Origin of the sequence: Mycobacterium sp. 852002-30065_SCH5024008, assembly GCF_001665645.1 — a bacterium.
Classification (GTDB): domain Bacteria; phylum Actinomycetota; class Actinomycetes; order Mycobacteriales; family Mycobacteriaceae; genus Mycobacterium; species Mycobacterium paraffinicum.
Genome location: NZ_LZSZ01000157.1, coordinates 1 through 57,671, shown reverse-complemented (window position 1 = coordinate 57,671; position 57,671 = coordinate 1). Strand labels below are relative to the sequence as shown.

53 protein-coding genes and 2 pseudogenes (1 of these 55 running past the window's edge) are annotated in these 57,671 nt (G+C 67.1%); 26 read left to right on the top strand and 29 right to left on the bottom strand.

The features are described 5' to 3' along the window. A protein-coding gene (locus tag A5781_RS26475) for a helix-turn-helix transcriptional regulator (RefSeq protein ID WP_067209969.1) crosses the window boundary here: on the top strand, window positions 1-124 show its 3' portion. 2,786 nt of this gene lie to the left of the window's left edge; the window shows 124 of its 2,910 coding nt (coding positions 2,787-2,910); the start codon falls outside the window, past its left edge; its stop codon occupies window positions 122-124. A 5-nt stretch (window positions 125-129) separates the two neighbouring features. On the opposite strand, the gene A5781_RS19185 is transcribed toward A5781_RS26475, so the two are convergent. Together A5781_RS19185 and A5781_RS19180 are read right to left on the bottom strand one after the other, a co-directional pair. Then, complete coding sequence (locus A5781_RS19185; protein ID WP_067209967.1) at window positions 130-399, bottom strand: DUF4242 domain-containing protein; 270 nt, start codon at window positions 397-399, stop codon at window positions 130-132. A gap of 76 nt (window positions 400-475) precedes the next feature. Then, window positions 476-934, bottom strand: coding sequence for a MarR family winged helix-turn-helix transcriptional regulator (locus A5781_RS19180; RefSeq protein ID WP_067209963.1), 459 nt, complete (start codon window positions 932-934; stop codon window positions 476-478). 74 nt (window positions 935-1,008) lie between these two features. On the opposite strand from A5781_RS19180, the gene A5781_RS19175 reads away from it, so the two are divergent. Both A5781_RS19175 and A5781_RS19170 read left to right on the top strand, forming a co-directional pair. After that, window positions 1,009-1,953, top strand: coding sequence for a PHB depolymerase family esterase (locus A5781_RS19175; protein ID WP_067209961.1), 945 nt, complete (start codon window positions 1,009-1,011; stop codon window positions 1,951-1,953). Between the two features lie 30 nt (window positions 1,954-1,983). Further along, window positions 1,984-2,202 (top strand): annotated as a pseudogene (locus A5781_RS19170) (TetR family transcriptional regulator); the annotation flags it as partial. On the opposite strand, the gene A5781_RS19165 reads toward A5781_RS19170, so the two are convergent. Further along, window positions 2,199-2,840 carry a TetR/AcrR family transcriptional regulator gene (locus A5781_RS19165; protein ID WP_067209958.1) on the bottom strand — a complete coding sequence of 214 codons (642 nt, stop codon included), beginning with the start codon at window positions 2,838-2,840 and terminating at the stop codon, window positions 2,199-2,201. The pseudogene A5781_RS19170 and the gene A5781_RS19165 sit on opposite strands and share 4 nt — an antisense overlap. 147 nt (window positions 2,841-2,987) lie before the next feature. On the opposite strand from A5781_RS19165, the gene A5781_RS19160 reads away from it, so the two are divergent. Then, a complete protein-coding gene (locus A5781_RS19160; RefSeq protein WP_156624846.1) occupies window positions 2,988-6,002 on the top strand; it encodes an RND family transporter in 3,015 nt (1,004 codons plus the stop codon). On the opposite strand, the gene A5781_RS19155 is transcribed toward A5781_RS19160, so the two are convergent. Beyond that, entirely contained in the window at window positions 5,997-6,605 is a 609-nt protein-coding gene (locus A5781_RS19155) for a TetR/AcrR family transcriptional regulator (RefSeq protein WP_067209955.1), read from the bottom strand. The two genes, A5781_RS19160 and A5781_RS19155, sit on opposite strands and share 6 nt — an antisense overlap. A 66-nt stretch (window positions 6,606-6,671) precedes the next feature. On the opposite strand from A5781_RS19155, the gene A5781_RS19150 reads away from it, so the two are divergent. The 3 genes from A5781_RS19150 to fadD1 all read left to right on the top strand — a co-directional run bounded on the left by A5781_RS19150 (window position 6,672) and on the right by fadD1 (window position 10,034). Next, window positions 6,672-7,502 carry an alpha/beta fold hydrolase gene (locus A5781_RS19150; RefSeq protein ID WP_067209952.1) on the top strand — a complete coding sequence of 277 codons (831 nt, stop codon included), beginning with the start codon at window positions 6,672-6,674 and terminating at the stop codon, window positions 7,500-7,502. 32 nt (window positions 7,503-7,534) lie between these two features. Then, window positions 7,535-8,305: an SDR family NAD(P)-dependent oxidoreductase gene (locus A5781_RS19145; RefSeq protein ID WP_067209948.1), complete on the top strand. Its 771-nt coding sequence runs from the start codon at window positions 7,535-7,537 to the stop codon at window positions 8,303-8,305. Between the two features lie 85 nt (window positions 8,306-8,390). Continuing rightward, entirely contained in the window at window positions 8,391-10,034 is a 1,644-nt protein-coding gene (gene fadD1, locus A5781_RS19140) for a fatty-acid--CoA ligase FadD1 (RefSeq protein ID WP_067209943.1), read from the top strand. Here fadD1 and A5781_RS19135 read toward each other — a convergent pair. From A5781_RS19135 to A5781_RS19095, 9 genes are all read right to left on the bottom strand, one after another. Further along, entirely contained in the window at window positions 9,973-10,626 is a 654-nt protein-coding gene (locus A5781_RS19135; RefSeq protein WP_067209939.1) for a PadR family transcriptional regulator, read from the bottom strand. The genes fadD1 and A5781_RS19135 overlap by 62 nt on opposite strands. Window positions 10,627-10,633: 7 nt before the next feature. Then, entirely contained in the window at window positions 10,634-11,056 is a 423-nt protein-coding gene (locus A5781_RS19130) for a Zn-ribbon domain-containing OB-fold protein (protein ID WP_067209934.1), read from the bottom strand. After that, the gene (locus tag A5781_RS19125) at window positions 11,053-12,213 is read right to left on the bottom strand and encodes a thiolase family protein (RefSeq protein WP_067209930.1); all 1,161 of its coding nucleotides are present in this window, start codon (window positions 12,211-12,213) and stop codon (window positions 11,053-11,055) included. Before A5781_RS19125 ends, A5781_RS19130 begins: the two co-directional genes overlap by 4 nt. Before the next feature lie 17 nt (window positions 12,214-12,230). Further along, entirely contained in the window at window positions 12,231-12,560 is a 330-nt protein-coding gene (locus A5781_RS19120; protein WP_067209927.1) for a hypothetical protein, read from the bottom strand. Between the two features lies 1 nt (window position 12,561). Next, entirely contained in the window at window positions 12,562-14,895 is a 2,334-nt protein-coding gene (locus A5781_RS19115) for a CoA transferase (protein WP_067209923.1), read from the bottom strand. A gap of 2 nt (window positions 14,896-14,897) precedes the next feature. Next, entirely contained in the window at window positions 14,898-16,250 is a 1,353-nt protein-coding gene (locus A5781_RS19110) for an amidohydrolase family protein (protein ID WP_067209919.1), read from the bottom strand. A gap of 213 nt (window positions 16,251-16,463) precedes the next feature. Next, window positions 16,464-16,877, bottom strand: coding sequence for a Zn-ribbon domain-containing OB-fold protein (locus A5781_RS19105; protein ID WP_067209915.1), 414 nt, complete (start codon window positions 16,875-16,877; stop codon window positions 16,464-16,466). A 6-nt stretch (window positions 16,878-16,883) separates the two neighbouring features. Next, window positions 16,884-18,092 carry a thiolase family protein gene (locus A5781_RS19100; RefSeq protein WP_067209911.1) on the bottom strand — a complete coding sequence of 403 codons (1,209 nt, stop codon included), beginning with the start codon at window positions 18,090-18,092 and terminating at the stop codon, window positions 16,884-16,886. Window positions 18,093-18,100: 8 nt separating this feature from the next. Further along, complete coding sequence (locus tag A5781_RS19095; protein WP_067209906.1) at window positions 18,101-20,326, bottom strand: acyl-CoA dehydrogenase; 2,226 nt, start codon at window positions 20,324-20,326, stop codon at window positions 18,101-18,103. Window positions 20,327-20,471: 145 nt separating this feature from the next. Here A5781_RS19095 and A5781_RS19090 point away from each other — a divergent pair, with 145 nt between their 5' ends. Beyond that, window positions 20,472-21,053: a TetR/AcrR family transcriptional regulator gene (locus tag A5781_RS19090; protein ID WP_067209903.1), complete on the top strand. Its 582-nt coding sequence runs from the start codon at window positions 20,472-20,474 to the stop codon at window positions 21,051-21,053. Here the strand turns inward: A5781_RS19090 and A5781_RS19085 are convergent, their stop codons facing one another. Beyond that, window positions 21,054-21,638, bottom strand: a complete 585-nt coding sequence (locus tag A5781_RS19085) for a TetR family transcriptional regulator (protein WP_067209899.1) — start codon at window positions 21,636-21,638, stop codon at window positions 21,054-21,056. It lies immediately after the preceding gene. Between the two features lie 60 nt (window positions 21,639-21,698). Between A5781_RS19085 and A5781_RS19080 the strand changes: the two genes are divergently transcribed. The 3 genes from A5781_RS19080 to A5781_RS19070 all read left to right on the top strand — a co-directional run bounded on the left by A5781_RS19080 (window position 21,699) and on the right by A5781_RS19070 (window position 25,132). Then, window positions 21,699-22,796 carry a DUF1214 domain-containing protein gene (locus A5781_RS19080; RefSeq protein WP_067209895.1) on the top strand — a complete coding sequence of 366 codons (1,098 nt, stop codon included), beginning with the start codon at window positions 21,699-21,701 and terminating at the stop codon, window positions 22,794-22,796. Then, window positions 22,793-23,965: a sulfotransferase gene (locus tag A5781_RS19075; RefSeq protein WP_067209892.1), complete on the top strand. Its 1,173-nt coding sequence runs from the start codon at window positions 22,793-22,795 to the stop codon at window positions 23,963-23,965. Before A5781_RS19080 ends, A5781_RS19075 begins: the two co-directional genes overlap by 4 nt. A gap of 78 nt (window positions 23,966-24,043) precedes the next feature. Then, a complete protein-coding gene (locus A5781_RS19070) occupies window positions 24,044-25,132 on the top strand; it encodes a DUF190 domain-containing protein (protein WP_067209888.1) in 1,089 nt (362 codons plus the stop codon). Between the two features lies 1 nt (window position 25,133). Here A5781_RS19070 and A5781_RS19065 read toward each other — a convergent pair whose 3' ends face one another. The 3 genes from A5781_RS19065 to A5781_RS19055 all read right to left on the bottom strand — a co-directional run bounded on the left by A5781_RS19065 (window position 25,134) and on the right by A5781_RS19055 (window position 27,845). Continuing rightward, on the bottom strand, window positions 25,134-26,027 hold the full coding sequence (locus A5781_RS19065; protein WP_067209884.1) for a fructose bisphosphate aldolase: 894 nt from the start codon (window positions 26,025-26,027) through the stop codon (window positions 25,134-25,136). A gap of 115 nt (window positions 26,028-26,142) precedes the next feature. Then, complete coding sequence (locus A5781_RS19060; protein WP_067209881.1) at window positions 26,143-26,721, bottom strand: cytochrome b; 579 nt, start codon at window positions 26,719-26,721, stop codon at window positions 26,143-26,145. Then, entirely contained in the window at window positions 26,718-27,845 is a 1,128-nt protein-coding gene (locus tag A5781_RS19055) for a catalase family peroxidase (protein ID WP_369817765.1), read from the bottom strand. The genes A5781_RS19060 and A5781_RS19055 overlap by 4 nt, the downstream gene beginning before the upstream one ends. 358 nt (window positions 27,846-28,203) lie before the next feature. On the opposite strand from A5781_RS19055, the gene A5781_RS19050 reads away from it, so the two are divergent. The 7 genes from A5781_RS19050 to A5781_RS19020 all read left to right on the top strand — a co-directional run bounded on the left by A5781_RS19050 (window position 28,204) and on the right by A5781_RS19020 (window position 34,702). Further along, window positions 28,204-28,581, top strand: coding sequence for an STAS domain-containing protein (locus A5781_RS19050; RefSeq protein WP_067209877.1), 378 nt, complete (start codon window positions 28,204-28,206; stop codon window positions 28,579-28,581). 59 nt (window positions 28,582-28,640) lie between these two features. Then, window positions 28,641-29,081, top strand: a complete 441-nt coding sequence (locus A5781_RS19045; protein WP_082939431.1) for an ATP-binding protein — start codon at window positions 28,641-28,643, stop codon at window positions 29,079-29,081. A gap of 84 nt (window positions 29,082-29,165) precedes the next feature. Next, window positions 29,166-29,786, top strand: coding sequence for a TetR/AcrR family transcriptional regulator (locus A5781_RS19040; RefSeq protein ID WP_067209874.1), 621 nt, complete (start codon window positions 29,166-29,168; stop codon window positions 29,784-29,786). A 111-nt stretch (window positions 29,787-29,897) separates the two neighbouring features. Continuing rightward, window positions 29,898-31,034 (top strand): phosphotransferase, encoded by a 1,137-nt coding sequence (locus A5781_RS19035; protein ID WP_067209870.1) that lies wholly within the window; start codon window positions 29,898-29,900, stop codon window positions 31,032-31,034. Window positions 31,035-31,150: 116 nt separating this feature from the next. Then, a complete protein-coding gene (locus A5781_RS19030) occupies window positions 31,151-32,911 on the top strand; it encodes an amidohydrolase family protein (protein ID WP_067209867.1) in 1,761 nt (586 codons plus the stop codon). Window positions 32,912-32,921: 10 nt separating this feature from the next. Next, window positions 32,922-34,271 carry an SRPBCC family protein gene (locus A5781_RS19025; protein WP_067209863.1) on the top strand — a complete coding sequence of 450 codons (1,350 nt, stop codon included), beginning with the start codon at window positions 32,922-32,924 and terminating at the stop codon, window positions 34,269-34,271. A gap of 149 nt (window positions 34,272-34,420) precedes the next feature. Beyond that, window positions 34,421-34,702 carry a hypothetical protein gene (locus tag A5781_RS19020; protein WP_156622523.1) on the top strand — a complete coding sequence of 94 codons (282 nt, stop codon included), beginning with the start codon at window positions 34,421-34,423 and terminating at the stop codon, window positions 34,700-34,702. Between the two features lie 5 nt (window positions 34,703-34,707). Here the strand turns inward: A5781_RS19020 and A5781_RS19015 are convergent, their stop codons facing one another. Together A5781_RS19015 and A5781_RS19010 are read right to left on the bottom strand one after the other, a co-directional pair. Then, entirely contained in the window at window positions 34,708-35,370 is a 663-nt protein-coding gene (locus A5781_RS19015) for a response regulator transcription factor (RefSeq protein ID WP_067210015.1), read from the bottom strand. After that, on the bottom strand, window positions 35,370-36,587 hold the full coding sequence (locus A5781_RS19010; RefSeq protein ID WP_067209860.1) for a sensor histidine kinase: 1,218 nt from the start codon (window positions 36,585-36,587) through the stop codon (window positions 35,370-35,372). The genes A5781_RS19015 and A5781_RS19010 overlap by 1 nt, the downstream gene beginning before the upstream one ends. Window positions 36,588-36,720: 133 nt before the next feature. On the opposite strand from A5781_RS19010, the gene A5781_RS19005 reads away from it, so the two are divergent. Together A5781_RS19005 and A5781_RS19000 are read left to right on the top strand one after the other, a co-directional pair. Next, window positions 36,721-37,101, top strand: a complete 381-nt coding sequence (locus A5781_RS19005; RefSeq protein WP_067209857.1) for a hypothetical protein — start codon at window positions 36,721-36,723, stop codon at window positions 37,099-37,101. Continuing rightward, a complete protein-coding gene (locus tag A5781_RS19000; protein WP_067209855.1) occupies window positions 37,094-39,952 on the top strand; it encodes an RND family transporter in 2,859 nt (952 codons plus the stop codon). Before A5781_RS19005 ends, A5781_RS19000 begins: the two co-directional genes overlap by 8 nt. Here the strand turns inward: A5781_RS19000 and eccCa are convergent. From eccCa to A5781_RS26600, 5 genes are all read right to left on the bottom strand, one after another. Next, complete coding sequence (gene eccCa, locus A5781_RS18995; RefSeq protein WP_067209851.1) at window positions 39,936-44,138, bottom strand: type VII secretion protein EccCa; 4,203 nt, start codon at window positions 44,136-44,138, stop codon at window positions 39,936-39,938. The two genes, A5781_RS19000 and eccCa, sit on opposite strands and share 17 nt — an antisense overlap. A 3-nt stretch (window positions 44,139-44,141) precedes the next feature. Beyond that, window positions 44,142-45,629, bottom strand: a complete 1,488-nt coding sequence (gene eccB, locus A5781_RS18990; protein WP_067209848.1) for a type VII secretion protein EccB — start codon at window positions 45,627-45,629, stop codon at window positions 44,142-44,144. A 2-nt stretch (window positions 45,630-45,631) separates the two neighbouring features. After that, window positions 45,632-46,543: a transglycosylase gene (locus tag A5781_RS18985; RefSeq protein WP_369817764.1), complete on the bottom strand. Its 912-nt coding sequence runs from the start codon at window positions 46,541-46,543 to the stop codon at window positions 45,632-45,634. 113 nt (window positions 46,544-46,656) lie between these two features. Further along, window positions 46,657-47,595 (bottom strand): hypothetical protein, encoded by a 939-nt coding sequence (locus tag A5781_RS18980; RefSeq protein ID WP_369817763.1) that lies wholly within the window; start codon window positions 47,593-47,595, stop codon window positions 46,657-46,659. A 136-nt stretch (window positions 47,596-47,731) separates the two neighbouring features. Then, window positions 47,732-48,331, bottom strand: a complete 600-nt coding sequence (locus A5781_RS26600; RefSeq protein WP_156624840.1) for a DUF5631 domain-containing protein — start codon at window positions 48,329-48,331, stop codon at window positions 47,732-47,734. A 960-nt stretch (window positions 48,332-49,291) separates the two neighbouring features. On the opposite strand from A5781_RS26600, the gene A5781_RS26595 reads away from it, so the two are divergent. Then, the gene (locus A5781_RS26595; RefSeq protein WP_156622516.1) at window positions 49,292-49,624 is read left to right on the top strand and encodes a hypothetical protein; all 333 of its coding nucleotides are present in this window, start codon (window positions 49,292-49,294) and stop codon (window positions 49,622-49,624) included. A 295-nt stretch (window positions 49,625-49,919) separates the two neighbouring features. On the opposite strand, the gene A5781_RS25200 is transcribed toward A5781_RS26595, so the two are convergent. The 3 genes and pseudogenes from A5781_RS25200 to A5781_RS18970 all read right to left on the bottom strand — a co-directional run bounded on the left by A5781_RS25200 (window position 49,920) and on the right by A5781_RS18970 (window position 51,879). Next, window positions 49,920-50,321, bottom strand: coding sequence for a hypothetical protein (locus A5781_RS25200; RefSeq protein WP_369816388.1), 402 nt, complete (start codon window positions 50,319-50,321; stop codon window positions 49,920-49,922). 526 nt (window positions 50,322-50,847) lie between these two features. Beyond that, window positions 50,848-51,399, bottom strand: a pseudogene (locus A5781_RS26340) (hypothetical protein). A 150-nt stretch (window positions 51,400-51,549) separates the two neighbouring features. Continuing rightward, window positions 51,550-51,879, bottom strand: a complete 330-nt coding sequence (locus tag A5781_RS18970; protein WP_067210002.1) for a DUF2563 family protein — start codon at window positions 51,877-51,879, stop codon at window positions 51,550-51,552. 520 nt (window positions 51,880-52,399) lie between these two features. On the opposite strand from A5781_RS18970, the gene A5781_RS26590 reads away from it, so the two are divergent. After that, on the top strand, window positions 52,400-53,200 hold the full coding sequence (locus A5781_RS26590) for a serine/threonine-protein kinase (RefSeq protein ID WP_369817762.1): 801 nt from the start codon (window positions 52,400-52,402) through the stop codon (window positions 53,198-53,200). Continuing rightward, entirely contained in the window at window positions 53,142-54,098 is a 957-nt protein-coding gene (locus tag A5781_RS26585) for a sensor domain-containing protein (protein ID WP_369817761.1), read from the top strand. The genes A5781_RS26590 and A5781_RS26585 overlap by 59 nt, the downstream gene beginning before the upstream one ends. Before the next feature lie 96 nt (window positions 54,099-54,194). On the opposite strand, the gene A5781_RS18960 is transcribed toward A5781_RS26585, so the two are convergent. Continuing rightward, the gene (locus A5781_RS18960; protein WP_067209845.1) at window positions 54,195-54,704 is read right to left on the bottom strand and encodes a pullulanase; all 510 of its coding nucleotides are present in this window, start codon (window positions 54,702-54,704) and stop codon (window positions 54,195-54,197) included. Window positions 54,705-54,728: 24 nt separating this feature from the next. Further along, window positions 54,729-56,165, bottom strand: a complete 1,437-nt coding sequence (locus A5781_RS18955) for a CCA tRNA nucleotidyltransferase (protein WP_067209843.1) — start codon at window positions 56,163-56,165, stop codon at window positions 54,729-54,731. Window positions 56,166-56,387: 222 nt separating this feature from the next. On the opposite strand from A5781_RS18955, the gene A5781_RS18950 reads away from it, so the two are divergent. The 3 genes from A5781_RS18950 to A5781_RS18940 form a co-directional block, all read left to right on the top strand. Beyond that, a complete protein-coding gene (locus A5781_RS18950; protein WP_067209999.1) occupies window positions 56,388-56,630 on the top strand; it encodes a hypothetical protein in 243 nt (80 codons plus the stop codon). An 81-nt stretch (window positions 56,631-56,711) separates the two neighbouring features. After that, window positions 56,712-56,939, top strand: a complete 228-nt coding sequence (locus A5781_RS18945; protein WP_067209995.1) for a hypothetical protein — start codon at window positions 56,712-56,714, stop codon at window positions 56,937-56,939. 89 nt (window positions 56,940-57,028) lie between these two features. Continuing rightward, on the top strand, window positions 57,029-57,671 hold a 643-nt coding region (locus tag A5781_RS18940; RefSeq protein ID WP_067209840.1), incomplete at its 3' end, for an NUDIX hydrolase.

Below are 57,671 nucleotides of genomic sequence, written 5' to 3'. Positions count from 1 at the left end.
CGAGCGCCTCTTCATCAGCACCAACACCGCCGCGAACCACGTGCGCAACATCCTGATCAAAACCGGCGCCGCCAACCGCACGCAGGCGGCGATGTACGCGGCCGACCACGAGCTTCTCGGCTAGCGCCCTCAGATGTCGGACAGCGCCCCGTCCGGCATCAGGCGCTCTTTCACTTCGACGACGGAGTCGGCGGGAAGGCCGGCGCGCGCCGCCGCGGACCTGATGGCCTCCGGCGACGGCGCCTCATACAGGCAGTACGTCTTCCGCTTGTCGGCCGACAGGAACGAGTACATCCAGCGAACGCCCTCGAGGTCGTTGATCCGATTGATACCGTCGGCAACCTCGAGGCCGGGCTCCAGTTCCTCGGCAAAGTTGCGCTCGACCATGAAGATGGGCACGGCGACTCCTGTTCACTGTCTTGGGTCGAGCCTAGGCCGTCGGCGACGATCAAGACATGGGAATTTCCGGCGGCGGCTATTCCCCCGCCGCCTCGGTCTGAGCCGCGAGCAACATCTGCAAGGTCTCACGTAGCGCAGCCAATCGCTGACGGCCTAGGGCCTGCTCCCACTGCCGCTCCAATTCGACTGCGCTAGAGCGCATTACCCGCAACGCTTGCCGGCCGCGTGGCGTCAGCTCGATGATTCGGGCCCGCGCATCCAGCGGGTTGGGGACTCGGGTGACGTAGCCATGTCGCTCCAGTCCGGTGATCGCCTGGGCGACCGCCTGCCGGCTCACTTGGAGCCGATCGGCCAGATCCGACGCGTGCAGGCCACCGGCCGCCAACGGTACGAGCGCGACCGCTTGCCCCGGGCGGATCCCGTCGAGTCCCGCCGCGGCAAACGCCGCCCGCAAGCGTGGCGCCCCGGACGCGGCCACCAGGTTCACCAGCGCGGGAACGGTGGGTTGCCAGTCCGGATGCAGAGGGCGTCGCATGCGAAGAGTGTGCCACCCTCACCGCGATTGACAAGTAACTTGTCAAAATTCGTATTGGCTGCCACGATGGCGTCATGCGATCGCGCCGCGCCCGGGTCGTCAGCGTCTGCCTCATCGCCGTCCTGGCCGCCGTGCTCGGCGGCTGCCTGGGCGGCGGCCATGCGCTGGGAACGCCCGGCTCGCAATCGATCCCGGTCGGGCAGTCCACCCAGAGCGTCGAGTCGGGCGGCGTGAGCCGCACCTATCACCTGTACCGGCCGCAGGGACTCACCGATGCGGCCCCTCTGGTGGTGATGCTGCACGGGGGCTTCGGCACGGGCCAGCAGGCGGAGCGCGCCTACCACTGGGACACCGAGGCCGACGCCGGGCATTTCCTGGTCGCCTACCCCGACGGCATCAACCGCGCGTGGAACGCCGGGACGTGCTGCGGCGAACCGCAGCGCGTCGGCGCCGACGACGTCGGCTTCATCACGACCATGGTCGGCGCCATCGAGCAAGCGTTGCCCATCGACCGGGCGCGCGTCTATGTCACCGGCATGTCGAACGGGGCCATGATGGCGCTCCGGCTCGGCTGCCAGTCGGACGTGTTCGCCGCGATCGCCCCGGTGGCGGGCACGCTGCTGACCGACTGCTCCCAAGCACGGCGCGCGTCGGTGCTGCAAATCCACGGCACGGCCGACGACCGGGTGCCCTACGACGGCGGTCCCGGAAAAGCCTTCGCGCTCAACGGAACTGCCCGCGTCGACGGGCCGTCGGCGCAGTCCGTCAATGCCACCTGGCGCGCGATTGACGCGTGCGGAGCGCCGAACTCGAGCACCACCGGCGACGTGACCACGCAAATCGCCGGCTGCGCGGACGGACGCACGGTCGAGTTGATCTCGGTGGCCGGCGCAGGCCATCAATGGCCGGGCGGTGAACCCAGCCCCCTCGCCGAGAAGCTCGCGGGTATCCCGCCGCCCTCGACGGCGCTGGATGCCACCGACACCATCTGGCAGTTCTTCGCCCAGAACCACCGCTAGGCGTGCCCAATCTCTAAAAATTTAGAGATGCTCTACACCCTGGCCCGCGACGTCGTCACCCAATGGCATCCCGCGGAGAGCGCGCCCGCGCCCGCGTTGATCGAGGACCAGGCGATCGCCACGCTGGCTTTCATCAACGGGATCATGCTGACGTTCGTCGCGGGGCAACCGGCCGTCGACAGCGCCGACCATCTCGACCGGCTCATCCAGGGCGTCATCGCGGGCGTCGCCGCCGTTCGCGGTGACTAACGATCCTCCGCGGTGAGTCGGCGTTCGAGGGCGCCGGCGATGTCCGTCGTTGTCACCACCAGCGCCGTCATGAACTCGATGAGCTGAGGTCGACTCACCTTGATTTGGCGTCGGTACCACTGGGTGACCAGCTCAAGAAGGCCGCCGACCACCGTCAGCGCGGTCAGCATCACGTTGTCATCGGTGCCGGCGGCCGCACCGAGCAGTGCCCGTACCTGTCCGACCATGACTTGGGTGAGAACGTCGATCACCTCGTCCCGACGCCCGGCGAGCGCTTCGGCCGTTTGCAGCTCGATCAGCAGCCGCGGGCGCCGCGGATCCTCGTCGATGAAGCCGAACGCGAACTCGATGACGGCGCGGGCGCGGGCCTCGAGTTCGTGCGGTGACTCCGCGACCGTTGCCATGATCCCCATCAACGCGCGGCTGAATTGGTCTTCGAAAGTCGCGATCAGCAACTCGTGGCAATCGCGGAAGCTCTCGTAGAAGTAGCGGTCGTTGAGCCCCGCGCTTGCGCTGACGGCCCGCACCCGGAGATTGTTCACCCCATGCTCGGCGATCGTGTCGAAAGCAGCGTCGATGAGCTGCCCGCGGCGCTGTTCACGCCGCTGATCAGGGGTTAGGCCACGGTGCACTGCCATTCAGGCTTCACTCCATTGTCGTCTGACTCGCGGACTTGCGCCCGCATCCCACTTTGGTGAAGGATCTCACCAATATGGTTTGGTGAACTGCTTCACCAACCAATCATAGGGGGAGCGGTGCAACGAAAGATCTTTTCGGGAACGGGTTTGGTTGGCGCGACGCGACGGGCCGAACCCCAGCTTGAGCGCACCGGTGAATACAGTGCGCGCCTTGCCGCGTTGGGCGGACTTGCCGTCCGGCGCAGCGCATGGGTGATCGGCACATGGATCGGCGTGGCGGCGATCCTCGCAGTCGCCTTCCCACAGCTGGAGACGGTCGTGCGCCAGCAGTCGGTCCAGCTCTTGCCCGGTGACGTGCCGTCGTTTCAAGCGCTTGATCGCATGGCGGCGGCGTTCGACGAGCGGGGCGCGAAGACCTCGATCGTCATCGCGATGGAAGACCCCGCCGGGCTGACCCCACACGCGCGGCAACGCTACGACGCCCTCGTGGTCGCGCTGCGCGCCGACAGAACTCACGTTCTGCTGGTGCAAGATCTACTCGCCGAGCCGACCACCAGAAGCCGCGCGGTAAGCGAAGACGGAAAGGCGTGGTTCCTGCCCATCGGGATCGCCGGCACACTGGGCGACCCCAAGGCAGCCGAGTCTGTCGACGCCGTGCGCGCGCACGTCTCCTCCGTCGTCAACGGGTCATCGACCATCGCCTACGTCACCGGCCCGGCCGCGACATTCCGTGATCAGATCGGCTCCGGCGAGCATGAGCTGCTCGTCATCTCGATCGCGACCGCCGCCCTCATTGGGCTCATCCTGCTGCTCATATACCGGTCGGTGGCCACCGCCCTGTTGCCGCTATTGGTGATCGGCGCGAGCGTGGCCGTCGGCCGAGGCGTTCTGTCGGCTCTCGGCGAATTCGGCGTTCCGGTATCGCAATTCACCATCGCGTTCATGACCGCGGTTCTGTTGGGCGCCGGCACCGACTACAGCGTTTTTCTGATCAGCCGCTATCACGAACAACGACGGCATGGAAACGCCCCCGAACGGGCCATCATTCATGCCTGCGGCAGCATCGGGCGCGTCATCTTGGCTTCAGCGGCGACGGTTGCCCTGGCGCTGGCTTCCATGGTGTTCGCTCGCCTGAGTGTCTTTCAAGGTGTTGGTCCCGCATGTGCCATTGCCGTGCTGATCGGATTCCTGGCCACCGTCACGCTGCTCCCGCCGCTATTGGCGCTGGCGGCAAAACGCGGCATCGCCGAGCCGCGCGCCGACTTATCGCGCCAGTACTGGAACCGGATCGCCGTCATGGTGGTACGACGACCAACGCCGGTGCTGGCCGCGAGCCTGGTGGTCTTGCTGGCCCTGGCCGGCGTCGTGGCCACCATGACGATCAGCTACGACGACCGCAAGGGACAACCCGCGAGCACCGCCAGCAATCAGGGCTACCAGCTGTTGGATCGGCACTTCCCCAAAGACACCGTCATCAACGAATTTCTGCTTGTGCAATCCCGCACCGACATGCGGACCGCCAAAGGCCTCGCCGACCTCGACGCGCTGGCCTCGCGGGTGGCCCAGCTACCCGGAGTCGCTCGCGTCTCGGGTGTCACCCGTCCGACCGGGAACCGGCTCGATCAAGCGCAATTGTCTTGGCAGAACGGGCAAATCGGCGACAAGATGGCCGGTGCCGTTGCCGATGGCGAAGCCCATAGGGACGACCTCGCCAAGCTCACCAACGGTGCCGACCAACTCGCGGCCGGCTTGGGCCAACTCGACACCACGCTGCGGCGTGCGCTCACACCGCTGACCGATCTCTTGAACCAAACCGGAAGCAGAGGTCAACAGCTGCAGGGCGCGCGGCCCCTGCTGCAACAACTCAACGCCACGGCACCGGCCGTGGATCAAGCCGTGCACACCGGCGCGGGTTTGCGGCCCCTGGCCCAACAAGCCGCCGCCGCCATTGCGGCGATCGAACCACTCGTCGAAGGCCTCAATGCCTCACCCTGGTGCGCCACCACGCCGCAGTGCGCGCAACTGCGCGACGAAACCCGAGTACTCGTCACACTGCGCAACGGTGGATTCTTCGACCAGGTTGCCGGGCTCAGCGATCAGTTCAGCCAAACCGCCACCCTTGCCGGCACACTCACCGATGTCCAAAACGCCGCCACCACAATGCAGCGGACGGTCGGCGCGACCGGCGACCCCGCAGACCTGATCGGCAACATCCACCGCCTGCAAGGCGGCGTCAGCCGGCTCGCGTCGGGCGCCCAGGCACTGGCCGGCGGGGTACATACCCTCGCCGACAGCAACATTCGGCTACTCGGGGGCATGAGCCAGATCGCCGCCCAGCTGCAGAACGCCGCTCGCGCCACCTCCGGATCGGACGCCGCCTCCGGGTTCTACCTGCCTCCGACGACATTTGAGAATCGCCAATTCAGCGACCTGGCAAGGCATTTCATTTCTTCCGACGGGCGCACCGCCCGATTCGCCGTCACATCCTCATACGACCCCTACTCCGCTGACGCGATGGCCCTGGACCGCAAGATCACCGACGTGGCGAACGCCGCCCGGCCCAACACCTCGCTGGAAGGCACCTCCATCTCCATGGCCGGCTTCACCGCCGTCAATTCCGACCTCCAACACATGCTGTCCGCGGACTTCACCCGGCTGGCCACCGCCACCCTGCTGGTCGTCGGCGTCGTCCTGATCCTGCTGCTGCGTTCCGTGGTCGCCCCGCTCTACCTGCTGGGCACCGTCGTACTGAACTATTTCGCCGCTTTGGGCCTGGGAGTGCTGTTGTTCCAGTACGGTTTCGGCCACGCCATCGTCTGGCCCGTCCCGCTCCTGGCCTTCATCCTGTTGATCGCGGTCGGCGCCGACTACAACATGCTGGTGATCTCCCGCCTACGCGAGGAGTCCGCCGGCAACATGCGTGTCGGCGTGCTTCGCACCGTCACCAGTACCGGCTCCGTGATCACCTCGGCGGGCCTGATCTTCGCCGCCAGCATGTTTGGCCTCATGATCGGATCACTCGACATGATGGTCCAGGCCGGATTCGTGATCGGCTGCGGGCTGCTGCTGGACACGTTCGTCGTTCGCACGCTCACCGTTCCCGCTATCGCGACGCTCTTACGCGAGCGGAGCTGGTGGCCCCATCGGTTCAGCGCTTCATGACCCCGCAAGCATGCCGTCGATCAGCCGGTGCAGCACCTGCCGCGTCTCGCGGCGCGTGCGTTTCGGATCCTCGGCGGTCGCGATGAGCATGGCCGCCTCGTCGAGCGCACCGATCAGCACGTGCGCCAACGGCCGCACCGGTTGCTTGGCCAATTGGCCGGCCCGGATCGCCTCGGTGATCAACTGTTCGGTCATGCCCAGGCTGTACCGCTGCGCGACGTCGCGAAAACCGGCCCAGCCCAGCACACTCGGGGCATCCAGCAACATCAGCTGACGCACCTCCGGATCCCCGGAAACCTCCAGCCACGCGTCGACCGCCGCACGGATCGCGTCCGCCGGTGTCGTCGCACCCGACTCGGCCACCAGGGTGCCCATCCGCGCCATCACGTCCCGCTCAACCGCCTCGACGACCTCGCGGAAAAGCGCCGCCTTGTCGGCGAATTGGTGGTACATCGCGCCGCGCGTAACTCCCGCGACGGCCGCGATCTCCGGGGTTCCGACCTCCGCGTAACCCCGTAGCCCCCACAGCTTGCGGGCGGCGGCGATCAGCGCGTCGCGGGTCGCCGCGGAGCGCTCTTCCTGAGTCCGTCTCTTGCTTTCCATACAACCTGTTGGTAACTTACGAACAGACAGCCTGTTTGTAAATGTATCCCGAGGTAGGAGTTCTCTATGTCGACGATCGACATTAGTGCCGGAGCCATCCATTACGAAGCAATCGGACCCGAAAGCGGCCGGCCGGTCGTTTTCGTGCACGGGTACATGATGGGCGGCCAGCTGTGGCGCCAGGTCAGCGAACGCCTGGCCGACCGCGGGCTGCGGTGCATCGCCCCGACGTGGCCGCTGGGCGCGCATCCGGAGCCGTTGCGCCGCGGCGCCGACCGGACCATCACCGGAGTCGCGGGGATGGTCGCCGAGGTGCTGACCGCGCTCGACCTCGAGGACGTGGTGCTGGTGGGCAACGACACGGGCGGGGTCGTCACCCAACTCGTGGCCGTGCACCACCCCGAGCGGCTCGGCGCCCTGGTGCTCACGAGTTGCGATGCGTTCGAACACTTTCCGCCGCCGATCCTCAAGCCGGTGATCCTGGCGGCCAAGTCGAAGACGACGTTCCGGGCGGTTTCCCAGGCCATGCGAGTGCCGGCGGCGCGCAAGCGCGCGTTCGACGGGTTGGCGCACCGCAACATCGACGACCTCACCGAGGCGTGGGTGCGACCGGGGCTATCGGACCCCCGCATCGCCGAAGACTTGCGCCAGTTCACGCTGTCGATGCGCGCGGAGGTGACGACGGGGGTGGCCGCCCGCCTGCCCGAGTTCGACAAGCCCACCCTCATCGCCTGGTCGGCCGACGACGTGTTCTTCGAGCAGGAGGACGGGGCCCGCCTGGCCGCCACCATCCCGAACGCCCGCCTCGAGGTCATCGGCGGCGCCAGGACCTTCTCGATGATCGACCAGCCGGACCGGCTCGCCGACCTGTTGTCGACGATCGCGGTGCGCACGTAACCGCCCGCCCCGCCGGCGGTAGCGTCTTGCGCATGTCAGATACGACGCCACCGCTGCGGGGCCGGCGGATCCTGGTCACCGGCGGAGCGACCGGCATCGGTGCGGCCGCCGTGGGAGCTCTCAGCGAGGCCGGCGCCGAGATCGCCGCCACCTATCACCAGACCCCGCCGCCGGACGGCGTCACGGCCAGCTGGCTGCAGTGCGACGTGCGCGACGCCGACGCCGTCTCGGCGATGGTGCGACAAGCCGCCGAGGGCCTGGGCGGACTCGACGTGTTGGTGAACGCCGCCGGGCTGTGGCAGGCCGGGATTCCCGGTTACATCGGCGTCGACGAGATCTCGTTCCTGTTGGACACCAACGTCAAGGCGACCATCCTCACCAATCAGGCCGCCTACGCCGTCATGAAAGACCAGGACCCCAAGGGCGGCAGGATTATCAACTTCGGCTCGTCGGAAGCCGTGATGGGCAGCCCGATCTCGGCCGTCTACGCAGCCACCAAGGGTGCGGTCCAGGCATGGACGCGGTCGGCCGCCAAAGCGTGGGCGGCGGACAAGGTCACCGTCAACGCGCTGGCGCCGGCGGTGCAGACGGCCGGCGCCGACCGGCTGCGCGAGTTCCTCGGCCCCGACGCGAGTGCGTTCATCGACCAGCAGATGCAGATGATGATTCCCTTGGGCGGGACGCTGGGGGATCCCGCGCGGGATCTCGGCCCGATGCTGGTCTTTCTGGCCGGGCCCGGTTCGGGATTCATCACCGGGCAGCTGCTGGCGGTCGATGGCGGCCTGATGATGGTGGGCGGATAACGAGACGGCGCCCGGCCGCCGCTACCATAAGACGGACCGTCTCGTCTCGCAGAAGGCCGGGCATAGCGAAGGTGATTTGAGACCGATGACTGACGAAACGATTCAGGCGCTGCTGCGGAGGCGCTTGTCCGATCCGGGGGTCGCGGTCAAACACCGCGCCCTGCAGTGGAGTTGGAGTCAGTACCTGGCGGGTTCGGCGGCGCGCGCGGCGGCCCTGATATCCGCCGCCGACCGAGACCGGCCGATGCACGTGGGCGCCCTGCTGGGAAACAAACCGGAGATGCTGAGCCAGATGGCGGCGGCCGGCCTCGGCGGCTACGTCCTCTGCGGCCTGAACACCACCCGGCGCGGCGAGGCGCTCGCGGCCGACGTGCGGCGCGCCCATTGCCAGTTCCTCATCACCGACGCCGAACACCGCCCGCTGCTCGACGGCCTGGACCTCGAGGGAACGCAGATCCTCGACACCTCGACGCCGCAGTGGACCGAATTTGTCAAGGACGCCGGCGAACTCGCGCCGCACCGGCAAGTGACCGCGATGGACCCGTTCATGATGATCTTCACGTCGGGAACGAGCGGAAACCCCAAGGCGGTGCAGGTGTCACACCTGATGGCGACGTTCGCCGGCGTCAACCTGGTCCAGCGCTTCGCGCTCTGCGAGCAGGACACCTGCTACGTGTCGATGCCGCTGTTCCACTCCAACGCGGTCGTCGCGGGGTGGGCGCCCGCGGTGGTCTCCGGCGCCGCGATCGTGCCGGCGAAATTCTCGGCGAGCAGCTTCCTCGACGACGTCCGCCACTACGGCGCAACGTATATGAACTACGTGGGCAAGCCGCTCGCCTACATTCTGGCCACGCCAGAACGCGACGACGACGCCGACAACCCGCTGCGGGTCGCGTTCGGCAATGAGGCCAACGACAAGGACATCGAGGAGTTCGCGCGGCGCTTCGGCGTGCAGGTCGAGGACGGCTTCGGCTCCACCGAGAACGCGGTCATCGTGATCCGCGAACCCGGCACGCCGAAGGGCTCGATCGGCAAGGGGATCGACGGGGTGGCGATCTACAACAGCGACACCGTCACCGAGTGTGCGGTCGCCCGCTTCGACGCCGACGGCGCCCTAGTCAACGCCGACGACGCCGTGGGCGAGTTGGTCAACACGGCCGGCTCGGGTTTCTTCACCGGCTACTACAACGACCCGGACGCCAACGCCGAACGCATGCGCCACGGCATGTACTGGTCCGGCGACCTCGCCTACCGCGACTCCGACGGCTGGATATACCTGGCCGGCCGCACGGCCGACTGGATGCGGGTGGACGGGGAGAACCTCGCCGCCGCGCCGATCGAGCGGATCCTGTTGCGGCACAGTTCAATCAACCGAGTCGCGGTGTACGCCGTTCCCGACGAGCGCGTCGGCGACCAGGTGATGGCCGCGGTCGTACTCAACGAAGGGCACACCCTCGACGCCGATTCCTTTGAAGCGTTCCTCGACGCGCAGCCGGACCTGTCCCCCAAGGCCCGCCCGCGCTACGTCCGCATCGCCACCGACCTGCCCAGCACCGCCACCCACAAAGTGCTCAAGCGTCAGCTGATCGCCGAAGGAACGAATATCGCGGCGGGGGAAGTGCTGTGGGAACGCCAACCACGCGGGACCGCCTATGCCGTCGCGACGCCTACCTCTGACTCCCCGACACCCGCCGGCGGATCTGGCCCTTCGACCGTCGCACCCGCCTGACCGGATCCCGCGTTGTGCCGGCGGCGATCTCGTCACGCAACTGCGCGATGTTGGAGATCTCCGCATACAAGCCGCGGATCGCGTAGTCCAGCACCGCCAACGAGAAGCGCTGGTCCGGGTCGTCGCTGATGCCGAGTTCACGCGACCGCTGCCGCGACCACAACGCCTCGTCCAGCCGCGCCCGGGTCGCCTCGAGGTGCCGGTCCAACGTGTCGACGATGTGTTCGGGGTCCTCGCCACGGGCGAGCCAGGTTCTGAGGATGACGGGGTGCTTGATGACGACCTGGTCCTCGCCCGGGAAGTGCTGCACCCACCGGCGTAGTGCGTCGAGCCCGGCATCGGTGGTCTCGTAGAGCGTGATCGCCCGCTTGCCGGATTGGGCGCCGATTTCGCTCACCATGCCGCGAGCCAACAAGCGGTTCAGCTCGCGCCGTACGTGACTGACCGACGGAGACCAGTAGAAGTGGCCCACCGACAACTCGGCGCGCATTTTGATCTCACCGGCGGTGAGCTGCTCGTCATTGGCGGCCAGCACACCCAGCACGAGGTAGGCGGTTACCGGGAGGCCGTTGCTGGTGCGCCGGGGGCTCACGACTGGCCTACTTCTGGCCGGTGAAGTACGGCAGCGTGACGTCGGGCCCGACGGCGTGGAACTGCACCCGCACGCGCATGCCGATCCGCAAATCCTCCGGGGCTACCCCGACGACGTTGGTCAACATCTGGTAGCCCTCGTCAAGCGTGACGATCGCAGGCGCGTAGGGCGGTTCGAATTCCGCAGTCACCGGACGGTGAACCACCGTCCAGCTGTAGATGTCGCCCTGTCCGGCGCTGCGCTCCCAACGCACCTGCGCCGAAAGGCATTGGCGGCAATGCTCGGTCGGCGGGAAGTTCGCCAGGCCGCAGGCCTCGCAGCGCTGATACCGCAATTCGCCGGACCGGCAGCCCTCCCAGAACGGAACGCTGAGGTGGCTACTCGCGTGGGGCACGGGGCCGGTTTGCGGGCGCAAAGCTTCGGAAGTCACAGCGGTTCGTCTCCCAGAATCAGCAGTGTGGTGAACAAGGCCCCCGCTCCCCCGTTGCTGCACAACGCGATGTGCGCGTCGGGAACCTGAAGCTCGCCCGCCTGGCCGCGTAGCTGCTGGACGGCGCGGACGGCCCGCTGCATCATCTGCGGATTGGAGCCCGCGTGGCTGAACGACATGGTTCCTCCATCGGTCGTGATGGGGTGGCTGCCGTCGATGGCGATGTGGCCGTCGGCGACGAACGGTCCGCCCTCGCCTTCGCCGCAGAACCCGAAAGCCTCGAGCTGGCGGATGATTTCGAAGGAGAACGGATCGTAGAGTTCCAGCACGTCGACATCGGCGGGCCGCAGCCCGGCGTGGTCGAACGCGCGCTCGGCCGCACGCCTGCCGACCACACCGTTTACATGTCGGTCGCGTCGCCCGGTGAGGTCCCACGCCGGCGGGTGCTGGTAGGACGGGCCGTGGAAGTCGGCGCCGCTGCCCAGCACATAGATGGGTTGGCTTGCGGGATCGGTCTTTTCGACGTTGGCCACGACCAGTGCACATCCGCCTTCGGAGGTGGTGGCGCAGTCGAGGAGGTGAAACGGGTCGGCGATGGGCCGGGATGCGGTGATGTCGTCGGGCGCGAAGGGTCCGCGTCGGTAGTAGACGGCTTCGGGATTGCGCGATCCGTTGTTGCGGATGGTCGCGGCCACGATCGAGAGTTGTTCGCGCGTCGTGCCGTAGGTGTGCATGTGGCGGCGCGCGATGAGCGCGAACTCGGCGGTGGTGAACATGCCCCACGGCGCGACGAATTCGTTCTCGGGCCGGGTCCACGGCGCCGTCGCCTCGTGGTCGCGGTACTCGCCGGCCTGGGCGGCCACCAGCACCACCACGTCCGCCATGCCGTGTTCGATGGCGGTGACAGCCTCGGTGATCATGCCGACGCCGAAGGCGAGGCCCTGCCAGGCCGGGCCGAGGCGGAGGTCGTAGATGAGCGAGGTGGACAGTGGCCCCGCGCTGATCCCGTCGACGTCTTCGAGGCGCAGGCCCGCGTCGTCGAGTGCGCCACGGATGGCCGCCAGTGCCAGGCTGCGTGAGGTCTCGCCGTCCAGGCGGCGGCCCTGCCGGGTGTTGTGCACGCCGACAATCGCCGCGGTGCGTGTTGTGCCTGCCACTTCCGTGATCCTTCGCGTTAGTTTTCGTCCGCCACGACGCCGAGGTAGGTGCCGACGACGTCGTACGGTCGCCCGTCGCGGGTGATGGTCCCGATCGTCGTGGTTCGGGCGTCGGCGGGCGCCGCGCCGGCATCGACCACATCGATCCGCACGTCCACCGGACGCGCCGTCTGCGGGTCGGTGATCTCGACGACCATCGCCACCGCGCGCTCGTGCTCGTCCCATTCGACGCCGGTGATGCGGTGCCGGGCGGTCAGTTCCATCACCACCGAGTCCTCGCGCACCAAAAATCGCACCGGTGCACACAGTTCGCCGGGGCGGGGCGGCACGCAGAGGGTGACCGCCATGTCAGAGGCCCGCCGGCCGCGCGCTGATGGCCCCCGACTGCCGCAACGCGGACAACTCTTCTGCGCTGCGCCCCAGCAGGTCCGTCAGGACCTCGCCGGTGTGCTGGCCGTACAGGGGCGGCACCCGGCGGATCCAGCGCCGCGGCCGACCGAGGAATGCGAACGGCATTCCGGTGCACAGGAAAGAACCGGCGACCGGGTGGTCGACGGTTTCCCAAAAACCGCGCGCGTGCAGGTGCGGGTCGCGCAGGAGGTCCGGGGCCGGCGTGACGCGCGCCGCGGCCACCCCGGCGCCGCGCAGCGCCTCGACCGCTTCGGCCACCGACCGGCCCGCCGTCCAGTCGGAGATCAGCTTGTCGATTTCGTCCGGGTGCTCCAGCCAGTCACCGGCGCGAAGATCCGGTTGGACCAGCAGCCTGGCCAGGGACGCGCGGGCGGCGTCGTCCACCGCGGCCAGCGCCACCCAGTCGTCCTCCCCCCGGCAGCGGTAAACCCCCTGGGGCCTGGCGCCGGGGCCTCGATTCCCGTTGCGGCGCATCTCAATTCCGTTACAGGAGTACTCCACCAGCATTTCGGCGGCCACGTTCAGCGCCGCCTCGACCATCGTCGATTCGACGTGCATCCCGGTTCCGTCGCGGTCGCGCACCACCAGTGCCGCCACGGCGGCGAAGGCCGCGTGCAGGCCCGCGATCGGGTCGCACACACCGCGGGGAATCACCGGAGGGCCGTCGGCGTGTCCGGTCATCCACGCCATGCCGGTGGCCTGCTCCATCGTCTGGGCGAAACCCACCCGGTCGCGCCACGGCCCGTCGAGACCGAATGCGGGCATCCGCACCATCACGGCGCGAGGGTTGGCCGCGCGCACGGCATCCCAGCCCAAACCGAAGTTCGTCATCACCCGGGGCGAGAAGTTCTCGATGACGAGATCACTTGCGGCGATGAGCTCCAGCGCGACGGCCCGTCCCGCGTCGGTGCTGAGCTCGACGCTGACGCCGCGCTTGTTGCTGTTGCTGCACAGGAAGACCGGACCCCACTCCCACCATTGGTCCCAGCTGGGTGGGCGCCCGGCGGAGAACCGCATCCCGTCGGGCCGGCGGACACCCTCGACTTTGATCACGTCTGCACCCAGGGCGCCCAGCAGTTGGGTGGCGACCGGCCCCGCCCAGAAGGCGGTGAAATCGGTGATCCGCGTGTCGGCCAGCGGGAGCGCGTCGTTGTCGGCCCCCGGGGGCGGGGCAGGCCGTGGCGGCCAGTGAACGCCGCCGTCGTCCGCACCGAGCAGCGGCGCCCGCCCGGGCGGCCTGGTCGCCATCGCGTCGCTGCGATATGGCACCCTGGGCCGCAACACGCCCGCATCGGACTCGGCGAACACGCCGCGCTCCACGAAATGGTCGATGGTGGGCAACATCTCGGGTGTGGCGATGGGGGCGACCGGGATTCGGAAAGCGACCGCGAGGTCGACGATCTCCTGCGTGGTGCGGGACTGGGTCCACTGCGTGACCATGCCGACGAACTCGTCACGGCGGGCGACACGGCCGTCGAACGACGCCAGCTCGGCGTCGTCGAGGAGATCGGCGCGATCGATCAGCACCAGGAAGTCCTGGAACTGCTGCGCGGTGATGGTGCAGAACCCGACCATGCCGTCGGCCGTGGGAACGATCGACGGCAGTTCCAAACTGCGCCGTCCCAGCAGGGAATCCGCGCCCAGCACGCTGGCCGACATGGCGGACAGGCCACCCATCGCGACCACCATCGCCTCGTACGTCGACACGTCGATCACCTCCCCGCGGCCACTACGCGCGGCATGCCGCGCGGTCGCCGCGGCGACCGCGGCCGCGAAGGTGCCCGCCAACCACTCACCGAGTTGACCGCCGGCCTGCACCGGCTCGTCCTCCGGCCAGCCGCGGCCGGCGGTCGAGCCACACAGGGCCTGCAGGATGAACTCGTTGGCGACCAATCGATCGTCGACGTAGGGGCCCGTCGTGCCGAACGGCGTCACGGCGACCACCACGGTCGAAGGGCCGGTAACCGAACCGATCTCGTCGAGGGCCCACCCGTCGGTCAGGTCGGTGAGCACGATGTCGGCGCCGGCCAGCAGCGCGGAGATCTCCGCCTGCCGGCTTTTGGTCACCGACTTCTTGCCCGCGGCCAGATAGCCGAACAGCGCGCCGGGTGGCCCGCCGGCCGACCGCGCGCGTAGGGAATCGCCCTCCGGCGATTCGATTTTCACCACCTCGGCGCCGGCGTCGGCGAACATCTTGCCGCAGTAGGACACCGCGATTCCGTTGGACAACTCCAGCACGCGCCAGCCCGCGAACGGCGCTCGGGGTGACACGTTCAGTTGCCCAGTGTGGTGGCCCGGAACCCGGCGGATCGCCGGGAAATATCAGAAGCTTCCGCCGTCACCTGCGCCTGCAGCGCGAACTGGGTCATCCGGGTCCACGCGTCGCGGTCACGCTGGCTCGCCTGCCGCCCCACATGCGTCACGACGTCGACGTCGGTCGCCTGGGCGCGCAGATACCCGGCGCGGGCGTGTTCCTTGGGGACGTGCCGGAACGGATCGAATGAGTAGGCGGTCATGGCGTTTCCGTGGGTGATCTTGTCGATCACCGAGTCGTCGAGATGCCCCATGGTCGCGATGACGTCCTCCGGCGCGAACGGCCAGTTGCTGTCGGAGTGGGGAAAGTCCGACTCCCAGCACAGCATGTCCTCGTTGAACCAGTCCATGTTGCGCACGCCGACCTTGTCGCTGATGAAGCACGTGTAGAAGTGCCGCTTGAACACGTCGGCCGGTCCGCTGTAACCGGGCGGGAACTTGGCCAGCGTCCACCCCGAGTGGCGGTTGTAGACGTGCTCGGCCCGCCACAGGAAGTACGGTATCCAGCCGACGTCACCCTCGGTGAGGGAGAACTTCAGCTGCGGGAAGTCGGCCCAGAACTCGGCCCAGATCAGCTCGGTGAAGGTGAACATGCTCATCATGGACGACGCCGTCATCTGCACACTGGGCGGGGCATCCGTCGACACCTGCGGAGAGCGCGATGCGGAGCCGACGTGCGTGCACAGCACCGTCTTGTTCTCACAGACCGCCTCGAACAGCGGATACCAGTATTTGGTGTGAATACTGGGCATTTGCAACGCCTCTGGATTCTCCGAGAACGTCACCGCGTGGCAGCCCTTCTTAGCGAGCCGGTCGACTTCCTTGGCCGCCTCGGCCACGTCAAACAGCGGCAGGATGCCGCAGGGAATGAAGCGGCCCGGGTAGGCCGCGCACCACTCGTCGACGTGCCAGTCGTTGTAGGCCTTGATCATCACCAGGTTGACCTCGCGGTCGGGACCCTGGTTGAGGACCTGCCCGGAGAACCCGGTGAAGTTGGGGAAGTTCAGGCCGGCCAGCTGACCGCCGGCGTTCATGTCGCGGATCCGCTCGTCGACGTTGAAGCACCCGGGCCGCATCTCGTCGTAGCGGGAGGCGTCGATGTTGTACATCTCCCGCGGCTTTCCCGCCACGGCGTTGAGGCCCATGTTTCGCCCGCGGACCTCGCCGTAATACCACTGCTGGATTCCGTCGGGTTCGATAACCACCCGGGGGGCACGGTCCTTGTATTTCGCGGGGACGTGCGCGTCGAACATGTCCGCGGGCTCGGCGATGTGATCGTCCACGCTGATCAGGATCAGATCGTCCTTGTTCATGCCGAACTCCTCGCCGCCGTAGTGACTAGTAGATAATGGCGCCGATCACAGTGTCAACCGCGCTCGCCAGTTCGCGGCCGCGGATAAAGGGTTGTATCGCAATATCGGGTCGTCGTCGGGGACGCTGTCGCTTTGCGCCCTGCCGTTGGCAAAGTAGCGACTAATAGTCGCTGCCGCGGGGTGTGCGGCTGGCCGCACTTTCGCGCGCGAGGATCAGTCGGCGGGCGCGTACCGCAGCATCGTGACGTCGTGTTCGGGGTAGTCGAAGAACACCGGCTTCACCCGCATCCCCACCCGCAGGTCGGCGGGGTCGACGTTGACCAGCTCGGTGGAAAACCTTGGCCCCTCGTCCCATTCGACGATGGCCAGCAGCTGGGGCACGGCGTCGGCGAAGTGCGGGCTCACCGGCCGGCGCGCCACGGTGAAGGAATACAACGTTCCCACGCCGGAGATCTCCCGCCATTCCAGATCGTCCGCGAGCGTGCGCGGCGCCCGCACCCGTGGGTAGAACACGTAGCTTCCCAGCGAGGGCGAGTACTGAATGACGATCCGGTGCTCCGCCAGCGCGTCCCAAAACGGGGAACTGGTAGGGGTTTTGACCGGCATCGGGCGCTCGAAGGTGGCCATCTGCGATCAATCCCCCTCGAGAATCAGCGTGGTTTGTTCCGACAGGATTCCGCCGTTCCCGGACACGAAGGCGCGGTGACAGTCGGCCACCTGCGCCGCGCCCGCGCGGCCCATGATCTGGCGCGTGGCGTCACAGACGTGGTGCATGCCGCCGGCCAGCCCGGCCTGACCGAAGCCCAGCTGCCCGCCCGCGGTGTTGAGCGGGAAGTCACCGCGGAACGTGAGATCATGGCTGGCAACGAATTCCATACCCTTACCCTTCTGGCAGAAGCCCGCGTCCTCCAGCGACAGCAACACGGTGATCGTGTAGCAGTCGTAGATCGACACCATGTCCATCTGCTCGCGGCTCAGATGGGTCATGGCGAACGCGGTGTCAGCGGCCTCCGCGATCGGGGTGTGCAGCAGGTCCTTGGCGTAGGTCGGCGTCTTGAACGGCACATGTTCGCCGAATCCCTTGATCCACACCGGCCGATGGCGCGCGCGTCTGGCGAGATCCGCGTTGGCGACGACCACCGCGGCGCCCCCGACGCAGGGCATGACGATCTCCAGCATGTGCAGCGGGTCGGCGATCACCGGGCTGGCCAGGACGTCGTCGACCGTGAGCGGCTTGTCCTTCCAGATCGCGCCCTCGGTGTGGTTGGCGTTGAACCGCTGATCGACGACGATCTTGGCCATCGCCCGCTCGTCGTAACCGTAGACGGCCGAATAGCGCTGGGCCACCTGCCCGTAGGGCCCGTTCTGGCCGAGATTGCCGTAGGGGATCTCGAATTCGGCCTGAGGAGAGCCGTATTGGTTGCTCGACGAGCCGAAGAACATCGCGTCCACCAGCGGCCTGGGCTTCTTCTTCGACGAGGGGGTGATGTACCGGGCCGGCAGCGCACACAGGACCGCGTCGCAGATGCCCAGTTCGATCGCCGCGGCCGCACGCCAGACCATGGCCGCCGCGCTGGCTCCGCCGAGGTCGACGTGCTCGGCGAATCGCGCCCCGACGCCCAGGTATTCGGCGATCGTGGAGGGCACGAAGATCTCCGATTCCGCCAGGTGCGACGCAACGATCCCGTCGACGACATCGCCGGACAGTCCGGCGTCCTCGAGCGCCGCCGCGGAGAGTTCCGCCCATTGTTCGATCGCGAACGGCGCGAGCGAGGCCTTGTTGAGCCGCTCGGGCGGCAACTCGACATAGCCGACAATCGCCGCTTCTCCGCTTAATCCCATGGGCCATCCTACTTTCGGGGGAGTCCGAGGATCATCTGCGCGATGATGTTCAGCTGGATCTCCCGGGTTCCGCCGCCGATCAGCTCGGCGGGCAGGTGCAGGTAGCCCTCCACGATATCGGGGTCGGCGTCGGCGACCATCGCCGCGCGTCCGGTCAACCGCAGCGTGGCCTCGAATGTCCTGCGCAGCAGCACGTTCATCGCCACCTTCGCGATGCTCGATGCCGGGCCCGACGCCTGGCCGTCGAGCAGCCGGATGGTCTCCCGTACACCCAGTGCCTTGATGGCGTTGGTGTACGCGTCGAGTTCCCCGAGCGCGCGCAGCGCGTCGTCGCGGTCGGGTCCCGGCTCGGCCGCCAGCCGGCGCAGCGCCGCCGCCCTGTCGAACTTCACGTAACCGCTGATGGCGGAACGCTCTTCGGCCATGGTGGCGATCGCGAGGTTCCATCCGTCGGTGGGGGCGCCCAGCAACATCTCATCGGGGACGAAGACGTCGTTGAGGAACACCTCGTTGAAGTGCGCCTGCCCGGTGGCCGTTTTGATCGGCTGGATTTCGATCCCGGGCGACCGCATATCGATGATGAAGTAACCGATGCCGCGATGCTTGCCGGCTTCGGGGTCGGTGCGCGCCAGCAGGGCGCCAAGGTCGGCGTACTGCGCCAACGACGTCCAGATCTTGTGGCCGTTGATCCGCCAACCGCCATCGACCTTGGTCGCCCGGGTGGCCAGCGACGCAAGGTCGGAGCCGGCACCCGGCTCACTGAACAGCTGGCACCAATGAATCTCGCCGCGTTGCGTAGGGGGAATCAGCTTCTCTTGCAGTTCTTTTGGTGCGGCGGCCAGCACCGAGGGCAGGATCCACTCGGCGATGTTCAGTGACGGCCGGACCAACCCCGGTCGCTTGGCGAACTCTTCGTCGATGATGAGCTGTTTGAGGGGACCCGCATCGACGCCCCAGGGCGCCGGCCAGTGCGGCGCCATCAGGCCGGCATCGGCCATCAACGTGCGCTGGGGCCCGGAGGCCTGGTCCGGGTAGTCGCCGTGCGGTGCCGGCTGGTCGTTGCTCAATTGCATTGCCGCATCCAGCGTCTCGGCGACCCAGGAACGGAATTGCGATTCCGCGTCGCCGAGGTCGACCGACATGTCGCGTTGCTGGGTGCAGGTCAGCTGGCCCAGGCGGCGGGCCCAGCGATTCGCCGGGCCGATCGAGGCCGCGAGGCTGATCGCCCGCCGCCAGTACAGGTGCAGATCGTGCTCCCAGGTGAACCCGATGGCCCCGAACATGGTCAACGCGTCGAGGACGAGGTCGGGCACCGGTGAGATCGCGATCACCGCCGCACCGGCGGCGGCCATGCGGTGCTGGTCGATCGGTTCGTCGGCGGCGCGCACCGCGTCCCAGGCCGCCGCGGTAGCCAGCTCGCTGCTGACCAGCAGCATCGCGGCGTTGTGCTGCAACGCCTGGAAGGTACCGATCACCTTGCCGAACTGTTCGCGGATGCGCAGGTGCGCGGTCACCGCTTCGACGCACCACTGCACGATGCCGGCCATCGCGCTGGCCAGCAGGCCCAGCGTGACGCATCGCGCACGCTCGGGATCGATCCCGGTGAGTACCTGCGCGCCGGCCGCGCGGTAGTCGTCGAGCCGCAAGATGCCGGCGTCCGCGACCAGGTCGGTGCCGTTGACGGGCTCCGCTGTCGCCGTGGGGTTTTCGCTGTCGACAGCCACCCAGACCACGCCGTCGTCTTCCGCGCGGGCGGCGACGAGGACCGTTCGCGCCGCGCACACGCCCGCGGTGACCTCCGACGCCCCGGTGATCCGCCATCCCCCGCCGTCGGCACGCGCCCTGAAGTCACCGTCGTCGGGAAGCACGATGGCCGCGGTGACGCCGGCGGCGAGGTCGCGCAGCAGCGCTTCGGCGGCCGGTGTCGGATCGGCGAGCAAGGCGACGGCCCCCGTGGCGACCGTCGGCAGCAGCGGGCCGGGCAACAGCGCCTTGCCCGCCGCCTCTAGAACGCAGGCCGCGTCGATCAGCCGGCCGCCCTGGCCGCCCAGGCTTTCAGGCAGGTGTACGGCGTGAAAGCCGTTGCCGACGAGGGCATCCCACCATCCGGGGTGGCGCCCCGCCGCGAGGTCGTCGAAGCTGTCACGGGTGGCGGCGATGGGGGCGTGCCGGCCGGCGAACTGCCCGACGGCGTCGCTGAGCTCCTGCTGCTCCGGGCTCAGTCCCAGGGTCACGATGACGGCCGAGAGGTGACTACGGTTGGCCGCACGGACTGATATCCTTCCGGGACTTACAAGACGGACCGTCTCGTCTTGTGGCAGACTACCGGGGGTAGTCAGGCTATGTAAAGCGGGCCTCCGCGGCAGTGAGGATCACCATATGCCAAGCGATCTCACCCAGGTGAGCACGCCGAGGCGGCGAAGCGAGAAGTCGCGGACGGCGATCGTCACCGCCACGCGTGAGCTGCTTCTCGAGCGCGGCTTCGACGGTCTGACCATCGAAGCCGTCGCCGCCCGGGCCGGCGTGGGCAAGCAGACCATCTACCGGTGGTGGCCCAGCCGCCCGGCGCTGGTCGCCGACGTCATGCTCAAGGACGCCGATCAGCTGCTGGCGTCGGTATCCCATACCGGCGACTTGACCGCCGACCTGGTTCGCTGGGTGGGCAAGCTGGTGACCAGCCTGACGACCGCCCGCGGCGCCGCGATGTTGCGGACCCTGACCGTCGCCTGCATGGAACACGAGGACACCGCCGTCAGACTGCGCGCCGGATTCAGCGCGCCGCTGCACGAGAGCGTGCGGGCCCGGCTGCTCGCCGATGGCATCGGCGCCGCCACGGCCGAATCGGCTGCGGATGCGATCGTCGGCGGTGTGGTGTATCCGATCCTCTCCGGCGCCCACCCTTACTCGCGGCGACGAGCCGAGCGCACGACGCGGCTCATCGTCGAGGCGCTCATAGGCTGATCACCTGATCGTGATCGCTGCCAGGCCCTGACTCACGCGGTCCGGTAGGGAGCCCCCGTGGCTGAGCCAGTCGTCGAGGGCGATCCGCACGGTCGCCATCGCCAGGGCGCCGATCAGGCGGGGCCGGGGATCCTGGGCCGCCAATCGCGACAGCCGCGGCGCGATCAGCTCGGCGATCGCCAGCTCGTAACGCACATAGATGTGCAGTGTCCACGCGTCCAATGTCTCGGAAGACCTTGTCAGGACAGCTAATTCGCGAATCTGGTCCTCGATGTCGGCGAATCCGCCGGCAAGCTCGGAGAAGGCGCCGATGACGGCGTCGGTGGCGGTCAGGCCTTCGGGCTGGGCGGCCAGGGCGGCGGTGATCCGGTTGAGCCAATGGACCGTCATGCCCTCGGCGACGGCGTCCTCCTTGGAGTTGAAGTAGCGGAAGAAGGTCGCCCGTCCGATGTCGGCCTCGTCGGCGATGCGTTCCACGGTTGTGCCCGCCAGGCCGCGATCGGCGACCAGCTGAGCGGCGGCGGCGGCGATGCGCTGACGCATGGCCGTTCGCTTGCGTTCGGCCAACGATGTCGTGGCAGCCATTCCCCCACCTTTTCCGCGAATCGACGCCTAGGTCGTAAGACATAGTCTTAGCATGAGACGATGTCTCACGATCCCGATTCGTCCGATCAGACGGCCCCGAAGGCGCCCGCCGCGTGGCAGTTCGTCCAGCAGATGCTTGCGGACATCACCAAGGTCGTGAGCGAGGACGCCGAATCCGAGCGGGAACTGCTCGAAGGCCTGCGGCTGATCGCCCGCGTCTCGTCCCTGTGTGCGCAGATGTCCGTCGAGGCGGACGCCGAGCGGCCCTCCTTCTTCGATATGTGTTCGGACAACCGCATGGTCGGCGGTCCCAATCCCGACGGCAACTACTACCTGGCGATGATTCGTGGGGACCGGAGGTACCGGATCCGCGGATCGCGGGGCACCAGCGCCTACCTCGGGCTGCAGATCCTGGCCGGGACGGGACTCGCGCCGCGCCGCATGGCAGGGTACGTCAGCGACGTCGACTTAGCCTTGGAATCAGGCGAATTCGCGCTCGTGCTGTCGGCGGACGAACCGCCTGACCTCGCCGGTGCGCAATGGGTGAAGATTCCCGAAGACGCCTCGTCGGTGGTGGTCCGGGAGTACATCGGTGATCGGGCGCGCGAAGAGCTCGCCACGCTGCGGATCGAGGCGTTGGACCCCGTCCCGCCGGCGCCGCTGACGGACGGCGAGCTCGCCGATCAGTTCACCGCGATGGCGTGGTCACTGATGAAGCTCGCGACGTTGCACCGCACCATCAAGCCCGAACTGCTCGACATGCCCAACACGTTGCTGACCGCCGAGGCCGCCAACCTCGGCGCCGCCGACACCACCCCGGACAACCTGTACATGATCGGGACCTACCGGCTCGAACCGAACGAGGCCCTGGTCCTCGACATCGCTCCCCCCGACACCCGCTATTGGAACGTCACGCTGGAAAGCATCTGGCACGAGTGCCTGGAACCGCGCGCCCGGCACAGCTCGGTGACCAACCGCGGCGTCTCACCCGATGCGGACGGCCGGGTGCGAATCGCGATCTCCGCGAAGGACTTCGGAGTCGGCCACTGGCTCGACACCGGTGGCCGGCATCGCGGCTTCGTCGTCCTGCGCTGGCTGGACAACCCCAGCCCTCCCGACGTAGCAGTGACGGTGCGCCGATGTGAGGAGCCGGTATGACACTGAAGGACCGATTCGCCCCCGAACGGCTGATAGCCACCGCCTGCGAGGAAACCGGAAGCGATGACTTCGGCGCCGAGGGGTGGCGGCCGGGCCTGCACCGCCTCACCGACGGGCTGATCAACGAGGCGCGGCTGTCGGACATCGGCGTGGAGATCGCCCACCTCGACATCATGCGGGCCCTCAAGAATCGCCTTGGCGTGATCGCCTGGCGCAAGCAGCATCCGGAGATCGCGACGAAACCGGTTGCGGCGCCGATATTCATCGTCGGTCAGCCCCGTACGGGAACCACGATCCTTTACGACCTGCTCGCCCAGGACCCTGCGCTGCGCGCCCCATTGACCTGGGAGGTCGACGAACCCTGCCCGGTTCCGCAGCCGGAGACCTATCACGACGATCCGCGCATCGCGCAGGCGCAGGCCGCTATCGACATGTCCGAGCAGATCATGCCGGGCTTTCTGGCGTTTCATCCGATGGGCGCCCTCGTCGGCCAGGAGTGCGTGCGCATCACGGCCGCAGAGTTCGTCAGCATGATCTTTTCGGTGCAGTACAGCCTACCGAGTTACTACCGCTGGCTGCTCTACGAGGCGGACCACGCGGGCGCCTACCGCTTTCACCGAATCTTTCTGCAGCACTTGCAATCCGGCGTTCCCGGGCAGTGGTTGCTGAAGTCCCCGGCGCATTTGTGGCAGCTCGACACGCTGCTGGCCGAGTACCCCGACGCGTTGATCGTGCAGACGCATCGCGACCCGCTCAACGTCGTCTCGTCGATCGCCGCTCTGACCCACCACCTGCGCCGGATGTGCAGCGACGAGTCCAGCATCGCCGAGTGCGCCGCGCAGTCCTACGAGGAGATCGTCGTCGGGCTGGAGCGCGAGATGGCCCTGCGCGACAGCGGGGCGGTGCCGGCGGACCGCGTGATCGACGTGCAGTACGCCGACTTCATCAACGACCCGTGGACCACGATCAAGGACATCTATCAGCGGCTCGATCGCGAGCTGCGCCCCGATGCCGAGCAAAAGATGCGTGACTTCCTCGCCGCCCACCCCGGTGACGGCGGGCGCGGCCGCTACACCTGGTCGGACACCGGCCTCGAGGCCGGCGAGGTGCGCGAGCGGGTGCGGGCCTACCAGGACCGCTACGCGGTGCCGACCGAAAAGCTACGGTGATCCGGACAGCGTCGAACACCGTTGCGACGCTTGGGGTCTCCAACCGAGTAGGATCGCCGCAAAGGGACGGGAGCTGCCATGGACGAAGACTGTCTGAAGCTCACCACCTACCTGGCCGAGCGTCGGCGGACCGACCAAGGCTTCGTGTCCGATGTGCTGCTCGATCTCTATGCCCGGCATCGCATCGCCTGTGGCGTGGTGCTGCGCGGCATCGGCGGCTTCGGTTCCGGGCGCCACCTGAGGACCGACGAGTCGCTGACGTTGTCCGAGGACCCGCCCGTCGCGATCATCGCCGTCGACACCAGGACGAAGATCGAGGCCCTGCTCGACCCGGTGCTCGCCGTCAAGCAGCGCGGCCTGGTCACCTTGGAGCGGGCGCGGCTGCTACGCGACGACGGGGCACTCCTGGAGCCGCTGCAGCTCCCCGACGAATTGCGCGAAGCCGTCAAGCTGACCGTCTACGTCGGCCGCAAGGAACGCGTCAACGGCGCCCCCGCCTACGTCGCCATCTGCGATGTGCTGCATCGGCGCCGGATAGCCGGCGCGTCGGTGCTGCTGGGGGTCGACGGCGTCACCGACGGGCAGCGGCACCGTGCGCGCTTCTTCGGCCGTAACGCGAACGTGCCGATGATGATCGTGGCCGTCGGATCCGGCGAGCGCATCGCAGCGGTGCTGCCGGAGCTGATGGGGCTGCTCCGGCAACCCATGGTCACGCTGGAGCGGGTCCGCGTGTGCAAACGCGACGGCGAACTCCTGGAGCGGCCGCACGCCCTCCCGGGGGTCGACGAACGCGGTCTGCCACTGTTCCAGAAGTTGACGATCTACACGTCCGAGTCGGCTTTACGCGGCGGGGTGCCGATTCACCGGGCGATCGTGCAGCGGCTTCGTCAACGCGAAGCGCCCGACGGCGCGACGGTGGTGCGGGGCATCTGGGGCTACCACGGCGACCATCAACCGCACGGTGACAGGTTCCTCTCGCTGCGCCGGCGCGTCCCCGTGGTGACCATCGTCATCGACACCCCGGCCAACATCGCCGAATCCTTTGACGTGATCGACGAATTGACCCGCGACGACGGGCTGGTGACGAGCGAGATGGTGCCCGCGGTGGTGTCGGACGAACGTGACGCCGGCGACGGCCCGCCCCGGATGGCCGACCACCGCTACTAGGTCAGCCGGCGACCGACGCGTCGTAGATCGACTGGATCGCCTTGTCCAGCGTGGCGTTGAACTGCTCGTCGGTTTGGTCGGCGGTCAGCCCCTCGGTCAGCGCGCGGCTGAAGCTGGCGATCAGCCCGTGGTTCTTCGCCAGCAGCTCGTTGGCCTCCTCGCGCGAGTAACCGCCGGAGAGGGCGACCACTCGCATCACCTTCGGGTGCTCGATCAGGGGGAGGTAGAAGTTGGCCTCGGTCGGCAGGCTCAGCTTGAGCATGACGCGCTGCCCGTCGGGCACGTTCTCGAGTCGCTTGGTGATCTCGTCGCGCAGGATGCCCTCGGCCTCGGCCTTGTCCGCGATCGAGATGGTGACCTCGGGCTCGATGATGGGCACCAGGCCGTGCGAGAGCACCTGATGGGCGAGCTCGAACTGCTGGGCGACCACGGCTGCGATGCCCTTGGCGTTGGCGCCGCCGATCACCGACCGTTCCTTGGTGCCGAAGACGCCCTTGCTCACGGCGCGCTCCAGGAGCTCGTCCAGTCCCGGGATCGGCTTCATCAGCTGGACTTCGTCGGACGCCTCGGCCAGGCCCTTGTCGATCTTGAGGATGGGCACCACGCCCTTGGTCTCCCACAGATAGGTGGTGGACGGGGTGCCCTCGATCTCGCGGTCCATGGTCTGCTCGAACAGGATCGCGGCCAGGATGCGGTCACCGGTGAACGCCGGGGCGGTGATGATCCTCGAACGCATCTGGTGGATGAGGTCGAACATCTCCTCTTCTGAGGAATACGCGTCGTCCTGGATGCCGTAGAGGCGCAGCGCCTTGGGCGTCGAGCCGCCGCTCTGGTCGAGCGCCGCGATGAACCCCTTCCCCGACGTCATCCGCTCCGCTTGCTTCTCGTTCGGCATGGAAGTTCTCCACTCCTTCGTGGTCGGCGTATGGTCTCGGCGCCTGCGGTGCCCAGCACCCTGCGCTAATCGTGCCGATCATATTCGGCCGATCAGAGCCCGGGGAGGCAGGTCGTTACAGCTCGGCTTGGTCTGCCCGCGCGGAGGCGGGTCTGACGCGCCACAGCGCCATGCGATCAAGGAGCCCGTCGCGCAGCACGAGCGTGTGAAAGAGCACCGCGCACATGTGGGCGGTGAACGTCAGAAACAGCAGCAACGCGAAGGCGCCGTGGCACTCGCGCAGCACCGCGAACACGTCGATGCTGTGCGGCGCGATGCCGGGCAGTCGCAGCGGCCCCACCAGCGTGACCGGAAACCGCGCCGCCGACACCATGGCCCACCCGGTGAGGGGCTGCACCAGCAGCAGCGCGTAGAGCAGGTATTCCGACCACGTCGCGATGCGCCGTTCGGCGCGGCTCATCGTGGACAGAAACGGGGGCGGCCGGTGCCTGACCCGATTCGCCAGCCGCACCACGGCGAACACCAGGATCAGCACGCCCAGCGGGCGATGGATGGCCAGCAGCAGCGGGTAGTAGCTCAGCGCCGCGACCATGGTGACGCCGATGAGCAGTTGGGCGATGACCATCGGCGCCATCAGCCAGTGCAGCAGGCGGGACGGGAGCGCGAACCGGGCCGTGGCGTTGACGTCGCTCACCGGAGCACCCGGGAAACGTCGACTGCGCTGGGCGTCTTGGGTTCCTCCGCGCGGCGGGTGAATGAGCGGGCGTAGACGGCCGATCGCGCGGCGAGCAGCGGGTCGTCGGAGGCGGTGATGCCGTCCGGCAGCACCAGCGGGTCGAAGTTGATATCGCGGGCGTTGCCGGGCGCCTCGGTCTGCACCGCCGTGACGGTGATGGTGCCGGCGTCAATGGTGCGGCGCGATCGCGGCCAGGGTTTCGTGGCGTCGTGGGTCGGATCACCCGGCTCCCCCACCGTGAGCACCAGCCGCCAATTGAGTGGTCGCTGCGCGAGCGCGCGGACGAAGTCGTCGAAAAGGTAGTCCTTGCCGGCCGGTGACGCCGGCGCGCCCGCCGCTTCCTGCGGAACGGCGCCCCAGCGCACCGGAACGGTTGCCCCGGCGCCGTTGGTGAACCGAAACGCGTTCAGGCCGTAGAACGCGCTGTCGGCGAACCCCACGCTGGGCGGGGCCTGCTTGATGATCTTCATCGCCGCGACCGTCTCGGGGTGACGGTCGAGGAAGGCGGCCATCTTCTCGGGGTCGGCCTTGCCCGTCCCGGCCACCGGTTTGGAAGCGAGCAGCCGGTCGTAGAAGCCCTGCGGCGTGCTGTCCGGGAAGACGGGGATGTTGACCATCGCGGTGCGCCATTGCTGGCCGTCGGGGCCCTGGAAGAGCAAGCCCAGTCCGCGCACCGTGGTGGGCGCGTCCGCCTGGTCCGGGAGGCCACCCGACAGGGAGAACCGGCCGATCACCGGCACCTTTCCCGCCCGGAAGACTGCGGCCCGGCAGATCGCCGCCCCTGCCCCGGTGCTCGTAAATGTTCCGACCGCGCTGAGCCCCTTGGCGTGATTGCGGCGAAAGCCGTCGTGGCGTCCGTAGACGTGTTCGAAGCGGTCGGCGAAGCGGGGCGGTGTCAGAGCACCGGGTCGCAGCCAGCCGCCCGCGTAGGCGAAGCCACCGACATCGACCGCGGCGATGCCGGCCACCGCTCCCATGCCCAGCAATGCGCGCCGTCGTGTCACTGCGTCGGCACCCGCGCCGGTGGGCTCGCCGTCGGCTCGCGGGTCGTCCTGCTCGCCACCGCGATCACCGGGCTCCACGCCGACCGTCCTTCCGCGTTTGTGCAGGCCAGGGGGCCCGGGCTGAATACGAATCCGGTACAGGCCATTCACGCATGGGCCAATGCCATGCGCAACTTCTGCGGGGGGTGTCGCACACACTCACAGGACGTCGCGCCGGGGCCATTCGTTCACTCGTTTTGGGTGTGGTTCGCCGCGTGTCATACCATCGAATAAACAACTTGCGGCTGCATCTGTAGCTAGAGCGCAGATCGACGGAGTGTCTCTCCTCCGAAGGGCAAGCGCTTTCCGTGGGGTTGAACAAGCAGCCCCCGGTGTTGGCAGTGGCTGTTTTAGAGCTACCGGTGTCCCACCAGGGACCGAATGTGAGTGATAGACCATGGGCGAACTAACCGGCGATCCAATCGATCCGACCGCTTTCTCAGTAGGAAAACAGCAGGTAGATGAGGCGGTCGTGCTGACCGTCTCGGGTGAAGTGGACATGCTCAGCTCGCCGCATCTGGCCGAGGCCATCCAGACCGCGATGGCGACCAAACCCGCCGCGCTGATCGTTGACCTGTCGAAAGTGGACTTCTTGGCGTCAGCCGGGATGACCGTCCTGGTGACGGCGCAGGCGGAGACCGAGCCGCCGACAAAATTCGCTGTCGTCGCCAACGGCTCGGCGACGAGCAGACCGATCAAACTGATGGGAATCGACAGCGTGCTCGCGCTCTACAGCTCGCTTGACGACGCACTGAGCGGCATTGCTGGTGGGTGAACCTCGAGATGGGGGCACAACTGGGAACGATGGGGCGCTCTGATCCTCAACCGCATGACGTGTCGAACATCGATGACCGATTCCGCTTCGCGCGGAATCGGGTCGCCGCCGACCCGCGTAGCGCTGCTCGGGCCCGAGCCGAATTCGGGGTCTGGCTCGAAACGCATTTCAGTCTCAGTTCCGACCGGTTCAGCGACGTCCTGCTGGCGGTAAACGAAGCCATCGCCAACGCCGCGGAATTCGCCTATTGCGAGACCTCCCAGCGCGGGACGCTTGACGTGAGCGCGGGCTATCACCGGCAGTCCGACACCTTGTCCGTCACCGTCGACGATCGCGGCCGTTGGCGTCAGCAAATGCCGCCCCAGTACCAGCAGCAACTCCGCGGACGCGGCATCCCGTTGATGGAGACACTCGCCGACGAGGTGACCATCGACCGCACCCCGCGCGGCACCCGCGTCACCTTGACCTGGACCGATCTGACACAACGCCAGGGCGCTTGAACCCGCGCCACCCGGTGCGTCCGATGTGCTTGGTTCGCAATGGAATTCGTTGTTATGGGGAACCGACCCCGTAACATCTGCGTCATGGAACCGAGTCGCCGGTGGGGCGACGACCGCGCGATTCTCGACGACGAGGAGGCCCGCAGGCGGATCCTGGACGCCGCGGGCCGCTGCATCGCGCATCGCGGCAACACTCAGTTCCGGATGGGTGAGGTGGCCGACGAGGCAGGGGTGTCACGGTCCACGGTCTACCGGTACTTCCCCGGCCGCGACGACGTCCTGCTGGGCCTGATCCTGAAGCGGGTCGACCGTGCGCTCGGCGAATTGGTCCGGTCGCTGGCCGCCCCCGACGATCCGGTGCGGTCGGTGCCCGAGATGGTGCTGGCCCGCGTCGAGTCGGTGGACGGCGATCCACTGAACGAGGCACTGTTCGCCGCCGAGAGCACCGCCGTGGCGACGGCCCTCGAGAAGGGTTCGGAGCCCATCGTGGAGACGCTGTTGCGGCACTACCAACCGCTGCTGGATCGGTGGCAGTCGGCCGGCCGTCTGCACGCCGATCTCGACCCGCGGTCGGTCGTGCAATGGCTGCACGCGACGACGCTGTTCCTCCTGGCGCCCTCTTGGCGGTACCGCCCGGTCGCCGACAAACGCGAGTTCGTCGAGCAATTCGTGGTGCGGGCCCTGGTACCGGAGATCAGACAATAACTACGTATTGTCTGATATCGCGCCCTTCGAGTATTTTTGACTGACCCCGTGCCGCGACGTCCGAACGGCTCGCGGTGCGGGTGACACGTCCGCACCAAGAAACGAACAAATATGAATAACCCTGTGACGCGGGCTATTTCGGCCGCCGGTCTGGCCGCTCACCTGGGCCGCGGCGTGGGCCGGATAGCCACCGACGCAGTGGTCGGCAGCCGATTGGGTTTGCCCCGGCGGGTGCGGGACATCGACGCGGCAGTGCTCTCCAAGGTGATGGGCACCGCCGTCAGAACGGTCCGCGTCCTGGGCAGCGACGCGGGGACGTCGTCGCGGGCTCGGCTGGTGCTGACCGGAAAGAATGTCCCCGACTCGGTGTTCGTCAAGCTCGCGGCGAAGACGGCGGCCACCCGGTTGATGGGTGAGCTGGGCCGGCTCGGGCGCACAGAGGTGCGGTTCTACCGGCAGCTCGCGCCGCAGATCGTCGGCGCCCCGTATGCCTACGGCGCGGCATTCGACCCGTGGACGGGGCGCTACCTGCTGGTGCTGGAGGACCTTCCCGCCGAGTCGTGCGAGTTCCCCGACACGCTGCACCCGCTTTCGCCCGAGCAGGCCAGCCTGATCGTCGAGCTGCTCGCCGACCTGCATGCCACCTTCTGGAACCGCCTCCCCCGCGACGGGCGCGGCCCCCTGGGCTGGCTCTACACGCCGTCCGGCGACGTCACTTCCCTGCTGACCGGCTCGCTGATGCACGCCTCGATCAAGCGCCTTGCCGAGCGCACCGAGATCCCCGTCGAAAGCGGCCGCTTCATCGCCGACAACTACCGGGCCGTCGCCGCCCTCATCGACACTCCCCCACACACCGTCATGCACGGCGATGCGCACCCCGGCAACATGTATTTCCACGGCGGCAAGGCCGGACTGCTGGACTGGCAGGCGGTGCGGCGTGGGAACCCGTCGCGGGAACTGGCCTACACGCTGATCACCAGCCTCACGCCCGAAGACCGCCGGGCGAACCAGCGCGAACTGCTCGATGACTACCGCCGCTCGCTCGCCGCGGCCGGTGGACCCGAACTGGACCGCGACGAACTCTGGCTACGCTTCCGCCAGGCCGCGCTGTACGCGTACGTGGCACCGCTGATCACCGCGGGCATGGGCGGCATGCAGGTCGAAGACATCGCCATGGAAGGGCTGCGACGCGGTGTCGAGGCGCTCGACGATCTGGAAACGGTCGCGGCGCTGAAGAGTTCGCTTTGAGGCGAGCAAGTTTCGCCGAACCTATTGCGATGGCCGCGGCAAGAGTTACGCTACTTCCCGTAGCGTAATGCTGCGGGTCTTTTGCGCCTTCAGCCCATGGCGGCAAGGAGAGTCTCATGTTCGATCTGAAGATCGTTGGTGGCACCGTGGTCGACGGCACCGGCGCGGAGCGCTATCGCGCCGACGTCGGCATCAAGGACGGCAAGATCGTCGATGTCGTCCGCCGCGGGGACGATACCCCTGAGATGGGCGGTGAGGCCGCCGAAACCATCGATGCCACCGGCCGGGTGGTTGCGCCCGGCTTTGTCGACATCCACACCCACTACGACGGCCAGGTGAGTTGGGACAGCTTGCTCGAGCCGTCCAGCGGCCACGGCGTCACCACGATCGTGACCGGAAACTGCGGCGTCGGCTTCGCGCCGGTGCGGCCCGGCACCGAGAAGTGGCTGATCGAGCTGATGGAAGGCGTGGAAGACATCCCCGGCACCGCGCTCACCGAGGGCATCACCTGGGGCTGGGAAACCTATCCCGAATACCTGGACGCGATCGGCAAGCACAAGTTCGCGGTCGACGTCGGCAGCCAGGTCGCCCACGGCGCCATCCGCGCCTACGCGATGGGCGAGCGGGGTGCGCGCAACGAGCCGGCCACCCCGGAGGACATCGAGGCCATGGGCCGGCTGGTTCGGGAAGCGATCGAGGCCGGCGCGCTCGGATTTTCCACCTCCCGCACGATGGGGCACCGTGCGATGGACGGCGAACCGGTCCCCGGCACCTACGCCGCCGAGGATGAACTGTTCGGCCTCGGACGGGCCATGGCCGCCGGCGGCCAGGCGGTGTTCGAGCTGGCGCCGCAGGGATCGGCGGGCGAGGACATCGTCGCCCCCAAAAAGGAACTGGACTGGATGCGGCGGTTGAGCGGCGAGATCGACCGGTCGGTGTCGTTCGCTCTCATCCAGGTGGACGCCGATCCGAACCTGTGGCGCGAGATGCTCGACCTTTCCGCCGACGCGCACTCTGCGGGCAGCCGGTTGTACCCGCAAGTCGCGGCGCGCCCGTTCGGGATGATGATCGGATTCCAGGGCCACCACGGCTTCAGCCACCGGCCCACCTACCGCCGACTGCAGGCCGAATGCGGCCGTGAGGAACTCGCGCGGCGCCTGGCCGATCCCGCGGTGAAGGCGGCGATCCTGTCCGAGGACGACCTGCCCGCCGACCCGACCCTGTTGTTCGACGGGATGTTCGCTTTGGTGCAGCACTCCCTGCATCGCCTCTACTCACTCGGTAACCCGCCGGACTACGAGCCCACCCCGGATCGCACCGTTGCGGCCATCGCTAAGGCCCGCGGCGAGGACCCGCTGTCCACCCTCTACGACCTCATGCTCGAGTCGGACGCGACCGCCATGTTGATGCTCCCCTTGTTCAACTACGCCGACGGCAATTGCGACGCGATCCGGGAGATGCTGCTGCACCCGGCCGGCGTCCTCGGGCTCTCCGACGGCGGCGCCCACTGCGGGATGATCTGCGACGCTTCGTATCCCACGTTCCTGCTCACGCACTGGGCGCGGGACCGGCGCCGCGGCGAGAAGCTGTCGCTGGAGTACGTGATCCGCAAGCAGGCCCGCGACACCGCCCACCTCTTCGGCCTAACCGATCGCGGCACCATCGAGCCGGGCAAGAAGGCCGACATCAACGTCATCGACATGGACGCCCTGACGCTGCATCCCGCCGCGATGGCCTTCGACCTGCCCGCCGGCGGGAACCGGATCCTGCAGGGGGCGAGCGGATACGCGGCCACCATCGTCAGCGGGACCGTGACCCGGCGCGACGACGTCGACACCGGGGCCCGTCCCGGACGTTTGGTACGCGGAGCGCGTTAAGGCTCCCCGCATGAACGCGCCCGCCGGCAACCCGACCCGCACCCGCGACGAGGACGCGATCGGCACCCCGCCGGAAGGCCCGACCCTGGTGCCGGCGCAGCGTTATTACTCCCCCGCGTTCGCCGCACTCGAGGTCGAGCGAATGTGGCCGAACGTCTGGCAGCTGGCGTGCATGGTCGACCACGTCGCCGAGCCGGGCGACTATTTCGAATACCGCTGCGGCCCATACGGTGTGCTGATCGTGCGCGGTGACGACGGGGTGCTACGCGCTTTCCAGAACGCCTGCCGCCACCGCGGCAACTCCGTGTGCGTGGGTTCGGGCTCGGGGCTGCGGGAGCTCAAGTGCGGCTATCACGGGTGGACCTGGGACCTGGGCGGCACGCTCAAGCGGGTGCCCAACCGCAAGGGCTTCGGGTCGCTGAAGATGTCTGACTTTCCGCTGGTGCCGGTGCGGGTGGACACCTGGGAGGGACTCGTCTTCGTCAATCCCGACGTCGACGCGATGCCGCTGCTCGAGTTCCTGGAGGCGATGCCCGACGACATCGCCTGGTGCCGGCTGAGCGACTTCCGCTGCTATGCCACGCTGACCGTCGAGGTCGACGCGAACTGGAAGACGATCGCCGACGGCTTCAGCGAGACCTACCACATTCAGACGCTGCACCCGGAATTGCTGCGCTGCGTCGACGACATCCATGCGCCACAACAGATCTGGGGCCACACCGGAAAATCCGACCAGCCCTACGGGGTACAGAGCCCACGCTTCGACGGCGCGCTGAGCGACGAAGAAGTCTGGGACGCTTACGTTTACACACAGGGCGCGCTCATGGGAGCCGCCGAAGGCACACCCTTCCCCGGCGCCGAACGCCGCCCCGGGCAGACGGTCCAGGATCTGATCGCCGCACACACCCGGGCCTTTGCCGCCACCCGCGGCGTGGACCTCGACTGGGCCGACACGGACCGGATCACCCGCCTGCACCAGTACAACGTCTTCCCCAACATGACGCTGCTGGCCAACGCCGATCATCTGACGGTCATGTGCTCGCGCCCCGGCCCCGATCCCGACAGGGGCGAGTTGGTCATGTTCCTGATGACGCGGATGCCGCCGGGCGCCGCGCGCGCCAAGCCGACCGATGTCCGGGTAACCGCCGGTGAGGCCGAGCCCGGCGTGGTACTTACCCAAGACATCCGGCTGCTCGCCGGACTGCAGCGCGGCATGCATCAACCGGGCTTCACCCACCTGGTGCTGTCCGGCGAGGAGCGTCGCGTGATCAACATGCACCGCAACCTGGAGCGTTATCTGGATCTACCCCAGTCTGAGCGAATGAGCGGCGGCCCGGCGAATCAACCGTCGCCAACATAAATTCGTGTAGACACGCCGTAATCGGTCCGATGCGATTTAGAATCCGTTTCGTGATGACCCCGTCAAACCCGTGGGGGGACGACCGAGGGCAACTCGCGCATCAGCTACAGATGCGATATCAACCACTCGCGCGAAGACGCGCGCGGCGAATGTGCCAGAACTTCGAGCGCGTCGGCGTCCGAACCGCGCCCGACCGCGTGCGGGAGATGCTGGCTGGTGCGCCCCTTGCGGCTCACGAAGCGATGGACATCAATTTCGCGCTGATCGCCCTACGGTTCGAGCGTGAAACACGCGCCGCGCGGTACAAGCGGCTGAAGCGACAGGGCACCCGCTCGCTGATGTTCGCCGGTTTGGTCCTGGTGGTGTTGAACTTCCTGATGTGCATGGCCTACGGCCTGCTGAACCTGGCCGATCAGGGCGCGCCCCTCTAGGCGCCTCAGCGCGGGACGACGATGCCGTTGTCGTACGCGTAGACGATCGCCGCGGCGCGGTCGCGCAGGTCGAGTTTTCCGAAGATCCGGCCGATATGGCTTTTGACCGTGACGCCCGAGATGCAGAGTTGGTCGGCGATCTCGGCGTTGGAGAGGCCACGGCCTATCAATGTCAGTACGTCGAGCTCGCGAGTGGTCAACTCCCCGATCGCGGTGCCACGCGGACCCGGGGCGGCTCTGCGGTAGGTGGTGAGCACGCGCGCGGTGACCGCGGGATCCAGGTAGCTGTCGCCCCTGGCGACCGCACGCACGGCACGGATCAGTTCCTCGGCGGACGAGTCCTTGAGCACAAAGCCGGCCGCGCCTGCGCGCAGCGCCTCGGACAGCAGCTCGTCCTCGTTGAATGTGGTTAGCGCCAGCACCGGGGGCGCGCCCCCGAGCCTGCGAGTCGCCTCGATGCCGTCGACTCGGCGCATGCGCAGATCCATCACCACCACGTCGGGTCGGTGTTCGGCCACCGCCGCCGGCACCTCGTCACCGTCGGAGCATTCCGCGACGATGACGAAACCGTCCTTGCGCCGCAAGATCCGGCGCAGCCCCGAGCGCACCAGCTCCTGGTCGTCGACGAGCAGGACGGTGATCTCGGGAGTCTCTAAGGTATGTGGGATCACGCCTTGCACCACCACGGGCGCCAGCCGGCATCACCTTCGTGCAGCGGTATGTCGGCGCGCACCGACCATCCGTCGTGGGTCGGGCCGGCATCGATGGCCCCGCCCAGCAGCTCGACACGCTGGCGCATGCCGCGCAACCCGCGCCCCTCGGCCGAATGCGGGGCGGCGATCGCCACCGGTAACCGGTTGTCGACTGTGAGACTCGCCGAGCCTACCGAGATATTCAGCGCCACTGTCGATTTCGAGTCCGGTGCGTGTTTGGCGATGTTCGTCAGGGATTCCTGGGTGATGCGGTAAAGCGCGAGGCCGACCGCCGCCGAGACGCGCTCGGTGGCGCCGTCGATGCGCAGCACGACGTCCAAGCCGGCGCGCTGAAAATCCGCGACGAGGACGCCGACGTCGTCGATGCCGGGCTCGGGCGTGGTCTGCGCGGATCTCGTCGGCGAGCTGTCCAGCAGTCCGACGGTACGCCGGATGTCGGCCATTGCCTGCCGGCCCAGGCGTTCGGCCTGTTCGAGCGCCTCGACCGCGTCGTCGACGTCGCGGTCCTCCTGCAGTCCGCGGCGCGCGCCCGTCACGTGCAGCAAGGTGATGCTGAGCGAGTGGGCGATGACGTCGTGCACCTCGCGGGCGATGCGCCGGCGCTCGTCGGCGGCGGCGTGCTCGGCCAGCATCTTCTGCGCCTCGATCTGCTCGGCCAGCAGCAACCGTTGCGCGCGCATGAGGTAGCCGAGCAGCCAACCCGCCGCCACAAAGCCCAGATACAGCACCACCGCGTCCAGGCGGTGCAGTGCGGAAGCGGCGAGCAGCATCGCGGTGGCCGACGCGGCGGACAACAAGCCGGCCGCAATGGAACTCAACGTCGTCACCGACAAGACCATCAGCACCATCAGCGCCGGGGCGAAATCGGCGTGAATGGGCGTCGACGTCCCGAACAGCATCATGGCGGTGGCTGTCGACCAGGTCGCCCACATCAGCACAGGGCTGAGCTTCATGTTCAGGAAGAAGAACATCAGCGTCGGTGAGATGCATACCGCGAACGCGGCCAGCGCGACGGGCAAGTCGGCGGTGGGTCGCTGCAGGATCGCGATCACGCCACCGACCACCTCGGTTGCGTCGACGGTGATGAGCGCCGCCCAGGTAATGCCGACGGGAATCAATTCGCTTCGCCGGCGAAACTGTTCGCGCAAATATCGCGTTGCGGTACGCAACATCGTCCAATCTTAAAAGAGCGCGCTACCTGCCCACATCATGCCGTGGGCGGCAATCGCCTCCGCCCGTGGTAGGAGGCAAAGACTGCACTTCGGCACGACGCGCAGCGGGCGACCGATTTCCTAGCGTCGAGTCATGACATGGACACTGCTGCACGACCGAATGGCCATCATGGCCGAAGTGATCAAGGCCGCGGAGGCCGATCCCGAGGCGGCACTTGCGTTGGTCGCCAACTCATCCGAGGTGGCCCGGCTCTTCGGTGACGAGGAGGAGCTGCTCCTTTCGCTGGGACAGCGGTGGATCACCATGCTGGTGACCAAGCTGGATCAGGCGGCGCACGAGGGGGTGGCGGCCGAACAGGTGCGGGCCGATCTCGAGGCCGCCGAGCCCGGCCTGCACGCGCTGATACGGATCGGCTCCCGCAGGTCGCTGCGGGTACGTTCCTTGACGCGCGGCGAGCACGTCGCGGTCGGCCTCTTCGGCGGACCGACAGGCGATCGGCAGACCGTTGCATGACGGACGGGGATTACTGACCCGGCTCACCGGCCGCTACGCGGTTCTGATCGTCGGCCTGTGGGTCCTGGCGGCGGCCGCCGCCAATCTGGCGTTCCCGCAACTGGAGCGCGTCGTCGACTCGCACGCCAGGTCATTCATGCCAACGGACGCGCCGAGCGCGGTCGCCGCCTCGCGGGCCGCCCAGCTGTTCGATCAGACACCGAGCAACAACTTCGTTTACGTTGTGCTAGAACGCAATCAGGAGCTGACGCCTCGCGACCGTCAGTTCTACAATGCGATGACGACGGCACTGGGCTCCGATCACCGTCACGTGTACGCGGTGACCGACCTGTGGTCGCAGCCCGCCACCGCCGCCGGCGCGCAGAGTTCGGACGGGCGGGCCGTCAGCGTGATGGTGCGGCTGGCCGGAATGCTCGGCACCGCCCAGGCGCGCGATTCGGTGAACGCTGTCCGCGCCACCGTCCAGAACCTCTCACCGCCGGCCGGCCTGGAAGTCCATGTCACCGGGCCGGGCGCCACGATCGTCGACGAGTTCTCCGCGATCGATCGACAGATGCTCGGAATCACCGCCGCCACCATCGGTCTCATTTTGCTGTTGCTACTCGCGGTGTACCGATCGCCGATCGCGGCCGCGATTCCGCTGGTCTCGGTCGGGCTCGCCCTGGCGCTGGCCCGCGCCGTCGTCGCCGCGCTCGGCCAGTCCAATGTAGTTGAGGTGTCGCTATTTTCGGTGGCGCTGATGGCGGCCATGACCCTGGGTGCGGGCACCGACTACGCGATCTTCCTGGTCGGCCGCTACCACGAAGGCCGCCGCCGCGGCGTCGCGCCGGCCCGGGCGTTGACGGAGGCCTACCGTTCCATCGCGCCGGTGGTGATCGGGTCGGCATTGACCGTGTCGGTGGCACTGGCCTGCCTGGTGTTCGCCCAGGTGGGCTCGTTCCGGAGCGCCGGGTTGCCCTGCGCCATCGGCATTCTCGCCACCATGGTCGCGGCGCTGACCTTGACACCCGCGCTCATGAGCCTGGCCATCCGGCGGGGATATCTCGAACCGCGTCCGTCGAAGACGGCGCGGCGCTGGCGCCGCGTGGGGACGGCGGTGGCGCGCTGGCCCGGACCGATCCTGGTCACCGCGGGCGGGATGACCCTGCTGGTCGCGCTACCGCTGACCGGCATGCGGGTCGGCTTCACCGAACCCGCCGCCACGCCGTCTGCAACCGACTCCAACCGCGGCTATGTCAGCGCAGACCGGCATTTCGCCGCCAACTCCCTGTTGCCCGATGTTGTCGCGATCCAAGCCGACCACGACCTGCGCAACCCGGCCGGCCTGATCGCCATCGAGCGAATCACCAGGCACATCATGGCCGTACCGGGGGTACGCGCGGTCCAGTCCGCCAGCCGCCCCGACGGCAAGGTGCCCGAACAGGCCACGTTGAGCTATCAGGCCGGCGTGCTCGGCCGCCAGTTCGGCGACTCCATGGATGCGCTGACCCAGCGCCTCAAGCGGGTCTCCGAGCTGGACAGCGCGCTGGCGCAGACCCAGGTTGCGGTGGACGGGCTAGGTAACGGATTGCGCGGTGGCGGTGCGGGATTAGCCGAGGTGTCCGGTGCCGCCGACGACATGCGCGCCGGCATGGACGGCCTGCAGCGCAACGTCACGACCGTGTCGGGTTACCTCGACCCGCTGCGGGACTTCGTCGGGCGGACGCCCGACTGCGCCGCCAATCCGATCTGCTCCACGGTGGACCGCGTGCTCGAGCCGGTCGACAGCCTGGTCCAGACGTCATCGCGCCTCGACGCCGGTGCCGCGAAACTGACCAGCGGCTCGAGCACGGCCGCCACCGCGATGGCCAGTCTGCCCCAGAGCGTGGCCTCGATGAAAGACGCGTTGGGGCAAGCCCGTTCGGCTACCCATGACCTACTGGGCTTGACCGACACGCTCGGACCCCAGATGCGTCAGCTGACCGATTACCTGAACGAGATAGCGACGCAATTTCAGGGCAGTGGCGCGGCGGACTTCTATATGCCGCAGCGAGCATTGACCGATCCGCGGTACACCACCGCGTTGAGTCACTTGATCTCCGAGAACGGCCGCGCCGCTTACCTGCTGGTCTACGGCGACGGCTCGGAGTGGGGCGGCGACGGAGCCAAGCGGGCGGACCAGGTGCGCGCCGCCATCAAGGAGGCCACCAAGGAAGGCACCCTGACGCCGGTGGAGGTCGACCTTGCCGGCGTCGGCCCGGTGACTGCCGATCTGCAGCGCTTCGTCGCCGGTGACACCAAGCTGCTCGTGGGCGCCGCGTTGGTGCTCATCTTTCTGATCGTCACGGCGATGCTGGGCAGCCCGGTCGCGGGCCTGGTCGTCGTGGGGACCGTCGTCACCTCGTACGCGTCGGCTATCGGTGCCAGCGTGCTGATTTGGCAGCACCTGCTGCACCAGAATCTGCACTGGGCCGTCGCCCCGATCGCGTTCATCGCCCTGATCGCAGTCGGCGCGGACTACAACCTGTTGCTGGCGTTGCGCATCAAACAGGAAGCGGCAGCGGGCCTGAAGACCGGCATCATTCGCGCCTTCGGCGGCACCGGCGGTGTGGTCACCGTTGCCGGCATCGTCTTCGGGCTCACCATGCTGGCATTGCTGAGCAGCAGCGTGCTCAGCATCGCCCAGATCGGCACGACGATCGCTGTCGGGCTGTTGCTGGACACCCTGGTCGTGCGGGCGTTCATCGTGCCGTCCATCGTGGCGCTGCTGGGCCGCTGGTTCTGGTGGCCGCGCTCACTCCCCGGTCGGCCCGGCGGTGCCACGAAACTCCCTGAGCAGCAACCGGTTCCGGTCGCTACTGCTGTTGGATGACCGTCGACGGTATCCCGACCAGCACGCCTTCGACGTCGCCGTCGGCGCTCACCAGCAGGCCTCGCCCGGGCGGGAGCGCCTGGGCGCGGACCGAGCGGTTGATCCGGTTTTGCGGGTCGTTGTCCATGTAGAGCTGCCCGACCTTCGCCGAATTCTGGAACCGCATCCACGGATCCATCTGCAGCGTCGCCCAGTTCGCGCTGTTGCGGGTGGTGAACACGTGCAGGCCGATCTGCCGGGCCCGTTCCATCAGCTTCCACAACGCCGCCCCCACCGGAGGCTTGGGCGGGTAGCTCTGATCCGGGCGCAGGTCCTGGACATCGTCGATCAGCACAAAATGCCGGGCGCCTTCCCACGGCTTGAGCGCGCGCAGCTCCTCCTGGCTCAAGCCCTTCGGAGGCAGTCGGGGCAGCAGGATCTGTTGTGCGAGTTGGGTGATCACCTCGTCGATCTCGTCTTGGTCATAGGCGTACGCGCGCACGTAGCCGGGCCCACTCAGATCCCGCAGACCGTGCGGGGCCGTCTTCGGGTCGATGAGCGTCAGCTGCGCTTCCTCGGGGCCGAAGCGGTTCATGATCGCCTCACCGATGGACACGAGCGACAGCGTCTTGCCGCAACCCTGGCGGCCCAGAATCATCAAGCCCGGGCTCTCCCGGAGCTTGAGCGGGACCGGGCCAAGTTCGTGGCGCTCACCGATGGCGAACGCGATCGACAGGTCGTCACCGCTGCGATGCGCCGCGTCGTACTCCAGGATCGCCCGCAACTCGACGCGCTGAGGAAGCCGTTGCAAGGTCGCATGTTTGGTCACACCCGCGACGTCGGCGATCTGCGCGCCGACATCGATGATGCTCACCAGCGCGCCGGTGGCTGGATCGGCGAGCGCCGGGACCCCGATTCGCAGCTCGTGCAGGCTGTCGGTCAGACCAAAGCCCGGGCGGCTCAGCGTCCGCCGGGCGGCGTCGCGCGACTCCAGCGACGAGTGCCCCATCTGGCTTTCGCTCGGGTCGGCCAGGCGCAATTGGATTCGCGCCGTGGCGTTTTGCAACAGGCTCTGCCGCTGCCCGTGGATCCAGCCGCCGGCGCTGCACATCACGTGCACCCCGTACTCGGGACCGCGGCTGCTCAACGAGATGATTCGATCGCCCAGGATGGTGTCTTTCGAATACACGTCGTCGTAATCGTCCACCACCACGAACACATCGCCGAAGGGGTCGGTGGGGTCGGTACCGCCAAGCCCGTCACTGCCCGGCGCGAACCGGCGCTCACGGAAGCCGTCGAGGTCGATCTTCAGCCGCCGGAACGAATCCTCGCGCGCGTCGATCAACGCGTCCATGCTGCTCAAGATCCGCTCGATGCCCTCGGCGTCCTTCGGCGACACGATGTCGGTGACGTGCGGCAGCGACGCCACCTGGGCCAGGGTCGCGCCGCCGATGCAGAAGAACGTCACGCGCGCCGGGCTGTACATCGTTGCGGCGGAGCACATCAGCGTCATCAGGGTGGTCGTCTTGCCGCGTTGCTTGGCGCCTACCACGATGACGTTGCTGCGCAGCGCATCGACGGCGTGCACGATCTGCTTCGACTCCTCGGGGATGTCCATGACGCCCACCGGGAACATCAGGCCCGCGTTCTGGCCGTAGTCGACATGCCACGGCTTGCCGCGGTAGGCCGACACCAGAACGTCGACGGGCTCGGGGTCCTCCAGCGGCTCCAGCCACGGCCGGCGCGGCGACCGGTGCGGGACGTCGTGCAACGACTCGCGCAGGACGTCGACGACCTTCTTCCGCTTGAAACCGTCATCGTGGTAAAGGAATTCGTCGGGCTCGGTGTCCGCGGCGGCAGCCGCTTCCAGGGCCGCGGCGTCGGATTCCTCGAGCGGCTGGAACTGCCAGTTGTACAGCCGCGGCTTGGTCAGGGTCATGTCGACGGTGGTCGCGACCTCCTTGCCCTTGGGCACTACGAAGGGAGCCGACAGGTAGAAGCAGCGGAACGGTTCGAGGTCTCGCGGCCCCACCTTCAGCAAGGCGAAGCCGTTCTCTTTCGACGGCAGGTGGTAGGCGGCGTCCGATCCGATCACCTCGCGGCTGTCGTCGCCGGACTCCGCGCGCAAGGCGATCCGGAACGCGATGTTGGACTTGACCTTCTGCAGCGACGACAGGTCCAGCCGCTGCCCGCCCAACATGAAGAAGACATTGGCGCCGCGGCCTTCCTGACCGATGTGGATGATCAGGTTGATCCACTTCTCGTGATTGGCAAAGAGTTCCAAGTACTCGTCGACGATGACGAGCAGGACCGGCACCGGTGGCAGATCTCGTCCGGCCAGCCGGATCTCTTCGTAGTCGTTGGCGTCGCGGGCGCCCACCGAGGTGAACAGCTCGTAGCGTTGCTTGATCTCGCCGTCGATGACCCGGCGCATGCGTTCGGCCAGGTGCCTCTCGTCCTTACCGAGGTTCGACAGGGCGGCCACCACATGCGGGAGGCCCAGGATGTCCTGGGCCGCCGATTCGAACTTCATGTCGACGAAGATGACGTTGAACGTCTCCGGCGAGTGCGTCAGCGCGATGCCGTAGACCAACGACAGGAAGAACTCCGACTTTCCCGAGCCGCTGGTGCCGATCACCACGGAGTGAAATCCGAAGCCGCCGAAATCTTTCGCGCGGATGATGACGTTCTGCAGCTCGCCGGTGGGTTTCGCGCCGACGGGGATTTCACACCATCTCTCGTCACCGCGGCCACGCCGCTCGGCCCACAACCGGTCGACGTCCAATTGGCGGGGATCGGCGATGCCCAACGCGCGCAGCAACTCGGTTGCACCGCCGGTCGAATCGGCGAGCTCGCTACGCGTGGTCGGCGACCACCGCGCCATCGCCCGCGCATACCGATAGGCGCGGTGGACCGACAGCTGGTCGGCGTGGGCGAAGAACTTCTCGCGCACCCGCAACAGGGGCGCCGGGCGGCCGTCTTCGCCGTCCGTGTCGTAGCCGTTCCGGCCGAATTTGACTTCGCCGTTGACCAGTGTGCTGTGCCGCTCGTCCATCTCGAAGACCTGGTCCTGCGCGAAGCCCACGCCGGTGCCGACTCGGGATGCGATGCGCAGCAAGGTTATTCCGGCCTTGCCGACCTGCCCGACCACGCTCTCCCACGCGTCAGGACTGCCGGTGTTGTCGTCGACGATCACCAGGTGCGGTCCCAGATCCACCGTGTCGCCGCCGGTTTCGAGCGCCGATCCCATCGCGGTCGGGCTGGCCGCCGCGGGGGGCGTCCACGCGCCACGCTTTCCCTTCATGTGCAGTTCGGCGCCGAGGGTCTCCTCCAGCTCCTCGGGTGTGGTGAACACCAGGCGCCGCCAGCCGCACGCGTCGAACAGCTCGTCGTGCAGATTGTGCGGTAGCCACACCATCCACGACCACACCTCGGGACTGCGGGTGACCACCATCAATTTCAGGTCGCGTGGGTTGTGGAACACCGCCAGCGAGCACAACACCGAACGCATCAGCGAGCGCAGCCGGTCCAGGTCGTCGCCGACAAAGCTGAAGCCCGGCGCCGACCGCAGGTTGACCACCTTGGCGATGTCGCGAATCTTGCGCTGCTCCAAGATGAAATCGCGCAGTGCCTGTCCGGTGACGGGTTCGAGCTCCTCGTCGGAGGCGATGTCGGGCCACGTCACCGACAACACCGAGTCGGGTGCGTGCTGCACCCCGGTGCCCAGCCGCACCTCCAGGAAATCCACGTCGCGGCGGCCGCGTTCCCACATTCGCGGCCCACCGATGATGGCCCCGAGCCCGCGTGGGTCGGAGTGCAACGCGTTCTGCCATTCCCGCTGCGCGCACACCGCGGACTGGATCTCGTCACGGTTCGTGTCGAGGTCGCGCAAGTAGCGGCGGCGGCCCTTTTCCATTTCGCCCCAGGTGATCTTGCGCGCACGCCCGAAGCGGCCGGAAAACGCCAGCATGCTGAAGGCGCCGATACCCATCAAAGGGAAGAACCCGGTGGAGAGACTGCGGACCCCGGACACGTAGAGCATGACAATGGTGCCGATGAGAGCCACGATCAGCGCCGGCACCCCGATCATCACCCAGATGTTGCGGGGCTCGCGCTCCGGCAAGGCGATCGGCGCATTCGGTGCTACCCGAACGGGTTTCGGCGGCTCGATCTTGACTCGGTTGATGGGAAACGCTTTCTTGGACATCCCCTAGCCTCCCGCCTTCGCTGATGTCGTCACCACGGCCGCCCGTCCCAGTGCCGGCACCGTGTCACGCGCCACGAGCGCCGCTTCCCGCGACAACGCCGGGCCCGCAGCGAAAGTGCGCAGCAACGGCCACGGCGCCTGAACCGCCGAGGCCGGATCGAGCCCGAGCGCGCGCATCGTGTCGTCGTTGGCGGCGATGCCGAACCGCACGCCGTTGTCGGACACCCAGAACAGCGATTCGCGGGAATCTGACGTGATGACCCCGCTGGTCGAGGTGACGAAGTTGGCCGCCCCCGGTAGCACCAGGACCTGGTTGGCGACCACCGATGCCGGGTCGCGGTCGTCGCGCACCAGGTGCACGATCCGGTCGTCGAGGTACGAGTACACCGGAAGGCCCCGACCGTTGTAGATGACGACGCGGGCCTGCGGATCCGTGGAGCCCTTCTCCCAGCCGACGCAAGTGGTCGGATTCGCCGCCGTGTCAACGAAATTCAGCCGCTTCGTCGGGTAGTAGTCCACGGCCAGCGAGTTCACCTGGGGGATGTTGACCAGCACGTCGGGGGTCACCACGCGGGGTGCCGTCGACCCGTACGAGTTCGCGCTGCGGAGCAGATCGGCGACGAAGCTCGTGATCTTCTGCACCCCGTCGGGCAGGAGCACGTAGAACTGCTTGCCACCACCGGCGGTTTGGGCCTGCAACACCGCACCCACCTGCGACCCCGAGACCCACGTCGACGGCGCGCCCGCCTGCGGCACGTCCGGGACGCGCAGCGGCTCGGTTGCGGGGAGTCCATCGTAGAGCGCGCGCGAAATCTCCACTGGCGACGTCACTCCCGGGTCCAGGCCCAGGCTGAGGGTGATCGCCCTGCTGGCCGGATCGACCTGCGAGCGTTTGCCGCCCCAGATCACATATGTGTTGCCCTCGAACGTCGCGAGGACTCCCGCATCGTCGGCCAGCGGGGTCGCGCGGCCGCCGCCGTCGAGCGTGCCCGCGATTGACGTGACGACCGGCTTCTCCCCGCTGCGCGGGCGCCCGGCCGTATCGCACACGGCCCAGGCCGAAATCGCGCCGCGATTCACCGGCATCGCCGCCGGCGCACCCGGGATACCGATGAGTGGCCCGGTCGGATACTTCGCGATCTCGCTGCGCTTCACCCACGTCGGTGGGTTCGCCGTTCCGGTGGCCAGCCGGGCGGACGTCAAGTTCAGGGCGGGATAAAGCCGGCCGTCGATCCGGGCGTAGATCGCGCCGGAATCGCGGTCGCCGATGATCGCCGATTCTCCGACTGCGCCAGTCGGTTTCAGGACGTTCAGCAGCATCATCCAACCGGCGGCGATGGCCACCAACAAGATCGACAACACCAGCGCAGCGGTCTGCTTGCGGTCGTCATGCTTCATCCGCACCGAGAACCGGGTGGTCGCCGCGCGCAGCCGTCGGTTGTAGAACAGGTGACCCGAGTTCTGGTCGCGGTTCGACAAACTCAGCGGCATGCTCAATACCCCTTAGGTGATCGGCGCGGATCGGCCTGCTGAATCCGATCGGCCAAATTCGATGCGTCCGCGGCAACCTGGTAGCGGCCCATCGCGTAGTTGATGAACGCGCACGCCTGCGCCACCAGATTGTGGATGTCGCGTGACGTGCCTGGCTGGTGATACGCCGCGAATGTGGGCCCGATGAACTGCCAGGCGCCCTTGCTCGGGGTGCCGCGCGCCGCGTTGGAGTCCCAGTCGTTGACGGCGTTGGCGTTGTAGTTGGACTCGCGGCGAGCCACCAGATCCATGCCGCGCTCCCAGCGGACACGCGCGGCCGGATCGTGAATACCCTTGATATCCAAGGCTTTGCGAATCGCCGCCAGAACCGCCGCCCGCCCGTTGCCCTGGTCGCCTCGCATCGCCGCCCGTCTTTGTCGGTAGCGCAGCCGCCTTATTCGAAGCGCCAGGAGCCGTGCCCGCCGGCGCGAGTTCAGGATGTGCCGGTGTTGGGTGCGCAGCCTCGCCGCCATCCGCGCCATCGCCTCGCGCCGCGCCACCGGGGTATCGGCCGGCGTGCTGTCGGCCATCGCGTCTTCCAAGACCGCCCGGGTGGCCGTCCTTGCCTGCGCGTGGTCGTCCCGCGCCGTCGCCACGATGCGTGCCAGTGCGCGGTCGGTTTCGGTCGACTGGCGCAGTTCGGTCAGCGCGTTCGTCGAGCCTTTGGCCGCGGCGGCCGGAAGACCGTCGGTTCTGACCTCGGGGTGTTGGTGCCCGCTACCGACCGGGGCGGCGATGGTCTCGCCGGCGAACAGGCCGTGGCCGCGGGATAGCGCCGTCACCGCCTGCCTCGTCAGCGGATCAGTCAACGACTGCCCCACCCTGATTCCCCTTTTTCCCACACCCTGGCCGCGAAAATTCGTACTCAATAGCATGCACGAATAGGCAGTTCCGCTGTCAATAACGAGCGATTACGTAGCGACCCTACTGCCGGCCGCGTGGACCGACCACTCACCTTCCGGTGGAGTGGGAATGGCTTCCGGTGCCCTTAGTCCTTTGCCTCGTCCTCGGTGGGCATGATCACGATGCGTCGGTTAGGCCGGTTGGTGACGACCGTGGGTTTGTCCTCACCAGGCTTGGGCCCCGGCGGACTCGGCGGCATCGTCAGGCGCCCCTTGACCGGCTGGCCGTTGGGCACGCCAGGGGCCGAGATGCGTTTCTCCGGAGACTTCTCCTTGCTGCCGCCGTCACCGTGGGCGCCCATCGCGCCGGGCGGCATCATTCCCATACCGCCCATGCCGGTCTGACCCCCCGTGGTCGGCGCGCCACTGACCGGGGGCACCATGGCCGCCTTCGCCGCCCCGGCCGGGGTCGTCGGCGGGGAAGATGTCGGCACTGGTGGCGGGCCCAGCGAGCTGGCCGGGGTGGTGCCTCCGCCGCCGCCCAGGCCCGCGCCGCCGCCGCCCGAGCCACCGCCGGCTCCCGCTCCGGAGCCAGGGCCGACGCTGTCGACAAGATGCGCGTCGCTCGCGAGTCCGGCTCCATGAGCACCCTGAACCGCGCTCATCAGCGGCTGGATAGCGCTCTGGCCAGCCTGCATCGCTTGCTGCGGCAGCTGCGTCAGCGGCTGCATGATGCCGCCGACCGCGCCACCGAGGGCGCCGGTGATGCTTTGCAGCATCTGCTGCATCATCTGCGGGGCTTGTTGGCCGACGTTCTGCATCTGCTGCTGTGATTCAGCTTCGTTCGCAGGGAATTTCGCTGCGGCGTCGGCGGCGTGGGCCCGGCGGTCTGCGTCCGCGGCTGCGGCGTCTGCGGCGTCTTTCGGCACACCGGCGTTGGCAGCGGCTATCGCCGTTTGAGTAGCTGGGCCACCCGCGGGCGACGTGTCGGGCGGGGCGCCTAGCGGTGGCGCGACTGGCGGCAGATCCGCCGGCGCGTCTGCCAAGTATCCATAAACCAACGGATTTGATCGCATCGTCGTCACAGATCCACCCCGCTCCGCTTCTCGCGACACCACGGCGCTGACCGCGGTGGACTCAATTTTCTCACAAGACGTCCTGCGTGGTAGTCACCTTTGCGCCTCGCAATAACGAAACAACACTGACCAGGGCCAACGCCCTCTAAGGGCCGCCCTGGCCGGTGCTGACTTCGAACCAAGCCATGTGGTAATTCGCAAGAAATTCATGCTCGTCGATTAGCGCCTCGATAGCCGCAAGAAGCATCCAATCCACGACCACCGCAAGGTCGTGGTGCGGGTAGGTGTTCAGCACCGTGTATTGGATATCCGCGATGCATTCGCGCAGAAGTTGATCCTCGTTCTCAAGGACACCCGTTTTTCGCACCGCCGGCGCGGCAACGGCCTGGGCGATTCGCGGTAGGCCATCGCGACGTCGCACAGCCTCTACGAGGGTCGGCCCAAGTTCATCCACGTGGGGCGCAGCGGAGCGCGCTAGGCGATCGCCCGTCAGCGGCGGCTCCTCAGTGCCAGGCTCGCCAACGTAGGCATTCAGATGGTGCGCCGCTGCGACGACGACGGCTCCTAGCAATTCAACCGCGCTGGCATCACGGCGTCGTGTCGACGGTTCAAGCAAAGTGACGTAGGCGGGTAGTCGGACGTGTGGGGGAATCCATCCGCCGGCGAGATCCGTGACCAGCAGAGTGGTGGTGCCGTCGTCCCGTAGACCGGCGGCCCAGGACAGCCGCGGCTCCTGGCGGGCCACCGCATCGACAATCCGTTGCAGCCGTTGCTCTTCGACCGCCCTACTGGACGTGGCGCCGGCTGTCGCCCCGGTTGCCGCGGAGGCCGAGGAGGCGCCCGCCATCGTCGAGGCGCCAGTCCCCGCCTGCCCAGGCGCGGCTCCCTGCGCAGCCCGTTCCACCGGAGAAACCAGCGGTCCACCGGCCGAAGGGGATGAACCCGGCGAAGGCGCGACCGCAGCGCCAGATACCGGTCCCACAGGGCCTGAGGGCATGGTCGGAGGCGCCGCCACCGGAGGCCGCAGGTCAGAGCCATAAGCGGGTAGCGGGCCAGCAGGGCCGCTGGCGCTGGGTACGGCCGGCGCCGACCACGAGCCCCCGGTCACCACCGCAGGCGCTACCGGGGTAGCGCCGCCACTGCCCGGGGCCGCCGCATCCGCCGGTGCCGGTGGTGTGTCCACCGGCGCATTAGCCCCAAGGAATGACCCGGCAGTCGGAACGCTTGGCGCTACAGGCGGAGGAGCCGGAGCAGGCGTTTGGCCAGCCGGCGGTGACCCACCCTCCATAGCATTCATAGCGTTTGTTGACAGCGCTTGGGGACCCGCGCCCGCCGATTGCCCCGTCGCCATTCCGCTCGCGAACGATTGGCCTAATCCGGGCGACATGCCCTGCCCCGGAGCCGCGGGTGACATCGGCGCATTCATCGACGACATCCCGGGCATTGTTGATCCACCTGCGCCTGGGAACTGCGCGTTGGACGGAAGGGCCGGAGAGGCGGTGCCACCGTGTGAGAGCCCACCCGGTGATACGGGTCCCGTCCCGGGGCCCCCAGCGAGCCCCGTGGACGTGGGCGGCAGCGCCTGCGCTGCGGCACCATTGGCAGCCCCACCGCTTCCACCACCACTCGGACCACCCGAAGTTCCCGCCAACGCTGGTGTAGGCCCCTCTACGCCGGGTCCCTGGGCCCCTCCAACTACACCTTGATGACTGCTGGCGCCGCCGGGACCGCCGGCACCACCAACGGCCGGATTCAGGTCGTCCTTGCTGATCGTCTGGGGCCGCGGAACCTCACCAATGCCGGATCCTCTCTCCTGCGCCCAGGCTCGGGCATCGCCATGGATACCTTCATTCACCAGCATCGGCTGCGTAGCAGTCAGCATGCTGTTTACAGCGCAGTCGGATGCGACTTCCGCCTTCGCGTTGCAGGTGGCCTGGACAGCTTGTATTTCGGCCAATTTCGCAGGTTCTGGTTCCTTAGAGGCGAGTATTCGATCAATTTCTTGGTTTCCCTCAGCTGCTACCTGCGCCAACCTTGATCGCAGGGCATCAATTTGATCAGCACACGCATTTAAAGCGGTAGCCTTATCTCGATATTTCTCGGCCAGATCCAAGTGAAATTGTTCACCCTGGTAATAGCGAGCACTGAGGTCCTCTGCCGTCCGGCCCTGGTTGTGTGCCGTCAAGGTACTCCGCTGATTGCGAAGACTCTGTGAATATTGCTGCTGCTGGACACACGCTTGTTTCCAATATTCAGCGGCAGTACGCAGAAACGTCGGTGGATCCGGCCACCAAGGCCCGACGAGTGGGAATGTCCACCTCCCGGGTGGCAGATCAACCCCCACCGCATACCTTTTTCATCGCAGCATCTTTAGCGTTTATGTCATCGACTGCCGCCCGATACTGTTCATCGGTGGCAACGCTGGCGAGCGCGTTCGCATTGCGGTACGCCACCGCGAGCGCATGCGCTGCGTCTCGGGGTTTGGCGTCGAGGGCTGGCGCAGCAGCAGCGGTGTCAAGCATGCCGGCGGCGTTGGAAAGCGCGATGCGGGCCAGGGCTCTGTCAGTCCCGTTCGTTTCGGCCCGAACCGAGCGCGCTGCCAGGTCATACGTGTCACACAATTCCCGTTGGGCCGTCGAGACGTCGCTCGAAGCGTAGGTAGGTGGCGTAGTTGCCGGGGCCGAAGCCGTCGGCCGGGTAAGCACCACGATCAGTGCAGTAAGCGCCACTGCCATGGCTAACCCAGCGACGGCAATGGCTGGCCACATGCTCGGGCGGCGCACGGGTTGCGTCTGATAGGCCGGTGCCCAATGCCCTAGGGGCGGGCCCTCAATCGGTCGCCCGCCGAAGTTAGGAGTGAGGTCCTCCCCCATGCGCCCTCCTTGCATTCAACAACGGTTGCCAGATTGGCACCGATACATCCCCTTTACTAGTGGAACAGGAGATGCGAACGCGGACAAATCACCGCAGGTGGACATACAGATCGAACATCGTTACCGAGACGCGGTCAGAAGCGACTTCGCCGACCCACTGAAGTGCGACGCGGCTGTTGCCACGGGTACCTGCAGGCTCGAATGTTCAGACCCGCGGCGTCCCTGATTGTGTGCCGTCAGCACAGTCCGCTGATTGCGCAAATCCTGCGCGTACTGCTCCTGCTGTCCGCATGCCTGCTTCCGATACTGAGCAGCGTCCCTCAGACCCGCTGGCGGCGCTGGCCACCCAGGTCCGATTAGCGCCTGCGTCCACGTGGCGGGTGGCAGGTCAAGACCCACCGCAGACCTTCTTCATTGCTGCGTCTTTGGCATTTGCATCATTCAGCGCTGGCTGCCACTGCGAGTTGTCGTTCAGGCTCGCCACAGCCGCGAGGTTGCTATAGGCACGAGCCAACGCAACCGCGGCCGGCCCGATCGCTTGGCGTTATGGCAGGAGACGCATCAACGGCGTCTTTCAATATCATCGCCCCGTTGACCTCCGCGATCCCTGCACGCTCTGGGCTGGTGCCGTTGGTTTCAATTTGAACGGCACGAGCTGCGAGCCGATACGAGTCGCACAACTTTTTGTGCGCGGCAGCCGGCTCCGCGGCCGTATAGGTCGGCGCCGCTGACGTGGTCGGTGAGCTCGGCGTGGAGTTATGTGTAGACCGTGTAGCCGCCACAACTAGAGCAACAGCGCCCAGCAGAACGGCGATTGATGCCAGTGCAATCGCCGGCCATGTCCGTGGACGCGTCAAAGATTGGGGTGGGTAGGCGGGCTGCCACTGACCGGGGGGGCACTTGGCGGTTCGCCACCGAAGTTTGGAGGCAGGTCCCCCATGCCGCCCTCCCCGCAGTGCCTCAGCCCGTAGGCGAAATTCCGTTGAATTATCCACGCGCACCGCAGATCAACACCAACAGAAACCGTTTCAAAACGATCCCCGTGTAGTAACACCCGTCCCCGCGGCCAGAGCCGACAAGGCTGAAGGGTTCAGACCCGCGGCGTCGAAGTACCCGCCCCCGGCCGCACCGCCTGCATGTCACCGGCGTTGTTCTCGTCCATGCTGGTGAAACCCTTGGCCGCGTGATGAGCCTTCGCGCCGACATCGGTCAGGGTCTGCTGGTGACCCTGCAGGGTCTGCACATGCTGCGCATGCGCGGCGGTGATCGCCGAATGGAACGAATCGGCCGCGGCGAAGTCACCGAACATCCCCGACCCCAGCGGTCCCCGCGCGAGCTGGTCGGCTCCCTCTTGCGCATGCCCACCGGCACGATGCGAATCGTTGCCTCCGGAGTGCAATAGCGCTGTGTCGACGAACATCGCCACCCCTCTCTCGATTGCCCGCGGCAAGAAGCGCTGCATAGCCATTCGCATGGCACGCCACTACTGACCAGGCTAAATAGGTCGGCGACAGTGGTCAATTCACGCCGTAACCCCACAGCGACCTTGCAGCGCGTTCGGCGCGGCCCTTGGGATCTTCACGGTGAACCGCCCTGCCGGGCATCCCATCTTGCCGGCACTGTCTGTATCCCCGTCTCAGCAATCCCAAGCGGTGACCCTCAGGCGGTCTTGGCCTTTCCGAGTGCTTCGGGAAAGACGCTGGTAGTCCGCCGGACGCCGCCGAAGGGCGCGTCCGGCTCTATAACAGCAATTCCTGCCGCGGCCAATCTCGAGCCTGGTTATCGTTAATTGTCATTGCTGTTCTTAGGGGTTGGTCATTGCGGCGTACGTGTGGGGCGCGATTTTTGCGACTAGTCGCGGGTAGCCGGTTGCCGTCATGCTGAGCGTGGGTTCGGTCTTTGCTGGGTACCGCATTGAGCGGGTGTTGGGTGCCGGGGGGATGGGAACCGTCTATCTGGCGCGTAATCCGGACTTGCCTCGCAGCGAAGCCTTGAAGGTGCTCGCAGCGGAGTTGTCACGCGATCCCGATTTCCGGACGCGGTTTATCCGAGAGGCCGATGTCGCCGCAGCGCTGGATCATCCCAACATCGTTTCGATTCATCAGCGTGGTCAGTGGGAGGGCCAGCTGTGGATCGCAATGCAGTACGTAGACGGTGTTAATGCTGAAGACGCGCTGCGAGCCGCGCCCATGCCCGCAGCGCAGGCGGTATACGTAATCGGCGAGATCGCCAAGGCAGTCGATTATGCGCACCAACGTGGCGTTGTGCACCGCGATATCAAGCCGGCAAATTTTTTGTTGTCAGGGCAAGCTGGGGCCGATCAGCGAGTGCTCCTAGGAGATTTCGGAATCGCCCGTGCGCTTGATGATGCCGGTCTGACTGCAACCGGTTCGGTCTTGGCCACCTTGTCCTATGCGGCGCCGGAGGTTCTTGCCGGGCAGTCTTTCGATGGCCGAGCCGATCTGTACTCCTTGGGATGCACACTGTTTCGACTTCTCACAGGCGAAGTGCCGTTTGCGGCCGGAGGTGGTGCCGTGGCGGTGATCGCAGCACATTTGCATTGGCCACCCCCAAAGATCACCGATAGGCTCCCCGGGCTGTCGACGGCTATGGACGGCGTGATCGCCACCGCCATGGCCAAGGACCCGGCGCACCGGTTCACCTCAGCGCGCGAGCTCGCTCATGCCGCCGCTGCGGCCCTGGAGGGATGCGTCACCGCGGGGCGCACTCCGCCGCGCTGAGCCATATGGTATTTCCTCTGGCACCCCACCTGACTCGCGGTGGTGGCACCAGCATCCGAGCGGCCCGCCGACCGAACTCGCCTCACCTCCCGTTAACGGCCAGCCAAACTTCGCGCCGGCAGGACCAAAGTCCCGCCGACGAATACCGGCTACAGTCGCGGCCCTAATATTGGCCGTAGGCGGTGCACTCACCGCGGCAATCTTGACCTCCCACCAAGGGCCGCCCGGCAAATCGATCATCGATACAACCCTTGCTCCTCCAACGACTGTGACCTCACCGACGCCATCTCCACCGCCCATGGTTAAGCCAGCGGACTTGCCCCGGTTGTTACCACCCCTGGATGATGTAAAAAACTTCGTCGGTATCCAGAACTTGTTAGCCGAACCGCCCACATTCCAGCCCAGCCAAACTTCTGGCGACGTAGACCCCGAGGAGTGCCGCCCGATTCTCGGGGGCGGGGCTCACAATTCATACGACATGCGGGACGTCACTGGCTACTACTCATTGGTCATCAACGAGCCCCGCGACGGACCCCCCCTCCAGATGGTGGGCGAAGTAGTCCTAACCTTTCGCGACCCCGCAGCAGCCCAGCAACAGCTCGCGAATTCATTGTCGATCTGGCGCCGGTGCGGGGGCTCGACCATGACCGTGTTCGGGCATGCGCCCGGGTCTAAGCCCGTTAAGACGGCTATGGGCGTCCCCGACATCGTCGAGGACGGGATTACCACTCTGGTGGCGACGGCGCAGGGGCCTTTGCTTCGAGCGCGCCTTGACCGCGCGATAGCCGCCAAAAACAACGTGCTGATTGACGTCAACGTCGGACTCATAAACACCGACAGGGGCCAGCGAGCTGTGCTCGACGTCACCGACTACAGCCTGGGCAAGATTCCGGGTTAACCGACCGCACCTATGTCTCGGTGTCCGAGGCAACCAATAGCAGACGGCGATGGATGCGCGGTGCAGCTCCTCGATTCGGAGAAGAGTGTGCACGCGTCACAACGCATTTGCACCGTCAGCCAAGCCGTCCCCATCGCTATCACTCAGCCGGACATTCCACTTGCCATCGCCATCGGTGTCGACGTATCCCGTGACGCCGCCCTCATCGGCGCACAGCACCCGGTCGGCCACTCCGTCGCCGTCAATATCGAAGAGCTGATCGTCGGCGCGGCCGTGGCCGTCGAAATCGACCAGCGGTCCGCCGGTGTGCTCGACGCCATCAAGCCCGAACCACCGGAGCTGCCGCCCCTGGTCCGTAGGCACCCCCCAGGTCCCGGACCCGTCGTCGGTGAAGTACGCCTCGGGAGTGCCGTCGTTGTCGAGGTCGAGCACCGCGCGATCGGCGATGCCGTCACCATCGAGATCCGCGAGCGCGTCGTCGTGCAATCCATCACCGTCGAAATCCAGCCCGAGAGCATCGAGCCGGCCGTCGCCGTCCAGGTCAAGGTCGAGGTCCCGGTGCCACATATCCGCCGTGCCGTCGTCGCCAGCCATGCAGTAGTCCACGAAAGATGGGACGCGAGATCACCGCTATGGGTTCCCGCGCGATTGCCACCAAGTCAGCAGTTCCGCGGTCGCCTCATCGGCCGTCAACGGCCCGCGCTCCAATCGCAGCTCTTTCAGGAAGTGCCACGCCTCGCCGACCTGCGGGCCCGCCGGGATGTCGAGCAGCTTCATGATCTGGTTGCCATCTAGATCGGGACGCACGCGGGCCAGATCCTCTTGGGCGGCCAGCTCAACGATCCGCGCCTCCAGCCGGTCATAGCTGGCCTGCAGCCGGGCGGCCCGGCGTTTGTTGCGGGTTGTGCAGTCGGCGCGCACCAGCTTGTGCAGCCGCGGCAGCAGCGGCCCGGCATCGGTGACGTAGCGGCGCACCGCGGAGTCGGTCCACTTCCCCTCGCCGTACCCGTGGAACCGCAGGTGCAGGTACACCAACTGCGAGACGTCGTCGACCATCTGCTTGGAATACTTCAACGCCCGCAACCGCTTTCGGGCCATCTTGGCGCCGACCACCTCGTGGTGGTGGAAGCTCACGCCGCCATTGGCTTCGTGCCGCCTGGTGGCCGGCTTGCCGATGTCATGCAGCAGCGCCGCCCAGCGCAGCACCAGATCCGGTCCGTCATCCTCCAGTGCGATCGCCTGCCGCAGCACCGTCAGCGAATGCTGGTAGACGTCCTTGTGCTGGTGGTGTTCGTCGATGGCCATCTGCATTCCGCCGACCTCGGGCAGCACCACCTCACCCATGCCGGTCTGCACCAGCAGGTCGATGCCGGAGACCGGGTCATCGCCGAGAAGTAACTTGTCCAGCTCGGCGGCCACCCGCTCGGCGCTGATCCGGGCCAGCTCGGGGGCCATCTCCTCGATCGCCTCGCGCACCCGCGGGGCGACGGCGAAACCGAGCTGCGAAACGAACCGCGCCGCGCGCAGCATCCGCAGCGGGTCGTCGCCGAAGGACACCGACGGCGCCGCGGGGGTGTCGAGCACCCGCTCGCGCAGCGCCGCCAAACCGCGGAGGGGATCGAGGAATTCACCCGGCCCGTCGGGCGTGATGCGCACGGCCATCGCGTTGGCCGTGAAATCGCGGCGCACCAAGTCGTATTCGAGTCGTTCACCGTACTGCACTGCGGGTTTCCGCGAGATCCGGTCGTAGGCGTCGGCGCGGAACGTGGTGATTTCCAACCGATGTTCGCCCTTGCCGACACCGACGGTGCCGAAGTCGATGCCGGTGTCCCACAAGTTATCCGCCCATCGCCGCAGGATCTCTTGAACCTGCTCGGGGCGGGCATCAGTGGTGAAGTCCAAGTCGGGACTCAGCCTGCCCAGCACGGCATCTCGCACCGAGCCGCCGACGAGGTACAACTCGTGGCCCGCGGCGTCGAACGCCGAGCCCAGCTCGCGCAACATGGGCGCGTGTTGATTCAGGGCGACCGCGGCGGCGGCAAGCAGCTCGACATCGGCTTCGGACACGTTCGATCAGCGTAGTCGGCCGAGGCCGAAAAGCCCGTGTGAGGAGCCTCGCACGCGCCCGAGGTGAGTTGACCGGCCCGCGCTCGGTAGTAGCGTCACGCGCCACGGGAAGGATCCGAAAGCAACAGCATGTCGAGCTCTGAGCGAGTGGACTTCTTCGACGCCCGCGCTTGGCGCACGGCCACGTGGTCGGCACCCTTTGTCGTTCAACTGATACTGGCGATGCTGCTCGTCGCGATGTGGCTACTGGGTAAGTGGCCGTTCGACACGCATAGTGCGTACGCCGGTGAACGCGCTTGGATGCTGACCTCCACCGTCCTGACGACTTTGGTGTCGCTGCTTATCGGCGCCACGTTCCTGAGGTCGACGTCACTACGTAATCGTGGTCTTGGCATCAGCATCTTGGGCTGTTCGGCCGTCGTGCTCGCGGGCGGAACGGCTTTCGCTTATCTGGTCCTGCGCTGAAGGTCACCGATGATGACAGACCAACCTCTAATCAATCGCTATGGGCCGCTGACTTTCGCCGTGGCCATAGTCCACGTCTTCGTGGTGGATTTCGTTACCTGGCTTTTTGTTTTGCCGATGTGGCCCTTCGTATTTGTCGTTCTCCCGGTAACGCTGGCATACGTCGGCATCAGCGCCCTCCTCGCGCGGGCACCGGGCAGATGTGGTCAGATCGGGCGCGGAATGATGATCGGCAGCCTGTCCGGGCCGGTCTCCCTCGTGATCTTCATTCCCGCTTTTGTTATCGCCGCAGCAATCGGCCCGATCTGACCAGACACGCTCGATCCTGAGCCATCGCGCGCCCCGCTAGCGGCGAGTATGTCCTGGGAGACTATGCCGTGCCAGCTACTATCGCTTGGGTGTCGGACGGCGAACAAGGCAAGCCACGTCGGCGCCGGGGGCGGCGGCGCGGTCGTGGCGCTGCGAGTTCGACCGAGAACCAGACGAACGGCCAAGCCCCCGCCGACTCGACGCCGACCAAATCGCGCCGATCCCGTTCGCCTCACCGCGGACCGGACCGGCTTCGGACCGTCCACGAAACCTCCGCCGGAGGACTCGTCATCGACGGCCTCGACGGGCCGCGCGACTCCCAGGTCGCGGCGCTCATCGGCCGCATCGATCGCCGGGGGCGAATGCTGTGGTCACTGCCCAAGGGACACATCGAACTCGGTGAGACGGCCGAGCAGACCGCTATAAGAGAAGTCGCCGAAGAGACCGGCATCCGCGGCAGCGTGCTGGCAGCGCTCGGACGCATCGACTACTGGTTTGTCACCGACGGCCGCCGGGTCCACAAGACCGTGCACCACTATTTGATGCGCTTCTCCGGCGGCGAGTTGTCAGACGAGGACCTCGAAGTGGCCGAGGTGGCCTGGGTGCCGATGCACGAGCTGCCGTCGAAGCTGGCCTACGCCGACGAACGTCGACTGGCCCGAGTGGCCCACGAGCTGATCGACAAGCTCCAAAACCACGGCCCCGCCGCCCTGCCTGTCTCTTATACACATC

Bases quoted from the DNA above. Each gene is read 5' to 3' on its own strand.
- A5781_RS19180 (WP_067209963.1), bottom strand. From the start codon at position 934: ATGCGACGCCCTCTGCATCCGGACTGGCAACCCACCGTTCCCGCGCTG.
- eccCa (WP_067209851.1), bottom strand. From the start codon at position 44,138: ATGTCCAAGAAAGCGTTTCCCATCAACCGAGTCAAGATCGAGCCGCCG.
- A5781_RS19145 (WP_067209948.1), top strand. From the start codon at position 7,535: ATGTCAGATACGACGCCACCGCTGCGGGGCCGGCGGATCCTGGTCACC.
- A5781_RS19100 (WP_067209911.1), bottom strand. From the start codon at position 18,092: ATGGGATTAAGCGGAGAAGCGGCGATTGTCGGCTATGTCGAGTTGCCG.
- A5781_RS19175 (WP_067209961.1), top strand. From the start codon at position 1,009: ATGCGATCGCGCCGCGCCCGGGTCGTCAGCGTCTGCCTCATCGCCGTC.
- A5781_RS19105 (WP_067209915.1), bottom strand. From the start codon at position 16,877: ATGGCCACCTTCGAGCGCCCGATGCCGGTCAAAACCCCTACCAGTTCC.
- A5781_RS19085 (WP_067209899.1), bottom strand. From the start codon at position 21,638: ATGGCTGCCACGACATCGTTGGCCGAACGCAAGCGAACGGCCATGCGT.
- eccB (WP_067209848.1), bottom strand. From the start codon at position 45,629: ATGCCGCTGAGTTTGTCGAACCGCGACCAGAACTCGGGTCACCTGTTC.
- A5781_RS18970 (WP_067210002.1), bottom strand. From the start codon at position 51,879: ATGTTCGTCGACACAGCGCTATTGCACTCCGGAGGCAACGATTCGCAT.
- A5781_RS19035 (WP_067209870.1), top strand. From the start codon at position 29,898: ATGAATAACCCTGTGACGCGGGCTATTTCGGCCGCCGGTCTGGCCGCT.
- A5781_RS19030 (WP_067209867.1), top strand. From the start codon at position 31,151: ATGTTCGATCTGAAGATCGTTGGTGGCACCGTGGTCGACGGCACCGGC.
- A5781_RS19080 (WP_067209895.1), top strand. From the start codon at position 21,699: ATGTCTCACGATCCCGATTCGTCCGATCAGACGGCCCCGAAGGCGCCC.
- A5781_RS19040 (WP_067209874.1), top strand. From the start codon at position 29,166: ATGGAACCGAGTCGCCGGTGGGGCGACGACCGCGCGATTCTCGACGAC.
- fadD1 (WP_067209943.1), top strand. From the start codon at position 8,391: ATGACTGACGAAACGATTCAGGCGCTGCTGCGGAGGCGCTTGTCCGAT.
- A5781_RS26585 (WP_369817761.1), top strand. From the start codon at position 53,142: ATGCCGCCGCTGCGGCCCTGGAGGGATGCGTCACCGCGGGGCGCACTC.
- A5781_RS19025 (WP_067209863.1), top strand. From the start codon at position 32,922: ATGAACGCGCCCGCCGGCAACCCGACCCGCACCCGCGACGAGGACGCG.
- A5781_RS19110 (WP_067209919.1), bottom strand. From the start codon at position 16,250: ATGAACAAGGACGATCTGATCCTGATCAGCGTGGACGATCACATCGCC.
- A5781_RS19155 (WP_067209955.1), bottom strand. From the start codon at position 6,605: ATGGAAAGCAAGAGACGGACTCAGGAAGAGCGCTCCGCGGCGACCCGC.
- A5781_RS19070 (WP_067209888.1), top strand. From the start codon at position 24,044: ATGGACGAAGACTGTCTGAAGCTCACCACCTACCTGGCCGAGCGTCGG.
- A5781_RS19150 (WP_067209952.1), top strand. From the start codon at position 6,672: ATGTCGACGATCGACATTAGTGCCGGAGCCATCCATTACGAAGCAATC.
- A5781_RS19010 (WP_067209860.1), bottom strand. From the start codon at position 36,587: ATGTTGCGTACCGCAACGCGATATTTGCGCGAACAGTTTCGCCGGCGA.
- A5781_RS19050 (WP_067209877.1), top strand. From the start codon at position 28,204: ATGGGCGAACTAACCGGCGATCCAATCGATCCGACCGCTTTCTCAGTA.
- A5781_RS19020 (WP_156622523.1), top strand. From the start codon at position 34,421: ATGTGCCAGAACTTCGAGCGCGTCGGCGTCCGAACCGCGCCCGACCGC.
- A5781_RS19165 (WP_067209958.1), bottom strand. From the start codon at position 2,840: ATGGCAGTGCACCGTGGCCTAACCCCTGATCAGCGGCGTGAACAGCGC.
- A5781_RS25200 (WP_369816388.1), bottom strand. From the start codon at position 50,321: ATGGCAGTGGCGCTTACTGCACTGATCGTGGTGCTTACCCGGCCGACG.
- A5781_RS18985 (WP_369817764.1), bottom strand. From the start codon at position 46,543: ATGCTATTGAGTACGAATTTTCGCGGCCAGGGTGTGGGAAAAAGGGGA.
- A5781_RS19005 (WP_067209857.1), top strand. From the start codon at position 36,721: ATGACATGGACACTGCTGCACGACCGAATGGCCATCATGGCCGAAGTG.
- A5781_RS19065 (WP_067209884.1), bottom strand. From the start codon at position 26,027: ATGCCGAACGAGAAGCAAGCGGAGCGGATGACGTCGGGGAAGGGGTTC.
- A5781_RS19075 (WP_067209892.1), top strand. From the start codon at position 22,793: ATGACACTGAAGGACCGATTCGCCCCCGAACGGCTGATAGCCACCGCC.
- A5781_RS18950 (WP_067209999.1), top strand. From the start codon at position 56,388: ATGCTGCTCGTCGCGATGTGGCTACTGGGTAAGTGGCCGTTCGACACG.
- A5781_RS26590 (WP_369817762.1), top strand. From the start codon at position 52,400: ATGGGAACCGTCTATCTGGCGCGTAATCCGGACTTGCCTCGCAGCGAA.
- A5781_RS19120 (WP_067209927.1), bottom strand. From the start codon at position 12,560: ATGGCGGTCACCCTCTGCGTGCCGCCCCGCCCCGGCGAACTGTGTGCA.
- A5781_RS26595 (WP_156622516.1), top strand. From the start codon at position 49,292: ATGACTGCTGGCGCCGCCGGGACCGCCGGCACCACCAACGGCCGGATT.
- A5781_RS19090 (WP_067209903.1), top strand. From the start codon at position 20,472: ATGCCAAGCGATCTCACCCAGGTGAGCACGCCGAGGCGGCGAAGCGAG.